Raw genomic sequence first — 56,750 nt, 5'->3', positions numbered from 1 at the left:
CAGGGCGGCGTCGGGATCGCCGGGGGCCGCCGCGCGCCAGGCCTCGAACCACTCGGGGCGGCAGCGGGCGAAGCCGGCGAGCCGCCTCGTGTGGCGGTCGCGGTCCTCCCAGCGGCCGGCCGCGCGTGTGGCGGCGAGCAGGGCGGAGGCCTCGCGGTACTCACCCCGGCCGGCCGCGACCAGCGCGGGCGAGAGATGCTCGTCGGGCGCGTCGAGAACGGCCTCGAAGTCGCCCTGGGGAGGGGCGGCCGGATGCGAGGCACGTCGTGTCGTCCGGGTGGGGCGGAAGAACGCCGGCAGCAGAGCCATGGTGTCGACCATTGAAAGACCGCAGGTCGGGGGAGCGCCAGAGGGCCTGGTCAAGTCGTGAAAGGTTGTACGGCACGAGGTCAAGGACGGGCAAAGGGTGGGCCCGGCGGGTGTGCGGCACCTGTCCGCGGGCTGTGGATGTGAGCCGTGGTTCGTCGGCCGGGCGGGTCGGACGGCCAGGTGGCCGGGCCGTCAGCTCCGCCGCAGCAGCCGGGTCGCACCCGCCGCCACGGTGGTCGCGAGTATCCACCCCATGATGATCATCACGGCGGTCAGCCACTGCCAGCCGCCGCGAAACTGCCACTGGTCGACCTGGCCCAGGTCGATCACCGGCAGCAGCAGGTCGAGCGTGAACAGGGCGGGACTCCAGGACGGGCGCTCCCCGGAGTCCACCGGCGGATGCCCGGCGTGCGCGAAGGCGAGCGTGCCGGCCGCCCACAGCACCGCCATCCACACCGCCGCCCGGCCCGGCCGGTAGCCGTAGGCCACGGCCCAGTCCTGCACGAAGCCCCAGACCTTGCCCGCCGGCGACAGCGTCTCGCGGCGCCGGCGCTGCTTGGCGAGCAGCACCTCGCGCGCGTCCTCGTCCTCCCCGGCCGCGCGCAGCACCGACGCCAGCCGCTCGTAGGGCTCCGGGTTGTACTCGGCCGTCGCCGCCGCCACCCAGTCGAGCCGCCGGGTCAGCGGGAACGGGCCGCGCGGAACCAGGCTCTCGTAGCTGAAGCCGCCCATGTGCAGGCTGCCCGGGCCCGGCCAGCTCCCCGCGCGGTCGACCAGGTTGACGACCCGCGCGCCGGACAGCTTCACCTGCCCGCGCTGCGGCCGGTCCCCGAGGAAGCGCAGCTCCGGCGTCTGCACCCGGCGCAGCGACAGGTCCTGGTCGTCGGTCAACACGAACCGGGCCCGCTCCAGGTCCACGGCGTCCCCGAACCTGCCGTCGTCCAGCCGCACCCCGCCCTGGCACTCGAAGCGCTGGATCCGCGTCCCGCGCGCGGGGGTCGTCCCGCTCAGCAGCGGATTGCCCACGCCGGCCGGGGTCAGGTACAGGGTGCGCTCCACCGTGAGCTGGGGCGCGTTCAGGGCGAGTCGCGCGTACGGATTGGCCAGTTTCGCCCCCCGCAGGCTCAGCGAGCCGCCGACCTGGGCGCCGCGCAGGCTCAGCTCGCCGTGCGACTCCAGCAGCTCCGCCTGCAGGTCCTGGCCGACGCCCATGCCGTCCGCCGCGATCGAGCGGCCGCTGCGGTCCCGGTGCACGACCGCCTGGTTCAGCAGCAGGTCCGTCCCGATGTGCGCGTCGGTCAGCCGCACCCCGTACTGGAAGCGGCAGCGTGGCAGGTGCAGGTCGCCCTCCGTGGTGACCCGGGCCGCCTCCAGCCGGGGCAGCGCGCAGTTCACCAGGCGCACGGTCGTGAAGCGGGCCTCGGGAAGCAGGACCTGGTCGTCGAAGCGGCAGCCGCTCATCTCCACGTACGGCGTGACCGCGCCGCCGGCCAGCTCCAGCGTGCCGGTGATCCGCACGCCCGCCAGCTTCAGCGCCGACACCCGGCCGGCCAGCGCGGGCGGCCCGTCCAGCAGCAGCCAGCAGACGATCCGCGCCCTGACGCTCCGCTCCGGGCCCCAGGGATGCCCGCCGTGCGGATCGTCCACCACCGCGTCCCCGCTGCTCAGGTCGTACACGCTGCCGTTGCGGAAGGCCTGCCACATACCTGCCTCGGCCGCGGTCAGGCCCTCCGGCAGATCTCCGGCGTCGCCGGCCCCCTCGGTCACCGCTCTCCCTCTTTCCGGGCCGCTGGACAAGTCGTCTGCTCCGTACACCCGTTCATGCCCGCTGGGTGACGCCCGGCACACTAGACGTGAAGGTGATCTTCCACGTTCCGGCCACGTTCTGTATCAGCCATTGATACGCAGGGACGGCGACGGACGCGGGTCTGAGAGAATTGAGTACGTGATCTCCCGAATCGATCTGCGCGGCGACGCCCTCCCCGAGGGCCCCGCCCTGCGCGACCTGCTGCCCCGAGCCGACTTCGACGTTCAGGCCGCCCTGGAGAAGGTGCGTCCGATCTGCGAGGCCGTGCATCATCGGGGCGACGCGGCGCTGATCGACTTCGCCGAGAAGTTCGACGGAGTACGGCTGGAATCCGTCCGTGTCCCGGCCCGGGCGCTGACGGACGCGCTCGCCGCCCTCGACCCGGCCGTGCGCGCCGCCCTGGAGGAGTCCATCCGCCGGGCCCGCCTGGTCCACCGCGCGCAGCGCCGCACCCCGCACACCACCCAGGTCGTGCCCGGCGGCTCGGTGACCGAGAAGTGGGTGCCGGTCGAGCGCGTCGGGCTGTACGCGCCCGGCGGCCGGTCCGTCTACCCCTCGTCCGTGATCATGAACGTGGTCCCGGCGCAGGAGGCCGGAGTCGGCTCGATCGCGCTCGCCTCCCCGGCGCAGGCCCCCGCTTTCGAGGACGGTCCCGCCGGCGGACTGCCGCACCCGACGATCCTCGCCGCGTGCGCGCTGCTCGGTGTGGACGAGGTCTACGCGGCCGGCGGCGCCACCGCCGTCGCGATGTTCGCGTACGGCACCGAGTCCTGCGCGCCCGCCAACATGGTCACCGGCCCCGGCAACATCTGGGTGGCCGCGGCCAAGCGCTACTTCACCGGGAAGATCGGCATCGACACCGAGGCCGGCCCCACGGAGATCGCGATCCTCGCGGACGACACCGCCGACCCGGCGCACGTCGCCGCTGACCTGATCAGCCAGGCCGAACACGACCCGCTCGCGGCCGCCGTGCTGGTCACCGACTCCACCGAGCTGGCCGACGCGGTGGAGAAGGAGCTGGCTCCGCAGGTGGCGGCGACCAGGCACATCGAGGACCGCATCCGCCCGGCCCTGGCCGGCAAGCAGTCCGCGATCGTCCTCGTGGACGGCGTGGAGGAGGGCCTGCGGGTGGTCGACGCGTACGGCGCCGAGCACCTGGAGATTCAGACCGCCGACGCCACCGCGCTCGCCGACCGGGTGCGCAACGCCGGCGCGATCTTCGTCGGCCCCTGGGCGCCCGTCTCGCTCGGCGACTACGCGGCCGGGTCCAACCACGTCCTGCCCACCGGCGGCTGCGCCTGCCACTCCTCGGGCCTGTCCGTCCAGTCCTTCCTGCGCGGCATCCACATCGTCGACTACACGGAGGACGCCCTGGCCGAGGTCGCGCACCACGTGGTCACGCTGGCGGAGGCGGAGGACCTGCCCGCGCACGGCGCGGCGATCAAGGCACGGTTCGGCTGGAAGGTACCCGAGAGCAAGTGACCGGCATCGACGATCTGCCCGTACGGGACGAGCTGCGCGGCAAGTCCCCCTACGGAGCGCCCCAGTTGGACGTCCCCGTACGGCTGAACACCAACGAGAACCCCTACCCGCTGCCCGAGCCGCTGGTCGAGCGGATCGTGGAGCGGGTCCGGGAGGCCGCCCGCGACCTGAACCGCTACCCCGACCGGGACGCGGTCCGGCTCCGCACCGAGCTGGCCAAGTACCTGACGGACACCGGCAAGTACCCGCTCGGCGTCGAGAACGTCTGGGCGGCCAACGGCTCCAACGAGGTCATCCAGCAGCTCCTGCAGACCTTCGGCGGACCGGGCCGCACGGCCGTCGGCTTCGAGCCGTCGTACTCGATGCACGCGCTCATCGCGCGCGGCACGGGCACCGGCTGGATCTCCGGCCCCCGCGGCGAGGACTTCGGGATCGACCTCGCCGCCGCCCGGCGCGTGATCGCCGAGCACCGGCCCGACGTCGTCTTCGTGACCACCCCCAACAACCCCACCGGCAACGCCGTTCCGCCCGAGACGGTCCTCGGGCTGTACGAGGCCGCCCAGGCGGCCAAGCCGTCCATGGTGATCGTGGACGAGGCCTACGTCGAGTTCAGCCACGGCGAGTCGCTGCTGCCGCTGCTGGCGGGCCGGCCCCACCTGGTCGTCTCGCGCACCATGTCCAAGGCGTTCGGTGCCGCCGGACTGCGCCTCGGCTACCTCGCAGCCGACCCCGCCGTCGTGGACGCCGTACAGCTCGTCCGGCTGCCGTACCACCTGTCGGCGATCACCCAGGCGACCGCCCTGGCCGCACTGGAGCACACCGACACCCTGCTGGGCTATGTCGAGCAGCTCAAGTCGGAGCGCGACCGGCTGGTCGCCGAGCTGCGCGCGATCGGCTTCGAGGTGGTCGAGTCCGACGCGAACTTCGTGCAGTTCGGCCGCTTCGACAGCGCCCACGAGGCCTGGCGGAGGATCCTCGACCGGGGCGTCCTGGTCCGGGACAACGGCGTACCGGGGTGGCTGCGGGTGTCCGCCGGCACCCCCGAGGAGAACGACGCGTTTCTCGACGCGGTCCGTGAGTTGCAGAAGGAGACCCAGCCATGAGCCGCGTCGGACGCGTGGAGCGCACCACCAAGGAGACCTCGGTACTGGTCGAGATCGACCTCGACGGCACCGGCAGGACCGACATCGCCACCGGCGTCGGCTTCTACGACCACATGCTCGACCAGCTCGGCCGGCACGGTCTGTTCGACCTGACCGTGAAGACCGACGGCGACCTGCACATCGACTCCCACCACACCATCGAGGACACCGCGCTCGCGCTCGGCGCCGCCTTCCGGCAGGCCCTCGGCGACAAGGTGGGCATCTACCGCTTCGGCAACTGCACGGTCCCGCTGGACGAGTCCCTCGCCCAGGTCACCGTCGACCTCTCCGGCCGCCCCTACCTCGTGCACACCGAGCCCGAGAACATGGCGCCGATGATCGGCGAGTACGACACCACGATGACCCGGCACATCCTGGAGTCCTTCGTCGCCCAGGCACAGGTCGCGCTGCACGTGCACGTGCCCTACGGGCGCAACGCGCACCACATCGTGGAGTGCCAGTTCAAGGCGCTCGCCCGGGCGCTCCGCTACGCCTCCGAGCGCGACCCGCGCGCGGCCGGCATCCTCCCGTCGACGAAGGGCGCGCTGTAACCCCATGTCCGGTCTGTCCACCGTCCTGATCGTCGTCGGCCTCTTCCTGGTCGGCGGCATCATCTCCTTCACCAAGCAGAAGATGCCCACCAGTCTCATCGTGCTGCTCTCGATCGGTGCCGCGATGTGCCTGGTCGCCGGGGTCATGCGGCTGGAGGTGTGGAATTGAGCGGCAAGAGGGTCGTCGTCTTCGACTACGGCTTCGGCAACGTCCGCTCCGCCGAGCGCGCCCTCGCGCGCGTGGGCGCGGACGTCGAGATCACCCGCGACTTCGACCGGGCGATGAACGCCGACGGCCTGCTGGTACCGGGCGTCGGCGCGTTCGCCGCCTGCATGCAGGGCCTGCGCGCGGCCCGCGGTGACTGGGTCGTCGACCGCCGGCTGTCCGGCGGCCGGCCGGTGATGGGCATCTGCGTCGGCATGCAGATCCTGTTCGCCCGCGGCATCGAGCACGGCGTGGCGGCCGAGGGCCTGGACGAGTGGCCCGGCACGGTCGCGCCGCTCGAGGCCGACGTCGTGCCCCACATGGGCTGGAACACCGTCGACGCCCCGGCGGGCTCCGAGCTGTTCGCCGGCCTCGACGAGGACGCGCGCTTCTACTTCGTGCACTCCTACGCCGTCCACGACTGGGCCCTGGAGACGCACAACCCGCTGATCGCAGCCCCCAAGGTCACCTGGTCCACGCACGGCAGGCCGTTCGTGGCGGCCGTGGAGAACGGTGCCCTGTGGGCCACCCAGTTCCACCCCGAGAAGTCCGGCGACGCCGGTGCTCAGCTCCTCACCAACTGGATCGGAACCCTGTAGACCATGGCCAAGCTCGAACTCCTCCCCGCCGTCGACGTCCGTGACGGCCAGGCCGTGCGCCTCGTGCACGGCGAGTCCGGGACCGAGACCTCCTACGGCTCCCCGCTGGAGGCGGCCCTCGCCTGGCAGCGCTCCGGCGCCGAGTGGCTGCACCTGGTCGACCTCGACGCCGCCTTCGGCACCGGCGACAACCGCGAGCTGATCGCCGAGGTCGCCGGGGCGATGGACATCAAGGTGGAGCTGTCCGGCGGCATCCGCGACGACGACACGCTCGCCGCGGCCCTCGCCACCGGCTGCACCCGCGTCAATCTCGGCACGGCCGCGCTGGAGACCCCCGAATGGGTCGCCAAGGTCATCGCCGAGCACGGCGACAGGATCGCGGTCGGTCTGGACGTGCGCGGCACCACCCTGCGCGGCCGCGGCTGGACCCGGGACGGCGGCGACCTCTACGAGACGCTGGCGCGCCTCGACAAGGAGGGCTGCGCCCGCTACGTCGTCACCGACATCGCCAAGGACGGCACCCTGCAGGGCCCGAACCTGGAGCTGCTGCGGAACGTCTGCGCGGTCACCGACCGCCCGGTCGTGGCCTCCGGCGGCGTGTCGTCCCTGGACGACCTCCGCGCCATCGCCGGGCTGGTACCCCTCGGTGTCGAGGGCTCCATCGTCGGGAAGGCCCTGTACGCGAAGGCGTTCACCCTGGAAGAGGCACTGGAGGCAGTGGCGTCATGACATCCGAGGCCGTACGGCGCGTGCAGAGCGGGAGTCCCTGGGAAGAGAGCTTCGGCTTCGCCCGCGCCGTCGCGGCGGGTGACCGGGTCCTGGTGGCCGGCACGACGTCCTTCAAGGGCACCGTGCTGTACGGGGAGGGCGACCCGTACGAACAGGCCAAGGTGTCCTTCACCAGCGCCCTCGAGGCGATCGGCGAGTTCGGCCTCGGCATCGGGTCCGTGCTGCGCACCCGGATGTACCTGACCCATGTGCGGGACGTCGACGCGGTGGGCCGCGCCCACAAGGAGATCTTCGACTCCGTCCGCCCGGCCGCGACCCTGCTGGTCGTGGAGGGGTTCGTCGACCCGCGCATCCTGGTCGAAGTGGAACTAGAGGCATTCAGAGGAGCCGTGACCTCATGACCCTGGCGGTCCGAGTCATCCCCTGCCTGGACGTGGACAACGGCCGGGTCGTCAAGGGCGTCAACTTCCAGAACCTGCGCGACGCGGGCGACCCCGTCGAGATGGCCAAGGTGTACGACGCCGAGGGCGCCGACGAGCTGACGTTCCTGGACATCACCGCGTCCTCCGGCGACCGGGAGACCACCTACGACGTGGTGCGCCGCACCGCCGAGCAGGTCTTCATCCCGCTCACGGTGGGCGGCGGCGTCCGCACCGCCGAGGACGTCGACAGGCTGCTGCGGGCCGGCGCGGACAAGGTCGGCGTGAACACCGCCGCCATCGCCCGCCCCGACCTGATCCGCGAGATCGCGGAACGGTTCGGCCGGCAGGTCCTGGTGCTGTCGGTGGACGCGCGCCGCACCGAGGGCGGCGCCTTCGAGGTGACGACCCACGGCGGCCGCAAGGGCACCGGCATCGACGCCGTCGAGTGGGCCCACCGCGCGGCCGAGCTGGGCGCCGGGGAGATCCTGCTCAACTCCATGGACGCCGACGGCACCAGGGACGGCTACGACCTGGAGATGATCGCGGCCGTCCGCAAGCACGTCACCGTCCCGGTGATCGCCTCCGGCGGCGCCGGCCGGCTGGCGGACTTCCCGCCGGCCATCGACGCCGGCGCCGACGCGGTCCTGGCCGCCTCGGTCTTCCACTTCGGCGACCTGCGCATCGGCGAGGTCAAGCGGACCCTGCGGGAGGCCGGCCACCCCGTGCGGTGACACCCCGAAAGCCGGTGCCGTGAACGGAAGGTCCACGCGCTCGCGCCGGTGTCCCCGGTCACGGCAGCGGACATACCGGCCCCGGCCGCCCGACGAGGCGGCCGGGGCCCTGTCATGGGCCGCCCGCCCCGCGGGCCGCCCGTCCTCCGCGTGAGCCCATGCGAAAGGAAAGTTGCGCAACATTTATTGTGCAATTCTTCTTTCACATCTAGGGTCGGAGCCATGACAGCCAAGGGGAGCCGTCCCATCACGGACGTGGGCACGCTCAAGGCGCTGGCCCACCCGCTGCGGATGAAGCTGTACCGAGCCCTGTGCGTGGCCGGCAAGGCGACCGCCTCGCACCTCGCCGACCAGGTCGACGAGGCGGTCTCGCTGGTCAGCTACCACCTGCGCAAGCTCGCCGAGCACGGCCTCATCGAGCAGGCCCGCCCGCAGAGCGCCGACGGCCGCGAGCGCTGGTGGCAGCCCTCCTCCGAAGGTGTGAGCATCCGCGACCAGGACTTCCGGGACGCGCCCGAGAAGGCGGCCGCGCACCTGGCGGCGACCCGGCTCTTCCACGACCAGCGCACCGACCTCTACCGCCGCTACCTGGACGAACGGCCCACCTGGAGCGCCGAGTGGAACACGGCCGCGGCCGACAGCGAGTCCCTGCTCCGCCTCACCGCGCCCGAGATGCGCGAACTGCGGGACGAACTGCTCGCGCTGATCCGCAGGTACGACGAGAGGGGCCGGTCCGCCGAAGCCGCCGGCGAAACCGAAGGGCGCGAGCACGTCGCGCTGCACGTGTACGGATTCCCGTTCCGCGTCTGAGAAGGGCCCCGCCGTGACCGACACCCTCGTACCCCCGGTCTCCGCCACCGGGGACCGGCCCGCCCACCGCGACCCCAACGTGCTGCGCTGGCTCGGCGCCTACACCGCCTCCATGCTCGGCGACAGCGTCTACTACATCGCCCTGTCCTGGGCCGCCGTCCAGGCCGGCACCCCCGCGCAGGCCGGTGTCGTGATGTCCGTCAGCGCGCTGCCGAGGGCCGTGCTGATGCTCGGCGGGGGAGTCCTCGCCGACCGCCTCGGCCCGCGCCGCGTCGTCATCGGCAGCGACGCCGTGCGCTGCGCGGCCGTCCTGGCGGTGGCCGCCCTGCTGTTCCTCACCGGCCCGGGACTGTGGCCGCTCGCGCTGCTGGCCCTGCTGTTCGGCACCGTCGACGCCGTGTTCATGCCCGCGGTGGGCGCCCTCCCGGCCAGGATCACCGGCAAGGGCCAGCTCGCCCGCGTCCAGGGCATGCGCGGCCTCGCCATCCGCTGCGCGGGCGTGGCCGGCGCCCCGCTCGGCGGACTCGGCGTGGCCCTGGGCGGAGCACCGGCCGCCTTCGCCCTCGCCGGGCTGCTGATCGCCGTCTCCGTGCCCCTGCTGATCTCCGTGCGCCTGCGACCGCTGCCCGGCGACGACGCGGTCGGCGCCCCGCGCGCCACCGCCTGGGCGGACCTCGCCGGCGGCCTGCGCTACATCCGCGGCCACCGCGTCCTCGCCCCGCTCATGCTGGCCATCGCCCTCGGCGACTTCGGCTTCGTCGGCCCGCTCAACGTGGGCCTGACGCTGCTCGCCGACCGGCGCGGCTGGGGCGCCGCCGGCATGGGCTGGGTGCTCGCCGGGTTCGGCGCCGGAGCGGGCGCCGCCTCGCTGCTGCTCGCCGTACGGGGCCGGGTGCCGCGCGCCGGACTGGTCGCCGCCTGGGCGATCCTCGCCGGGTCGGTCGCCATCGGCGCCCTCGCCTACGTGCCCCGGCTCGCCGGCGCCGTCGGCGTCGCCCTGCTCATCGGGCTGCTCGCCGGGCTCAGCGGGGTGCTGTGCGGGGCGCTGCTGCAGACCCGGTCCGACCCCGCCTACCTCGGCCGGGTCACCGCCGTCGCCAGTGTGGTCAGCCTCGGCCTGGCCCCCCTGAGCATGCCGTTCGCGGCCGCCGCCATCGGGGCCTTCGGCCTCGGCCCGGTGTTCGTGGCCAGCGCGGCCGTCTGCGGGCTCGGCGGCGTGGTCGCCCTGTGCGTCCCCGGGCTGCGCCACGCGGAGCTCCCCCGCTGACGCCTCCACGCGCGGCACCGGGTGCGCTGCCCGGACGGCGCACCCGGTGCCGCGCGTGGGGCCGGGTTCAGAAGCCGAGCTGCTTCGACTCGTGCAGGACGGCGATCGCGTTCTCGTCGCCGTCGAGCTCCACCTTCGCCTCGCTCTGCCGCCCGAAGGCGAACATCAGCAGCTCCGAGGGCTCACCGGTCACCGTCACCACGGGAGTGCCCCGGTGCGCCACCGACGTCTGGCCGTCCGGGCGGCGCAGCACCAGACCGGTCGGAACCCCCCGGCCCAGCAGCCGGGCGCTGCGCTCCAGACGGGACCAGAGCGCGTCCTGGAACACCGCGTCCAGCTCGCGCGGGCCCCAGTCCGGCCGGGCCCGGCGGACGTCCTCGGTGTGCACGTAGAACTCGACCGTGTTGGCGGCCTCGTCGACCTGCTTGAGCTGGAACGGCGAGAAGCGCGGCGGGCCGGTCCGGATGAGCTGGATCAGCTCCTCGTACGGCTTCGCGGCGTACTCGGCCAGCACCCTCTCCAGCCGGGAGGCCAGCGGCTTGATCAGCGCGCCCCCCGCCGCGTCCGGGCGGCGCTCGCGCACCACCACGTGCGCGGCCAGGTCACGGGTCCGCCAGCCCTCGCAGAGGGTCGGGGCGTCCGGCCCGACGGTTTCCAAGAGGTCGGCGAGCAGGAGCCGTTCACGCTTGGCGAAGGTCGACATGGAGTCAGCCTACGACTCCGTAACCGGTCCGCCCACCCGTCACCCGGTCGCCCGGCCCCGTCCCCGCCCCCGCCCACCGCGTGCCCACCCCCTGGACAGGGGCGCGGAACCGTCCCGCGCACGCGGCACAATGGCACCCATGACCAGCACTCTCGATCCCGAGATCGCCGCGCGCCTGAAGCGCAGCGCCGACGGACTCCTCCCGGCCATCGCCCAGCAGTACGACACCGGCGAGGTGCTCATGCTCGGCTGGATGGACGACGAGGCGCTGCACCGCACGCTGACCACCGGTCGCTGCACCTACTGGTCGCGCAGCCGCCAGGAGTACTGGGTCAAGGGGGACACCTCCGGCCACGTCCAGTGGGTGAAGTCGGTCGCCCTGGACTGCGACGCCGACACCGTGCTGGTCAGGGTCGACCAGGTCGGCGCCGCCTGTCACACCGGCGCCCGCACCTGCTTCGACGAGGACGTCCTCCTCCAGGACGATCCCGGCGCGAGCGCCCCGCGGGCCCGCCCGGCGACGGCTGATCAGTAAGGTCTGCCGCCATGGACCTCGAGACCTTCCGCAAGCTCGCCACCGACCGGCGTGTCGTCCCGGTCACCCGCAAGCTCCTCGCCGACGGCGACACCCCGGTCGCGCTCTACCGCAAGCTCGCCGCCGAACGCCCCGGCACCTTCCTGCTGGAGTCCGCGGATGGGGGCACCTCCCAGGCGTTCAGCCCTGGGGGAGGGCGCTCCTGGTCCCGCTACTCCTTCGTCGGCGTGCGTTCCGCGGCCACCCTCACCACCCGGGACGGCCAGGCGCACTGGCTCGGCACCCCGCCCGTCGGCGTCCCCGTCGACGGCGACCCGCTCGCCGCCCTGCGCGCCACCATCGAGGCCCTGCACACCCCGCACCAGGAGGGCATGCCGCCCTTCACCGGCGGCATGGTCGGCTACCTCGGCTACGACATCGTCCGCCGCCTGGAGAGGATCGGTCCGGGTGAGCGCGACGACCTCGGGCTGCCCGAGCTGACCATGCTCCTCACCAGCGACCTCGCCGTCATGGACCACTGGGAGGGCTCGGTCCTGCTGATCGCCAACGCGATCAACCACAACGACCTGGAGACCGGCGTGGACGAGGCCCACGCGGACGCCGTGGCCCGCCTCGACGTCATGGAGGCCGACCTCGGCCGCGCGGTCGCCCAGCCCCCGGCCGTGCTGCCGCCCTCCGAGCTGCCCGGGTACACCGCCCGCTGGGGCGGCCCCGACTTCCAGGCGGCCGTGGAGGACGTCAAGGAGCGCATCCGCGCGGGCGAGGCCTTCCAGGTCGTGCCCTCGCAGCGCTTCGAGACCCCGTGCACGGCGAGCGCGCTGGACGTCTACCGGGTCCTGAGGGCCACCAACCCCTCGCCCTACATGTACCTCTTCCGCTTCGACGGGTTCGACGTCGTCGGCTCCTCCCCCGAGGCGCTGGTGAAGGTCGAGGACGGGCGCGCGATGGTCCACCCCATCGCCGGCACCCGGCACCGCGGCGCCACCCCGCAGGAGGACCAGGCCCTCGCCGACGAGCTGCTCGCCGACCCCAAGGAACGCGCCGAGCACCTGATGCTGGTCGACCTCGGCCGCAACGACCTCGGCCGGGTCTGCGAGCCCGGCTCGGTCGAGGTCGTCGACTTCATGTCCATCGAGCGCTACTCGCACGTCATGCACATCGTCTCCACCGTGACCGGCCGCGTCGCCGAAGGCCGCAGCGCCTTCGACGTGCTGACCGCGTGCTTCCCGGCCGGCACCCTCTCCGGTGCCCCCAAGCCCCGCGCCATGCAGATCATCGACGAGCTCGAACCGTCCCGGCGCGGCCTGTACGGCGGCTGCGTCGGCTACCTCGACTTCGCCGGCGACTCCGACACCGCCATCGCCATCCGCACCGCCCTGCTCCGCGACGGCACCGCCCACGTCCAGGCCGGGGCCGGCATCGTCGCCGACTCCGACCCGGTCGCCGAGGACCAGGAGTGCCGCAACAAGGCCGCCGCGGTGCTGCGGGCGGTGCACACGGCCAACCGGCTGGGCGGGTAGCGCGGCCCGTGCCGAACCCCGGGTGACGGTTCACCCGGGGTTCAGGCGATAGTGGAGTACGTGACTGCCGTACCTCACCCCCGTTCCGAAGCCACCGCGCCCAGCCGGTCCGGCCGGCGCAGTCTCGCCGTGGCCCTGCTGTGCGGCGCGCTCGGCGCGGCCGTGACCCTGCTCGCGACCCGGCAGCGCTGGTCGGAGGGCACCGCCACGGTGGCCGGCGGCGCGTTCCCGCTGACCGCCAGGGGCAGCGACGTCACGGGCGTCCCCGCGGCCCTCGCCATAGTGGGTCTGGCCGCCCTGGTCGCCGTCTTCGCCGTCCGCCGGGCCGGGCGCCTCGCCGTCGCGGCACTGCTCGCGCTCAGCGGCGCCGGCATCGTCGCCGCCGCGTTCGCCGGGGCCTCCGACAGCTCAGCGCTGGACGAGGAGGCCGCCCGGACCACCGGCGACACCTCGGCCGCGGTCACCGCCCTCGCGCACACCGGCTGGCCCTACGTCGCCGCCGCCGGCGGCGTCCTGATCCTGCTCGCCGGACTGCTGGCCCTGCGCTACGGCTCCCTGTGGCCCGCCATGTCCGGCCGCTACGAACGCGGCTCGGACCGCCCGCGCCGCAAGGCCGCCGCGGCCGACCCGGAGCGCCCCGAGGAGATCTGGAAGGCCCTGGACCGCGGCGAGGACCCCACCGGCGCCTGAGGCCGCCCCCGCGCCCCGCCGGATGTGGCGAACCAGACGCCACCCCCGCGTCCGGCACACGCGTGCGTGCGGGACAATGGACGAAGAGCGCCCGGCTCGCACGGTGACGCGCTCGCAACCGTACGGACACGTACTTCGACACGCACGAGCAACGAGGAGCAAGTCATGGCGGGCAGCAGCCACGGTCACACCCCGGCCGCCTGGACCGGCGTCACCATCGCCTTCATCGGTTTCTGCGTCGCGGGTGCCTTCATGGTGATGGCCCAGCCGGTCGGCTTCTGGGCGGGCATCGTGATCGTGCTCCTCGGCGGCGTCGTCGGCGCCGCCATGCGCGCCATGGGCCTCGGCCAGCAGAAGCACCCCCGGACCACCGCGCACGGCGGCCACGTCCCCACCCGCGAGCCGGCCGGCGCCGAGGGCTGAGCCCCACCGCCTCCCCCGAGGGGCGGCCCCCGTCGCATCCGGTGGGGGCCGCCCCTCGCGCGCGTGCCGCGGCCGCGCGGGGCAGAATGCGGACGTGAACCCCGACAGCGGCACCGCCCCGCACCCCACGCCCACCACCGCCTGGAACCGGATCGCCGTCCCCGTCGGTGTCCTCGCGGCCGTCGCCGCCGCCTTCGCGTACGTCGGCTCGGTCGACCCCAACGAGCCCGGCCACTACCCGGTGTGCCCGCTCTACGGCCTGACCGGCCTGTACTGCCCCGGCTGCGGCGGCCTGCGCAGCGCCCATGCCTTCATCCACGGCGATCTCCTTGCCGCCCTGCAGGACAACGCCGCCGGCGTGGCCGCCTACCTGGGCTTCGCGGTGCTGTGGACCGTCTGGATGGTGCGCGCGGTGCGCGGCCGGACGGGGCGGTTCGACCCCGGGCCGGTCCAGATGTGGACCGTCGGCGCGCTGCTGCTGGTTTTCACCGTTGTCCGGAACCTGCCGTTCGGCGGCTGGCTGCATCCTTGATCGAACGGTGAACGTCCAGGTGGTGGGACCGCGGTCCGCCGGATGCGAGGCCTCGGCCGTCCTCCGGATACCATCGCAGTGACCACAGGTTTCTCGACCTGAAGGAACGACCGTCTGGAAGGGGGCCGCTCGCGTGAGTGTGCTCGACGAGATCATCGACGGAGTACGTGCCGACCTCGCGGAGCGGCAGGCGCGCGTCAGCCTCGACGAGCTCAAGGAGCGCGCGGCGAAGGCCCGCCCCGCCAAGGACGGGGTGGCCGCGCTCAAGGGCGACGGCGTCAAGGTCATCTGCGAGGTCAAGCGCTCCAGCCCGTCCAAGGGCGCGCTGGCCGCGATCGCCGACCCGGCCGGGCTCGCGGCGGACTACGAGGCGGGCGGCGCGGCCGTCATCTCGGTCCTGACCGAACAGCGCCGTTTCGGCGGCTCGCTGGCCGACCTGGAGGCGGTCCGCGCACGCGTGGACATCCCCGTCCTGCGCAAGGACTTCATCGTCACGTCGTACCAGCTCTGGGAGGCCCGGGCGTACGGCGCCGACCTCGCGCTGCTGATCGTCGCCGCCCTGGACCAGCCGGCCCTGGAGTCGCTGATCGAGCGCGCCGTCTCCATCGGCCTCACCCCGCTGGTGGAGGTGCACGACGAGGACGAGGTCGAACGGGCGGTGGACGCCGGTGCCCGCGTCATCGGCGTCAACGCGCGCAACCTGAAGACCCTGCGGGTCGACCGCGACACGTTCGAGCGCGTCGCCCCGGAGATCCCCGACCACCTCGTCAAGGTCGCCGAGTCCGGGGTGCGCGGGCCGCACGACCTGATCGCCTACGCCAACGCCGGCGCCGACGCGGTGCTGGTCGGCGAGTCCCTGGTCACCGGGCGCGACCCGAAGGCCGCCGTGTCCGACCTGGTCGCCGCCGGCGAACACCCCGCGCTCCGGCACGGGCGGGGCTGACCCCCGGCTAAGCTGGTCCCGATGATGCTTCCGATCACCCCGGCGACACGGGACGCCTACGCCCGCCTCGCCCGCGGCTGCCGGCCCCGAGGCTGCCGTGCCCCCGCGCGTCGGGTGCACGGGCGGCGGGTCCGCTATGTGATCGGTGACGAACCCGGTCAGGTGAACGGCATGCGATGGCGTCACTCCGCGTGCGCGCCACCCGCGGTGAGCTGAGCCGACGGCCGTTTCCGACGCCGCCTGATCCACGCCCTCCGCCGACCGGACCGCTCGGGGGACTCCCCCCGGCTCCGGCCCCCGCCCGTCCGCCGTCCGACCCGGACGCCGGGAAGCGGGCGGGAGACGCCGTCGAGGGCGGCGCACGCGTACCCGTACCCCAAGTCCTGCAACCCGGGGCCCAGCCCCTGCGAGGTATCCGTATGCCCAGCGAGTTCTTCGTCCCCGATCCCACCGGCCAGGTGCCCAGCGCCGAGGGCTACTTCGGTGCGTTCGGCGGCAAGTTCATCCCGGAGGCGCTCGTCGCCGCCGTGGACGAGGTCGCCGTCGAGTACGACAAGGCCAAGGCCGACCCCGAGTTCGCCCGTGAACTCGACGACCTGCTGGCGAACTACACCGGCCGCCCCAGCGCACTGACCGAGGTGCCGGGGTTCGCCGGACACGCCGGCGGCGCCCGCGTCTTCCTCAAGCGGGAGGACCTGAACCACACCGGCTCCCACAAGATCAACAACGTGCTCGGTCAGGCCCTGCTCACCAAGCGCATGGGCAAGACCCGCGTCATCGCCGAGACCGGCGCCGGCCAGCACGGTGTCGCCACCGCCACCGCCTGCGCCCTCTTCGGCCTCGAATGCACCATCTACATGGGCGAGATCGACACCCGGCGCCAGGCCCTCAACGTCGCCCGCATGCGCATGCTCGGCGCCGAGGTGGTCGCCGTGAAGTCCGGCAGCCGCACCCTGAAGGACGCCATCAACGAGGCGTTCCGGGACTGGGTCGCCAACGTCGACCGCACCCACTACCTGTTCGGCACCGTGGCCGGCCCGCACCCCTTCCCGGCCATGGTCCGGGACTTCCACCGGGTCATCGGCGTGGAGGCGCGGCGGCAGCTCCTGGAGCGCGCCGGACGGCTGCCCGACGCCGCGATCGCCTGCGTGGGCGGCGGCTCCAACGCCATCGGCCTGTTCCACGCCTTCATCCCCGACGAGGGCGTCCGGCTCATCGGCTGCGAGCCCGCCGGGCACGGCATCGAGACCGGCGAGCACGCGGCCACGCTCACCGCCGGTGAGCCCGGCATCCTGCACGGCTCCCGGTCCTACGTCCTGCAGGACGACGAGGGCCAGATCACCGAGCCGTACTCCATCTCGGCCGGTCTGGACTACCCGGGCATCGGCCCCGAGCACTCCTACCTCAAGGACTCCGGGCGCGGCGAGTACCGCGCGGTCACCGACGACGCGGCCATGCAGGCCCTGCGCCTGCTGTCGCGCACCGAGGGCATCATCCCGGCCATCGAGAGCGCGCACGCCCTCGCGGGCGCCCTGGAGGTCGGCAGGGAGCTGGGGCCGGACGGCCTGATCGTGGTCAACCTGTCCGGCCGCGGCGACAAGGACATGGACACCGCGGCGCGCTACTTCGGCCTCTACGACCCCGACGCCGAGGTGGCCGCCAACGACGCCGACACCGCCGAGATCGAGGGGGACGCCAAGTGAGCGGCAACATCGGGCTGCTGACGGACACACTCGCCGCCGCGAAGGCGGAGGGCCGGTCCGCGCTCATCGCCTACCTCCCGGCCGGGTTCCCGACCGTGGACGGCGGCATCGAGGCGATCAAGGCCGTGTTCGACGGCGGCGCGGACGTCGTGGAGGTGGGCCTGCCGCACAGCGACCCCGTCCTCGACGGCCCGGTCATCCAGACCGCCGACGACATCGCCCTGCGCGGCGGGGTCAGGGTCGCCGACGTCATGCGCACGGTCAGGGAGGCCCACGAGGCCACCGGCAAGCCCGTGCTCGTGATGACGTACTGGAACCCCGTCGACCGCTACGGCGTCGAGCGTTTCGCCGCCGAGCTGGCCGAGGCGGGCGGCGCGGGCTGCATCCTGCCCGACCTGCCGGTCCAGGAGTCGGCCCTGTGGCGGGAGCACGCCGAGAAGCACGGCCTCGGCACCGTGTTCGTCGTCGCTCCCAGCAGCAGGGACGAACGGCTGGTGCGGATCACCGAGGCGGGCAGCGGTTTCGTCTACGCGGCCTCGCTGATGGGCGTCACCGGCACCCGCGAGTCCGTCGGCGCGCAGGCGCAGGACCTGGTGGAGCGCACCCGGGCCACCGGCACCGGACTGCCGGTGTGCGTCGGGCTCGGCGTCTCCGACGCGGCCCAGGCCGCCGAGGTCGCGGGGTTCGCCGACGGAGTCATCGTGGGCTCGGCGTTCGTCAAGCGGATGCTGGACGCCCCCGACCACGCCGCCGGTCTCGAGGCGGTGCGCGCGCTCGCCGGAGAGCTGGCCAAGGGCGTGCGCCGGCAGGCATAGGCGCCCATGAGCGGCGTCAGCCGGTGACGACGGGGCATCCGGCTCACTCGAACGAGTGGACCTCGTGCCGGGGAGGCGCGCTGCGCCTCCCCGGTTCGTTCTGGTGGTGTGAGTGAGAAGAACCGTGACGGAAAGCGCACCGCCCGAGAGCGGATTGCGGCGGAGCGTGCGAGGCAGAGGACCGCGGACCGGCGGCGCCGCACGCTGATCGTGGGCGCGAGCGTCGTCTGCGTCCTGGGACTCGCCGCGGTGATCGGGGTGATCGCCGCCAACTCGGGCCAGGGCAAGAAGAGCAGCACCGGCTCGGGCCCGGTCGTGGTGCCCTCGGGTGCGCAGGGCCAGGACAGCCTGGCGATCCCGGTCGGCAAGGCAGGCGCCAAGTCGACGCTCACGGTCTGGGAGGACTTCCGCTGTCCCGCCTGCATGGCCTTCGAGGCGCGGTACCGGGCGGCGCTGCACGAGCTGACCGACGCGGGCAAGCTCAGGGTCGAGTACCACCTGGTCCGGCTGATCGACGGCAACCTCGGCGGCAGCGGCTCCCTGCGCGCGGCGAACGCCGCCGCCTGCGCCCAGGACGCCGGGAAGTTCCGCGACTACCACGACGTGCTGTACGCGAACCAGCCCCAGGAGACCGACGACGCGTTCGGGAACAACGCCAAGCTGATCCAGCTCGCCGGAAAGGTGAACGGCCTCGACACCCCGGCGTTCCGCAAGTGCGTGGACAACGGCACCCATGACGGCTGGGTGGACAAGTCCCACAAGGCGTTCGAGGCCGGCCACTACGGCAGCACGCCCACCGTCCTGCTGGGCGGCAAGAACATCTACGCGGACCGGACGATGACCCCGGAGAAGCTGAAGCAGATGGTGGAGCAGGAGAACCAGGGGTAAGGGATTCTCACGCGCCCGTTACGGACCCGTAGCCCGTCCGCTTGCCGTCCGCCCGGCCCGGCACGGTAGCGTCGACCCTGCCATGGAACTTGCCTACATCCCCAGCCCGTCGCACGGGGTGCTGTATCTCGGCCCCATCCCGCTGCGCGGATACGCCTTCTGCATCATCATCGGCGTCTTCATCGCCGTCTGGCTCGGCAACAGGCGCTGGATCGCCCGGGGCGGGCGGTCCGGCACGGTCGCCGACATCGCCGTCTGGGCGGTGCCCTTCGGCCTGGTCGGCGGCCGCCTGTACCACGTGATCACGGACTACGAGCTGTACTTCAGCGAGGGCCGTCACTGGGTGGACGCCTTCAAGGTGTGGGAGGGCGGCCTGGGCATCTGGGGCGCGATCGCGCTGGGCGCGCTCGGTGCCTGGATCGGCGCACGGCGCCGGGGCATCCCGATGCCCGCCTACGCCGACGCCGTCGCCCCCGGCATCGCCCTCGCGCAGGCCATGGGCCGCTGGGGCAACTGGTTCAACCAGGAACTGTACGGACACGAGACGCACGTCCCCTGGGCGCTGCACATCACCTCCTCCGAGGGCGGCCGGGTGCCGGGCTACTACCACCCGACCTTCCTCTACGAGTCCCTGTGGTGCGTCGGCGTCGCCCTCCTGGTCATCTGGGCCGACCGCCGCTTCCGGATGGGCCACGGCCGGGCCTTCGCCCTGTACGTCGCCGCGTACTGCGTGGGCCGCGCCTGGATCGAGTACATGCGGGTCGACGACGCCCACCACATCCTGGGCCTGCGCCTCAACGACTGGACCGCGCTGATCGTGTTCCTGCTCGCGGTCGCGTACATCGTGGTGTCCGCCAGGACGCGTCCCGGACGCGAAGCGGTGGTCGAGCCGGGTGTCTCCGACGGCGGGACCGCCGGCCCCGAGGCCGAGGCCGGCGCCGGGGACGGGACCGGGCGGCGGACCGAGGGCGACACCGCGGACGCCACGGACGACGCGTCCGGGAAGAAGGCCGGGGACGAGGCCGCGGACCGGGCCGGGGACAAGCCCGGGGACGAGCGCGAAGCCCGCGCCGAGTCCGACGCCGCGGCGGTGCAGGACGAGGCGGAGTCCGCGAAGAAGAGCTGACCGCCGTACATCCCGACGAGGGGCGCCCCGGGGATCCGGGGCGCCCCTCGCCGCCATGTACGGCCCGATCCGGACGAAAGGCCCCGCTCGCGCCCGGCGGCCGGCCGGTCCGCCGGGCGCGCCTCACTCCCGGCGTGCCAGCGAGAGCGTCCGTCGCGCCGCGGCCACCACCGCGGCGTCGACGAAGCGGCCGTCGGGCAGGGCCTGGGCACCCTGGTCCGTCGCCGCCGCCTTGACGACCGTCTCCGCGTGCTCCAGTTCCGCCGGGGTCGGGAGGTAGGCCCGCTCGATCACCGGGAGCTGCCGCGGATGGATCGCCGCGCGGCCCAGGAAGCCCAGGGCCCGGCCCCGGGCGCAGGAGGCCGCGAGGCCGTCCAGGTCGCGGATGTCGGGATGCACGGACTGGGGCGGCGGGGGGAGCCCGGCGGCCCGGGCGGCCACCACCACCCGCGAGCGCGGCCAGTCCAGGCCCGCGTCGGCCCGTACGCCCAGGTCGGCCCGGAGATCGGCCTCGCCGAGGGAGATGCCCCGCAGGGACGGGTGGGCGGCGGCGATCACGTAGGCGTGCTCGATGGCCAGAGCCGACTCCAGCAGGGCGTGCAGGGGGCGGGCGGCGGCCACGGCGGCCTGCCTGACCTGCCCGGCGGAACTCACCTTCGGCAGCCGCAGCCCCGTCACGCCCGGCAGCGCGGCCAGGGCCGTGAGGTCGGCGGCCGCCCACGGGCCGTCCAGGGCGTTGACCCGGACGTGGACCGGGACCCGCTGCGGCTCGGCCAGCCGTTCGGCCGTGGCCGCCCGGGCGTACTCCTTGCGGTCGGGGGCGACCGCGTCCTCCAGGTCGATCACCACCACGTCGGCGCCCCGGGCCAGCGCCTTGGTCACGACATGCGGGCGGTCGCCGGGGGCGTACAGCCAGGTCAGCGGGAACGGCGTCACAGGGCGCCCTCCTCGCGCAGGGCGCGCAGCTCGTCCGGGCCGAGACCCAGCTCGGTGAGGACCGCGTCGGTGTCGGCGCCGTGCGGGCGCCCGGCCCAGCGGATCGCGCCGGGCGTGCCGGACAGCCGGAAGAGGACGTTCTGCATGCGCAGCGGGCCCAGCTCCGGGTCGTCGACGGTGGTCACGGTGTCCAGGGCCTGGTACTGCGGGTCGGCCAGGACGTCCCGGACGTCCTGGACGGGGGCCACCGCCGCCTCCGCCTTCTCGAAGGCGGCGAGCACCTCGGCGCGGTCGCGGGCCGCGATCCAGCTCCCGACCGCCTCGTCCAGCACCTCGGCGTGCGCGGCCCGCCGCGCGCCGGTGGTGAACCACGGCTCCTCGATCAGCTCGGGGCGGCCCACCAGCCGCATGACCCGCTCCGCCACCGACTGGGCGGAGGTGGAGACGGCGACCCAGGCGCCGTCGGCGGTGCGGTAGGTGTTGCGCGGTGCGTTGTTCGCGGACCGGTTCCCGGTGCGCTCCTGGACGTAGCCGAGCTGGTCGTACCAGGTGGGCTGGGGGCCCAGGACCGCGAGGATCGGCTCGATGATCGCCATGTCCACGACCTGGCCCTCGCCGGTGCGGTCCCGGGCGGCCAGTGCCGTCAGCACGGCGTAGGCCGTCGCCAGCGCCGCGACCGAGTCGGCGAGGCCGAAGGGCGGGAGCGTCGGTGGCGCGTCCGGTTCGCCGGTGAGCGCGGCGAAGCCGCTCATCGCCTCGGCGAGGGTGCCGAAACCGGGGCGGTGCGCGTAGGGGCCGAACTGGCCGAAGGCCGTGACCCGGGTGAGGACCAGCCGTGGATTGACGGCGGACAGCTCCGGCCAGCCCAGGTCCCACCTCTCCAGGGTGCCGGGGCGGAAGTTCTCGATCACCACGTCGGCGGTGGCCGCCAGCCGCAGCAGGGTCGCGCGGCCGCCGGGCCGGGACAGGTCGAGGGTGATCGTGCGCTTGTTGCGCCCGAGCACCTTCCACCACAGGCCGACACCGTCCTTCGCCGGGCCGTGGCCTCTGGACGGGTCGGGCCGCCCCGGATGTTCCACCTTGATCACCTCGGCGCCGAAGTCGCCGAGCAGGGTGGCCGCCATGGGGCCGGCGAAGAGGGTGGCCAGGTCCAGGACCCGCAGCCCGCCGAGGGACCGGGGGCCCTCGGGGCGCCTGTTCTCGGGATGCGTGCTCATGCGTGGTACTGCGCCTCGATCTCCGGGCGGTAGGGCATGGACGCCGACGCGCCCTCCCGCTGCACCGACAGGGCCGCGGCGGCCGCCGCCCAGGTCAGCGCCTCGCGCACCGGTTTCTCCTCGGCGAGGGCCACCGCGAGCGTTCCGACGAAGGTGTCTCCCGCGCCGGTGGAGTCCACGGCCCTGACCTGGGGTGCCGGAACGACCAGTGGCTCGGTGCCCCGGGCCAGGTACAGGCAGCCGGTCGCGCCCAGCGTGACGACGACCTCGGGGATCAGCTCCATCAGGGCGGCGGCGGCCGCGCGGGGGTCGGTGCGGCCGGTGAGGGTGACGGCCTCGTACTCGTTGGCGACCAGCAGGTCGGTGGCCTCCAGCAGGTCGGGGGGCAGCGGCTGCGCGGGGGAGGGGGTGAGGACGGTGCGGACCCCGTGCCGTCGTGCGGCCTCCGCCCCGGCGACCACCGCGGCCAGCGGGATCTCCAGTTGCAGCAGCAGGGCGTCGGCGGAGGCGATGACGCCCTCGTCGCCGGCGGCGAGGTGGTCGACGGTGCCGTTCGCGCCGGGGATGACGACGATGGAGTTGCCGCCCTCGTCGTCCACCACGATGTGCGCGGTGCCGGACGGGCCCTCCACCGTGCGCAGGAAGTCGGTGTCGGCGCCCGAGTGTTCGAGGGTGTCGCGCAGGCGGACGCCGAAGGCGTCGTTGCCGACCGCGCCGATCATCGAGACCGTGGCTCCGGCCCGGGCCGCGGCGATGGCCTGGTTGGCGCCCTTGCCACCGGGGACGGTGCGGAACTCCCGGCCCGTCACGGTCTCGCCGCGCTGCGGGGCCTTGGCGACATAGGTGACGAGGTCCATGTTCGTGCTGCCGAGGACGGCGATGTGGGTCATGGGCGGGTCGCCTCCAGGTACGTGAGTCGGGCGAGGGTGTCGAAGCCGGTGCCGTCGAAGTCCGCGACGGTGGTGGCGAGCCGGTTCTTCAGCGGGGTCCGCCAGCGCTCGGGGAGCGCGCGCGGGGTGCCGGCGAGGAGACCGGCGACGCTGCCGGCGGCCGCCCCGTTGGAATCCGTGTCCCAGCCGCCGGACACCGCACGGCACACGGATCCGCCGAAGTCGCCGCCCGCGTGACTGAGGGCGGCGACGATCAGGGCGGTGTTGGGGACGGCGTGGACCCAGTGGTGGGTGGCGGCGTAGGCGGCGTGCAGCTCGTCCACGACGTCGTCGAAGTCCTCGTGCCGCGCGGCCAGCCGCAGCGCGTGGTCGACGGCCCCCGCCAGCCGCGAGCGGTCCGGGACCACCGCGCGGCCGGCACGCAGACAGGCGTGCACGTCCGTGTCGCCGCCGGCGGCGGCGGCGGCGGCGAGCGCGGCGGCCGTGAACATCGCCGCGTACACGCCGTTGGCGGTGTGGGTGAGGAGCGCGTCGCGGTGGGCCTGTTCCGCGGCGGCTGCGGGGTCGCCGGGGTTGGTCCAGCCGTGGACGTCGGCGCGGATCAGGGCGCCGATCCACTCGCGGAAGGGGTTGCGGTGGCGGGCGGTGTGCGGGGGCTCGACACCGCAGAGCAGGTTGCGCAGGGCGACCCGCTCGGCGGTGAAGGCGCGGCCGGGCGCGAGTTCGTCCAGCCAGAGCGCCGCGACGTCGGCGGTGCTGAAGCCCCTGCCGTGGCGGCGGAGCAGCAGGAGGCCCAGCAGCGGGTAGTCGAGGTCGTCGTCCGCGGGCATCCCGTCGATGTTCTCGGCGAGGGACGTCGGGGCCGAGCGACGGTTCCAGGGGTACTGGGCGAGGAGGTCCCCGGGGACGCCGCGGGCGGTGAACCAGGTGGTCAGGGGCCAGTTGCCGGTGGCCCTCGCGAGGGCCCGGATGCCGTCGAGGGGGAGTTTCTCGACCGGCTTGCCCAGGAGGCAGCCGGCTGCCCTGCCCAGCCAGGCCGCTTCCAGGGCGAGCGGCGTGGTCTCCCCCCGGGGGCGCGCGGCGGGCCAGTCGGGGCAGGCGGCCCTGATGGCGGTCAGATCCGTGGGCTCGTCCTCCGCCAGCCGGCTCGGCAGGTCGGCCAGCTCGTCCAGCAGGTCCTCCGCGAGAAGGCGCAGATAGCGCGAGGCCCGCTGCGGTGAGGCCCCCGCCCGCTCCGGGGCCGGCGGACCGCCGGCCGCCCGCCACCGCGCCTCGATCCGCGCCGGCTCCCGGCCGTCCAGGCGGGCCTGGACGAGTTCGTGGCCCAGCAGGTCCTCGGGCTGCACCCAGGTCACTCGCAGCACGATGTGCCTCCCAGCGCCGCGAACGCCCGCTCGTGCGCCCGCCTGCGGTCCACGTCCCGCCGGAAGACCTCGCGGGTGACCTCGGTGAGCGCGCGGGCCGGCTCCCACAGGTCCAGGCGGCTCGCCTCCGCCACCGTCTTCGCCCAGTCCACGGGGACCGGCGAGCCCAGGGCGCCCGCGAGCGCGCCGGCCATCGTGGCGATCGAGTCGCAGTCCCGGCCGTAGTTCACCGAGCCCAGCACCGCGTGGCGGTAGTCCCCGCCGGCGACCAGCAGCATGCCCAGGGCCACCGGGAGTTCCTCGATCGAGTGCAGCCGGGAGGGGCGCCGGGCGCCGAGGGAGGGGGAGCGGTAGTCGGGGCCGACCGTGTCGTACGGGGCCACCGCCGCCCGCAGCGGCTCCAGTGCCGACTCGAAGTCCCGGTGACCGCGCGCCACTTCGCAGACCGTTTCGATCGCCGCGCGCGTGCCGTCCTTCGCCAGCCCCAGACAGGCGGTCACCACGGAGTCCGCGGTGGCGTCCGGCGTGGTGGCGGCGGCGACCGCGGCGGCGAAGACCCCGGCGGCCTCGCGGCCGTAGGAGGACTGGTGCGCGCCCGCGACGTCCAGCGCCTCGGCGTACGCGGCGGCCGGGTCGGCCGCGTTGACCAGGCCGACCGGGGCCATGTACATCGCCGCCCCGCAGTTGACGATGTTGCCGACGCCCGCCTCCCGCGGATCCACATGGCCGTACGCCAGCCGCGCCACCAGCCACTTCTCCGCGAGGAAGAGGCGGTGCAGCGGCAGCGTCTCGGTCTGCAGTTCCGGGATCCAGCGCGGGTTCGCCATCAGGTCCGGGACCAGGTGGTCGGCGACCGCGTACGCGTCGAGGTGGTCGCGGACCTCCGTGTAGACCCGGACCAGCGCGTGGGTCATCAGGGTGTCGTCGGTGACGTGGCCGTCGCCCTTGTGGTAGGGGGCGATGGGGCGGGCGGTGCGCCAGTCCTCGCCGTGCCAGGGGCCGACGACGCCGTGGACGCGGCCGCCGTGGCGGTCGGTGATCTGGTCGGGGGAGTAGCCCTCGACGGGTCCGCCGAGCGCGTCGCCGACGGCCGCCCCCACCAGGGCGCCGGTGATCCGTTCGTCGAGACCGGCCGGCCGCGCCGCATCCGGACCACGGCTTTCTTCTCCTTTGGGCGTCATGCCCGAATCATCCTCCTGGCCGGGCTCGGTGCGCGGCTTCCAGGAGCCCGGCGAGTTCCACCAGGTCCGTGCCGGTCAGACGGGGCAGGGCGCAGCCGGACAGGGTGCGGCAGGCCTCCCGCCAGGTGGCCGGGAGGGCCGCGCCGCCCTCCAGGGCCCCGGTGAGCGCGCCCGCGAGGGCCGGGGCGGAGTCGGCGACCCGGGACAGGCAGGCGGCGGTGGGCACGGCCTCGGCGATGCGGCCGCGGGCGGCGGTCGCGAGGGCGAGCGCGACGGGGACGGTCTCGGCGGCGGCGATGCCGTAGCTGTAGACGTGGTCGACGATCTGGTGCTCCAGGAGCGGGACGAGGGCGAAGGCGCCCTCGCAGTCCCGGGCCAGCGCGAGGGCGTGCCGGGCGTTGCGGCCGATCTCCGTCCCCTCGGGGAGTTCGGCGAGCGCGGCCGCGACACAGGCGTCCGGGTCCGCTCCGGCGAGGGCGAGCGCCAGGGCCGCCGCCATCGCGCGTGCGCCGTGCACGCCGTCGCCGTCCTGGGTGTAACGGGCGTCGAACTCCGCCAGGTCGGCCGCGCGGGCGGGGTCGCCGGGGTGGGCCACGGCGAGCACGCAGGCGCGCACGCAGGCCGCGTCGTCGAAGTAGTGCGGGTTGTCGTGCCCGGTGGCGGGCGGCCGCAGTCCGGTGGCCAGGTTGCCGAGGCCGGCCCGCACGGAGATCCGGGCCCGCAACGGGAGCACGGCGGACTCGATCTCGGGAGCGCGTTCCGCCGCCGCGGCCACCTCGGCGGCGACGGCGGTCCAGGTGAGGTCGATGGCCGCGCGCATCCGGCGCTCGCGGCCGAGGTCGCCGAGCACGTCGTCGTCACCGGCCCGCAGGACGGCCTCCGCGGCGAACGCCGCCCACTCGGCGTCGTCGGAGGGGCCGAGGCGGAGGGGTTCGGGCGGCTGGTTGAGGGCGATCGGCACCGGCAGCGTGGTGGTGTCGTTCCGCTCGGCGAAGGTGTCCAGTTCACGGGTGAGGCGGCGGGTCCACTCGGGCATGCGGGCCGCCCGGTGGCGCGCGGCGGGCCAGCCGGCGGCGTCCCCGGCGGCGAGTCCCAGCAGCAGCCCTTCGACGCGGCGCCCGGTCACGCCCGGCCCTCGCCGTCCTGCTGCCCGGTGTTCCCGGCCCCCACCAGCGGGCCTGGCTCCCGGGCCGCCCGGCCGCCCGGCCCGGCCGGGAGCGCCGCGGGCGGTTCACCGGCCCGGCAGGCGGGGGGCAGCGCGGCGGGCAGGTGCTCCGCCGCCTCGTCCGACGGCAGGCCGTCGCCCGGCCCCGCGGCCGCCTCGTCACCGGCGCCCTGGGGCGCGGTCGCGCGTGCCACCTCCCGGACCCCCTTCGGCAGGGAGCCCGGCAGGATCACCCCCGCTCCCCACTTGCCGCCCTCCTCCGGAACCAGCAGCTCCGCCACGTCCAGGACGTGGTGGCCGGCCATGGAGGGCAGGCAGCGGCCGCGGGCCGGGCCGATGGCGGCGGCCCAGTCGGCCGGGATCGCCGAGATGCCCTGGGTGGCGCCGGCGAGGGCGCCCGCCACCGCCGCCGTGGTGTCCGCGTCACGGCCCATGTTCACCGCGGTGAGGACGGCCGCGCGGAAGTCCCCGTCGGCCGCCGCGTACGCGCCGAAGGCGAGGGCGACCGCCTCGGGTGCCAGGTCGGTCCAGGGGTAGCCGCCGATGACCACCGCCGAGCGCACCGCCCGTTCGCCGCGGTGGGCCACGGTCACCGCACGCCGCAGGGAGCGGGCGGTCCAGGAGTCCTCGGGGACGACGGCGAGCGCGGAGGCGATCACGACCGCGGGGGTGGCCCCCGCCATCGCGGCCGCCACCCCCGCCGCGACCGCCCGGCCGCCGTGGATGCCCTCGCCGTCGTGGCTGACCGAGCCGTCGATCGCCACCAGCCGGGCCGCCTCACCGGGGCGCCCGGCGGCGAAGACGCCGAAGGGCGCCGCGCGCATGGCGAGACCGTCGCTCCAGGCGTGCCGGTGCTGGGCGGAGATCGGCGCGGCCAGACCGCGGCGGAGGTTCTCCAGCGTGCCGCGCTCACTGAAGCCCGCGCCCCGGAACGGCCCCTCGGCCCGGTCGGCGATCCACTCGTGCCAGGCGCTCTCCACATGGGCCGGGGTGAGCGCCGAGCCGTGCCGGGCCAGTAGCAGGCCCGAGAAGATGGCGTACTCCGTGTCGTCCGTGCCGCACGGCCGCTCGCTGACGTACCCGGTGATCCGGCCCCAGCGGGCGCGGATCTCGGAGGGCCTCAGGTTCTCCGCCGGCGCCCCCAGCGCGTCGCCGACGGCCAGGCCGAGCATTGCGCCGCGGGCCCGTTCGCGCGGTCCCGGGGTCTCCCCGGGCGCCGGGGACGGGGGAGTGCAGGCGATCGACGCCATGGGCGGCCTCTCCTTCCGCAGGGCCACGGGCCGTCCGCGGGGACACGGCCCCCTGGCGGGACGGCGTTCGCGGACGCCTCTGCGGATGTCTCCCACGGTGATGCCGCGCACGAGCCTGGGACGTCCGCCTGTCACCCGCTCGGTGCGTGAGCGCCCATGATCGCTGACGGGCGTTCTGTGGAGAAGCCGCAGGTAAGCGCAGCCTTTCCTTGCTGGCGCCCGAGGCGTCACCGGCGTACGTTCGGTGTTGTCGAAAAGTAGAACTCATCCAAAGTTAGCTTTGGCTAAGCTTCCTGGGGGACCCCGCGATGGCCATCATCGAGACCGAGGCGGCGCTGCACGAGGCGCACCGCGACAACCACACCCACCGCGACGTCAACGGCGGCTGGCTGCGCCCCGCCGTCTTCGGCGCGATGGACGGCCTGGTCTCCAACCTGGCCCTGCTGACCGGTGTCGCGGGCGGCTCCGTCGGCCACCAGACGATCGTCATCACCGGCCTCGCGGGCCTCGCCGCCGGCGCCTTCTCCATGGCGGCCGGCGAGTACACCTCCGTCGCCTCCCAGCGCGAGTTGGTCGAGGCCGAACTCGACGTCGAGCGGCGTGAGCTGCGCAAGCACCCGCAGGACGAGGAGGACGAGCTGGCGGCACTCTACGTGGCCCGCGGGGTCGAGCCCGCGCTCGCCAGGGAGGTCGCCCGGCAGCTCTCCGAGGACCCCGAGCAGGCCCTGGAGATCCACGCCCGCGAGGAGCTGGGCATCGACCCCGGCGACCTGCCGTCGCCGCTGGTCGCGGCGGTGTCGTCGTTCGGGTCGTTCGCGCTGGGCGCGCTGCTCCCGGTCCTGCCGTACCTGCTCGGCGCGACCGCGCTCTGGCCCGCCGTGCTCCTCGCGCTCGCCGGACTGTTCGCCTGCGGCGCGGTCGTGGCCCGGGTGACCGCGCGCGGCTGGTGGTACAGCGGCCTGCGGCAGCTCGCGCTGGGCGGCGCGGCCGCCGGTGTGACATACGCCCTGGGCAGCCTGTTCGGAACCGCCGTAGGATGACCCGGCTGGAACTTATGCGAGGTGCCGTATAAGTAGCCGTTACTCGCTGGTTTCGAACGCTTAATCACCGGGCATGAGCCGTAAGCGCCGGGGGCAATGAGGCCTGCGGCGCACTCGCGGGACGAGTGAAGACGCTCGCTCCGTCCCCCCAGGGCCGTTGGACGTCGATCTGATCGATCTCGTCCCGTTCGGTCCCCACATACTTCCGCCGCCCGCGCGCGGTACCCGCCGTGACCCCACGGCACCCTCGTCGCAACCTGCGGCGTCCGCATGCTGGAACGGAGTATCCGGTTCCCGGGAACCGTTCCATCATGTAACCTGCACGAAATTTTGCACTCCGCAGAGGGCCAACGTCGTCCCTCGGCACCACATATGCCACATGACGACGACGGGAGAGCCGATGCGTACGCCGCGCCAGCCGTCCCAGCATTCCTCGAACGGCCAGAACTGGTCGTTCATGGATGCTCGCCCTGCTGCGCAGGGTATGTACGACCCCCGCAACGAGCGCGACGCCTGCGGCGTCGGTTTCGTGGCCACCCTCACCGGCGAGGCGAGTCACGCGCTGGTCGAGCAGGCGCTGACCGTGCTGCGCAACCTCGAGCACCGCGGCGCCACCGGCTCCGAGCCCGACTCCGGAGACGGCGCCGGCATCCTCTCCCAGGTCCCCGACGCCTTCTTCCGTGAGGTGGCCGGTTTCGACCTTCCCGCAGCGGGCTCCTACGCGGTGGGCATCGCCTTCCTGCCGGAGGACGGCACCGAGGACGTCGTCTCACGGATCGAGACGATCGCCGCCGACGAGGGCCTGACCGTCCTCGGCTGGCGCGAGGTCCCCGTCGCCCCGGAACTGCTCGGCGCCACCGCCCGGTCCACCATGCCGGTCTTCCGCCAGCTCTTCGTCGCCGCCGGCACCGCCGAGGGCATCGCGCTCGACCGCAGGGCCTTCGTGCTGCGCAAGCGCGCCGAGCGGGAGGCCGGGGTCTACTTCCCGTCCCTGTCCGCCCGCACCATCGTCTACAAGGGCATGCTGACCACCGGCCAGCTCGAGCCCTTCTTCCCGGACCTGTCCGACCGCCGCTTCGCCTCCGCGATCGCGCTCGTGCACTCCCGGTTCTCCACCAACACGTTCCCGTCGTGGCCGCTCGCGCACCCCTACCGGTTCGTCGCGCACAACGGCGAGATCAACACCGTCAAGGGCAACCGCAACTGGATGCGCGCCCGCGAGTCCCAGCTCTTCTCCGACCTTTTCGGCGGCGACGACAGGGCCATCGAGCGCATCTTCCCGGTGTGCACGCCCGACGCCTCCGACTCTGCCTCCTTCGACGAGGTGCTGGAGCTGCTGCACCTCGGCGGCCGCTCGCTGCCGCACTCCGTGCTGATGATGATCCCGGAGGCGTGGGAGAACCACGACTCCATGGACGCCGCCCGGCGCGCCTTCTACCAGTTCCACTCCACGATGATGGAACCCTGGGACGGCCCCGCCTGCGTCACCTTCACCGACGGCACCCAGGTCGGCGCCGTGCTCGACCGCAACGGCCTGCGCCCCGGCCGCTACTGGGTCACCGACGACGGCCTCGTCGTCCTCGGCTCCGAGGTCGGCGTCCTCGACATCGACCCGGCCAAGGTCGTCCGCAAGGGCCGCCTCCAGCCCGGCCGCATGTTCCTCGTGGACACCGCCGAGCACCGCATCATCGAGGACGACGAGATCAAGGCGTCCCTCGCCGCGGCGCAGCCGTACGCCGAATGGCTCGAGGCCGGCGAGATCGAGCTGGGCGACCTGCCCGAGCGCGAGCACATCGTGCACACCCACGCCTCGGTCACCCGCCGCCAGCAGACCTTCGGCTACACCGAGGAGGAACTGCGCGTCCTCCTCGCCCCGATGGCCCGCAGCGCCGCCGAGCCGATCGGCTCCATGGGCACCGACAGCCCGATCGCGGCCCTGTCGGAGCGCCCGCGACTGCTCTTCGACTACTTCACCCAGCTCTTCGCACAGGTCACCAACCCGCCGCTGGACGCGATCCGCGAGGAACTGGTCACCTCCCTGCGCAGCTCGCTGGGCCCGCAGGGCAACCTGCTCGACCCGACCGCCGCCTCCTGCCGGTCCGTCCTGCTGCCCTTCCCGGTCATCGACAACGACGAGCTCGCCAAGCTCATCCACATCAACGCCGACGGCGACATGCCCGGGTTCAAGGCCGCGACCCTCTCCGGCCTGTACCGGGTCTCCGGCGGCGGCGACTCGCTCGCCGCGCGCATCGAGGAGATCTGCGCCGAGGCCGACGCCGCCATCGACAACGGCGCCCGCCTGATCGTCCTGTCGGACCGGCACTCCGACGCCGAGCACGCGCCGATCCCGTCGCTGCTGCTCACCGCGGCCGTCCACCACCACCTCATCCGCACCAAGCAGCGCACCCACGTGGGCCTGCTGGTCGAGGCCGGTGACGTCCGCGAGGTCCACCACGTCGCCCTGCTCATCGGCTACGGCGCCGCCGCCGTCAACCCGTACCTGGCGATGGAGTCGGTCGAGGACCTGGTCCGCGCGGGCACCTTCCTGTCGGACATCGAGGCCGAGAAGGCCATCCGCAACCTGATCTACGCCCTCGGCAAGGGTGTGCTGAAGGTCATGTCCAAGATGGGCATCTCCACCGTCGCCTCCTACCGCGGCGCCCAGGTCTTCGAGGCCGTCGGCCTCGACGACGCCTTCGTCGAGAAGTACTTCAACGGCACCGCCACCAAGATCGGCGGCGTCGGCATCGACGTCGTCGCCAAGGAGGTCGCCGCCCGCCACGCCAAGGCCTACCCGGCCTCCGGCATCGCTCCCGCGCACCGCGCGCTGGAGATCGGCGGCGAGTACCAGTGGCGCCGCGAGGGCGAGCCGCACCTGTTCGACCCGGAGACGGTCTTCCGCCTGCAGCACTCCACCCGCAGCGGCCGCTACGACATCTTCAAGAAGTACACGGACCGCGTGAACGAGCAGTCCGAGCGCCTGATGACGCTGCGCGGACTGTTCGGCTTCACCTCCGGCCGGGCCCCGATCCCGCTCGACGAGGTCGAGCCGGCGAGTGAGATCGTCAAGCGCTTCTCCACCGGCGCCATGTCGTACGGCTCCATCTCCAAGGAGGCGCACGAGACCCTCGCCATCGCCATGAACCAGCTCGGCGGCAAGTCCAACACCGGTGAGGGCGGCGAGGACCCGGACCGCCTGTACGACCCGGCGCGCCGCTCGGCGATCAAGCAGGTCGCCTCCGGCCGCTTCGGCGTGACCTCGGAGTACCTGGTCAACGCCGACGACATCCAGATCAAGATGGCCCAGGGCGCCAAGCCCGGCGAGGGCGGCCAGCTCCCCGGCCACAAGGTCTACCCGTGGGTCGCCAAGACGCGTCACTCGACGCCGGGCGTGGGCCTCATCTCCCCGCCGCCGCACCACGACATCTACTCCATCGAGGACCTGGCGCAGCTGATCCACGACCTGAAGAACGCGAATCCGCAGGCGCGGATCCACGTGAAGCTGGTCTCCGAGGTCGGCGTCGGCACGGTCGCCGCGGGTGTCTCCAAGGCGCACGCGGACGTGGTGCTGATCTCCGGCCACGACGGCGGCACCGGGGCCTCCCCGCTCACCTCCCTGAAGCACGCGGGCGGCCCCTGGGAGCTGGGCCTGGCCGAGACCCAGCAGACCCTGCTGCTCAACGGCCTGCGCGACCGCATCGTCGTGCAGACCGACGGCCAGCTCAAGACCGGCCGCGACGTGGTCATCGCCGCGCTGCTCGGCGCCGAGGAGTTCGGTTTCGCGACCGCGCCGCTCGTCGTCTCCGGCTGCGTCATGATGCGGGTCTGCCACCTGGACACCTGCCCGGTCGGCATCGCCACCCAGAACCCGGTGCTGCGCGACCGCTTCGCCGGCAAGGCCGAGTACGTGGTGAACTACTTCCGGTTCATCGCCGAGGAGGTCCGCGAGATCCTCGCCGAGCTCGGCTTCCGCTCCATCGAGGAGGCCGTCGGGCACGCCGAGGCGCTCGACGTCACGCGGGCCGTCGAGCACTGGAAGGCACAGGGCCTGGACCTGGAGCCGCTGTTCCACGTGCCGGAACTGCCCGAGGGCGCCGTCCGGCACCAGGCCGTCGAGCAGGACCACGGCCTGGAGAAGGCCCTGGACAACGAGCTGATCAAACTCGCCGCCGACGCGCTCGCCGCCCCGGACGCCACCGAGGCACAGCCCGTGCGCGCCCAGGTCGCCATCCGCAACATCAACCGCACGGTCGGCACCATGCTCGGCCACGAGGTGACGAAGAAGTTCGGCGGCGCGGGCCTGCCCGAGGACACCGTCGACATCACCTTCACCGGCTCCGCCGGCCAGTCCTTCGGCGCGTTCCTGCCGCGCGGCGTCACGCTCCGCCTGGAGGGCGACGCCAACGACTACGTCGGCAAGGGCCTCTCCGGCGGCCGGATCGTCGTCCGCCCCGACCGCGGGGCCGACCACCTCGCCGAGTACTCGACCATCGCGGGCAACACCATCGGCTACGGCGCCACCGGCGGCGAGCTGTTCCTGCGCGGCCGCACCGGTGAGCGGTTCTGCGTCCGCAACTCCGGCGCGCTGGTCGTCTCCGAGGGCGTGGGCGACCACGGCTGCGAGTACATGACCGGCGGTCACGCGGTCGTGCTCGGCCCGACCGGGCGCAACTTCGCGGCCGGCATGTCCGGCGGCATCGCCTACGTCATCGACCTCGACGGCGACAACGTCAACCCCGGCAACGCCGCAGCGGTCGAGGCGCTGGACGACACCGACAAGCAGTGGCTGCACGACGTGGTGCGCCGCCACGCCGAGGAGACCGGCTCGACGGTCGCCGGGAAGCTGCTCGCCGACTGGGACACGGCCGTGCAGCGGTTCAGCAAGATCATCCCCAGCACGTACAAGGCAGTGCTCGCCGCCAAGGACGCCGCCGAGCGAGCCGGTCTCTCCGAGACCGAGATCACCGAGAAGATGATGGAGGCGGCGACCAATGGCTGACCCGAAGGGCTTCCTCAACCACGGCCGCGAGGTCGCCAGGACCCGTCCCGTCGGTGAGCGCGTCAAGGACTGGAACGAGGTCTACGTCCCCGGCTCCCTGCTGCCGATCATCAGCAAGCAGGCCAGCCGGTGCATGGACTGCGGCATCCCGTTCTGCCACAACGGCTGTCCGCTCGGGAACCTGATCCCCGAGTGGAACGACTTCGCCTACCGCGAGGACTGGGCGGCCGCCTCCGACCGCCTGCACGCGACCAACAACTTCCCGGAGTTCACCGGCCGCCTCTGCCCGGCGCCCTGCGAGTCGGCGTGCGTGCTCGGCATCAACCAGCCGCCGGTCACCATCAAGAACGTCGAGGTCTCCATCATCGACAAGGCGTGGGAGACCGGGGACGTCGCCCCGCAGGCACCCGAGCGCCTGTCCGGCAAGACCGTCGCGGTCATCGGCTCGGGCCCGGCGGGCCTCGCCGCCGCCCAGCAGCTCACCCGGGCCGGCCACACGGTCGCCGTCTACGAGCGCGCGGACCGCGTCGGCGGTCTCCTGCGCTACGGCATCCCCGAGTTCAAGATGGAGAAGCGGCACATCAACCGCCGCATCGAGCAGATGCGCTCCGAGGGCACCCGCTTCCGCACCGGCGTGGAGATCGGCCGCGACCTCGGCGCCCGCGACCTCAAGAAGCGGTACGACGCCGTCGTGATCGCCGCCGGCGCCACCACCGCCCGCGACCTGCCGGTCCCCGGCCGCGAGCTCAAGGGCATCCACCAGGCGATGGAGTACCTGCCCCTGGCCAACAAGGTCCAGGAGGGCGACTACGTCACCACGCCGATCTCGGCCGAGGGCAGGCACGTCGTCGTCATCGGCGGCGGCGACACCGGCGCCGACTGCGTGGGCACCGCCCACCGCCAGGGCGCGGCCTCGGTCACCCAGCTCGAGATCATGCCCCGCCCGAACGACGAGCGGCACGCGGCCGACCAGCCGTGGCCGACCTTCCCGATCCTGTACAAGGTCACCTCGGCGCACGAGGAGGGCGGCGAGCGGATCTACTCCGCCTCCACCACCCACTTCGAGGGCGACGAGGACGGCAACGTCCAGTGGCTGCATCTGGCCGAGGTCGAGTTCGTCGACGGCAGGCCGACCCGCAAGCCCGGCACCGAGCGCAAGATCCCGGCCCAGCTCGTGACCCTCGCGATGGGCTTCACGGGCACGGACCGGGAGAACGGCCTGGTCGAGCAGTTCGGCCTGGAGCTGGACGAGCGCGGCAACATCGCCCGCGACGCCGCCTTCCAGACCAACGTGCCCGGCGTGTTCGTCGCCGGTGACGCGGGCCGCGGCCAGTCGCTGATCGTCTGGGCGATCGCTGAGGGCCGCTCGGCCGCCCGCGGCGTGGACCGCTTCCTGACCGGCGCCAGCGAACTGCCGGCCCCGATCCGCCCGACGGACCGCGCGCTGGCGGTCTGACGGGTCACCGAGAAACGTCCCGTACAAAGGCGTACGGAACACCGGACGGCGCCCGCCCACCTGTCCCCGACCGGACATGGGCGGGCGCCGTCGCACGCCCGGGCACCGCACCGGCTACGGCACCGTGTACGTCTCCCCGTACACCCGCCAGGTCAGCGGTGTGCGCAGCCCCAGGTTCCCGTCGTAGAGGAACTGCCGCTGGGCCGTGTCGATGCGCGTGGTGTCGATGGTGGGCTTCTTCGCCTTCATCGCCTCGCGGCGGACGTCCAGGAAGATGTCCAGGTACTTCCTCTCGCTGCCGCCCTGGGACGGGGAGTCGGCCTCCCTCAGGGCGCGCTCACGCAGGCCGTAGAAGCTGTTGCGCCCGGTGCCGGGGCCGTGGAAGACCATCGCGTCGTAGTAGACGAACTGGCCCAGCGTGCCCAGCCCGTCGAGCTTGGCGAGGCGGACGGCCGGATTGAAGTAGACCCGGTCGCGCTCCGCTTCCTGCGCCCTGCGGAACACCGGGAGCCTCGCCTCCGCCTTCCAGGCCGCGGTGAAGCCCGGGTCCAGGCCCCGGTGGGAGCCGGTGCCGTCGACCTTCCGCAGGGCCGGCAGGTACCGGGCGAGGCCGTTGCCCGGGTGGGCGTCGGTGTACCGCTCGACCAGCGTCAGCAGGTCGTGCGTACCGGTGCAGAAGCCGATGACGCCGGCGGTGTAGCCGTGTCCGTCGCCGATGTCCTCGATGTAGCCGTAGGCGCTGCGCCAGTCGAGCGTGGAGTTCTCCGCGCTCGCCACGAGCTGCTGCGCCAGCTCCTTCTTGGCCGGCGCCGCCAGGCCCGGCGGGGCGTCGGCGATGACCTCGGCGTCCTGGGCCCGCTCCGACTCGGCGCGGGCCCTGGCGTCCTGGCGTGCCCGCTGCGCGGCGGAGACCTGCGTACCCCGGCCGTCCGCGGAGCCGGAGGGGCCGGGGCCGAGGGCGTAGAGCACCGCCGTGACGGCGACCGGGGCGGCCGCGAGCAGCAGGATTCTGGTTCGTCTCATGACAGGTCCCGTCTCTTCATGGCAGTCACCGTACGGCCCGGATCAGGCCGCGCCTCCCACGAGTGCCGGCCCCTCGGCAAGCGAGGACACCTTGACCGCGGTCAGTACCACCAGCAGCACGAGCAGGGCCACGCACACACCCGCCTGGACGAGGCCGCGCCGGCCGTCGCGGGGCGCGTAGGCGTAGGCGAGCGTCACCGTCGCGCCGGCCAGCAGACCGCCGAGGTGCCCCTGCCAGGAGGTCATCCAGGCGGAGACCACCAGCCATATCAGCAGACCCGTCATGTACTGGTTGACCGCCTGCCGGTCGTAGCCGAGCCGGCGGCCCATGATGTAGTACGCGGCACCCAGCCCGAAGATCGCTCCGGACGCCCCGACCGTGGGGGTCTGCGGGGCGAGCAGCAGCACGAGCACCGAGCCGCCCAGCGCCGACAGCAGGTACAGGGCGAGGTAGCGGACGCGGCCGAGCTGCGCCTCGACGATCCGGCCGACGTTCCACAGCGCCAGCATGTTGAACAGGATGTGCGTGATGCCGAACGCGCCCTCGGTGGGTGTCAGATGCAGGAACGCCCCGGTCAGCAGCCGGTACCACTCGCCGTGCGCGACCCCCTCGGGCAGGTAGCCCGGTGGCGTCGTGCCCAGCATGTCGAACCGGTTCTCGACCGAGGGCCGGGCCAGCTCGGCGAGATAGGCGAGCACGTTCAGCCCGAGCAGGACGTACGTCACCACCGGCACCGCGCTGATCCGGCCGCCGAACGCCGTCCGCGCCTGCCGGACCGAGCGCAGCCCCTCCTTCACGCACTCCACGCACTGGTGGCCGACGGCGGCCTCCCGCATGCAGGACGGGCAGATGAAGCGGTCACAGCGGGTGCAGCGGACGTGCGCTTCCATTTTGGGGTGACGGAAGCACACGGTCACGGCGGACTCGGCGGTCACAGCCGGCTCCTTGCAGGTTCACGGGGACGGGGGAGCCGGTGGGGACGGCGGCGAACAAAATAGCGAACCACTGCGGCGTGAGCGACAGCAGGGGGCGGTGATCGCGTAGGCTCGGCCGTTCGCCGGACCCGAGGGGGGCACCATGGCCGCGATCAGCCTGCGCAAACTGGAGGAGACCGCGCCCGCGCTCGTCGCGCCGTACCGGACGGCCGGGATCTCCCTGCGCAAACACGGACTGGACGATCTCCGTGCCGCCGTGTACCTGGTGATGGACCACTCGGGGTCGATGCGGCCCTACTACCGGGACGGCAGCGTGCAGGCCCTCGCCGACCGCGTGCTGGGCCTGTCCGCGCACCTGGACGACGACGGCCGGGTGCCGGTGGTCGTCTTCTCCACCGACATCGACGCGGTCACCGACATCACCCTCGACGGCCACGAGGGCCGGATCGAGGAGATCGCGGCCGGGCTCGGGCACATGGGCAGGACCAACTACCACCTGGCCATGGACGCCGTCATCGACCACTACCTCGACAGCGGCGCCACCGCCCCCGCCCTGGTCGTCTTCCAGACCGACGGCGGCCCCACCAGCAGACCCGCCGCCGAACGCCACCTCCGCAAGGCCGCCAAGCTCCCCCTGTTCTGGCAGTTCGTCGGCTTCGGCGACCCGGACAGCCGGCAGTTCGACTTCCTGCGCAGACTCGACGAACTGCCCGTGCCCGCCGAACGCGCCGTGGACAACGCCGGCTTCTTCCACGCCGGCCGGGACCCGCGCCGGGTCCCGGACGCCGAACTGTACGACCGGCTCGTCGGCGAGTTCCCGCGGTGGCTGGCGGCCGCGCGCACCGCCGGCATCCTGGCCGGCTGACTCCCGCCCGGCCCGGCCGGCGCCCTACGTGTCGCACTCCAGCACCGTGCGGCACAGCCCGCACCGGGCCCGCACCCGCCCCCTGACCGGCAGCCGGATCCGCTGCAGACACGTGGGGCAGGGAAAGGACACCCGCAGCTCACCGCCCGGACCGGGACCGGACGTGAAGGCGTACCCCGCGGCCGGCCGGCACCCCGACGGATGACGCCGGTCATGGGCGTAGCGGCGCCGGCCCGCCCAGCCCGCCCCGGTCAGCGGCGGCTGCTGCCCGTCCCGCAGGGCCCGCTCCCGGCCCTTGACGTAGGCCGAGTACGCCTGCGGGCTGGTGAACCACACGGAGGGATCCTCGTCGAACAGCAGCGCCCGCTTGGCGAGGACGTACCCGAACTCCTCCGGGGTGAGATAGCCCAGCTTCTGCGAGGACACCCCGTCCTCGCGGTACGCGTCCAGCAGCAGCCAGCCCGCGCCCAGGTAGGCCGCCACCGTGTCCGTCAGGATCTCGTTCTCCGCCGTGGTCGGGAACGCCAGATCCAGACGGTGCAGGTAGACATGGGTCACCTCATGGGCGAGCGCCGCGCCGATGTCCCTGCGATGGGTACGGAACCGGTCGTTCAGCTCCACGAAGTACTCCGGACCCGCCGCCAGTTCGACATGGGCGGCGTGCGTCATCTCCCGGAACCCCACCACCAGCCGCGCGTCCGGCAGCCTGAAGTGCCGCACGACCTCACGGGCCACCCGCTGCGCGCCCAGATGCAGGTCGTCCGTGTCGCAGAAGGCCACGTCGGCCGGCGGCACGCTCGCCGAGAACGTCCGCACGGTGTCGTACGACAGCCGCCGGTACAGCGCGGTGACCGCCGCCCGCACCGTCTCCAGGTGCGGGTAACCGTGCTCGACCGGTCCGCCGTCCGCCACGTGCGACCCCCAAAGACGCCCCGAACTCCCTTCCACTGTATGCGGGCACCCGCGCCACCGCCCCCGCCCGCGGACCGGGACCGATCGCATGCTGGTCACCTTGTGATCGCCGGGCCGCGCCCCCTTAGGGTTGACCGTCATGACCATCAGCAACACCGGTACCGGTGACGTCGACCCCGCGGTCCGCCAGGAGCTGGAGCGGCTGCGCGACAGCATCGACAACATCGACGCGGCCGTCGTCCACATGCTCGCCGAGCGCTTCAAGTGCACCCAGCAGGTCGGCCGGCTCAAGGCGCGGCACCAGCTCCCGCCCGCCGACCCGGCCCGCGAGGCCCGGCAGATCGAACGGCTGCGCCGCCTCGCCGAGAACGCCAAGCTGGACCCGGCCTTCGCCGAGAAGTTCCTCAACTTCATCATCGCCGAGGTCATCCGGCACCACGAGTCCATCGCCGGGGACACGGTCGGCGGACCGTCCGCCACGACCGGCTGACACCCCGCGCCGGCCCGCCGGAACGCCGGGCGCGGACACGGCGGCACCGGGAGCGCGGACCCCGTGGCACCGGGGGCGCGGACACGGCGGCACAGGGGGCGCGGACGCCACGGCACGGGGCGCGAGACCGGACATATGCCGTGTACCGATCCGCCCCTGTCCGCTGTGGAAGCCATCAGGCAGCATGGCGTCCATGTCCGTCATCACGCGCGACGAAGCGCAGCTCCGAGCACAGCTCCTCGACGTCCACCGCTACACGGTCGAACTCGATCTCACCACGGGCGACGAGACCTTCGACTCCCGCACCGTGATCAGGTTCACCGCGCGGTCCGCCGGGGACACGTTCGTCGAGCTGAAGCCCGCCCGCCTGCGCACCGTCACCCTCGACGGACAGCCCCTCGACCCCGACACCCTCGACGGCAACCGGCTGCCCCTGCGCGACCTCACCGCCGGCGAGCACGAACTGCGCGTCGACGCCGCCATGCGCTACTCCCGCACCGGCGAGGGCATGCACCGCTTCACCGACCCCACCGACGGCGAGACGTACGTCTACACCCAGATGTTCCTGGACGACGTCCAGCGCGTCCTCGCCGCCTTCGACCAGCCCGACCTCAAGGCCGTCTTCGAACTCACCGTCACCGTCCCCGAGGGCTGGAGCGTCCTCGCCAACGGCATCACCGAACACCTCGGCCGGGGCCGCTGGCAGGCCGCCCCCACCCCGCCGATCTCCACCTACCTCGTCGCCGTCGCCGCCGGCCCCTGGCACTCGCTGCGCACCGAACACCGCGGCCTGCCCTTCGGCATCCACTGCCGCCGCTCCCTCGCCCCCCACCTCGAGGCGGAGGCCGAGGAGATCTTCGACGTCACCCGCGCCTGCTTCGACCAGTACCACGAGAAGTTCGAGGAGCCCTACCCCTTCGACTCCTACGACCAGGCCTTCGTCCCCGAGTTCAACGCCGCCGCCATGGAGAACCCCGGCCTGGTCACCTTCCGCGACGAGTACGTCTTCCGCTCCGCCGTCACCGACACCGAACGGCAGACCCGCGCCATGGTCATCGCCCACGAGATGGCCCACATGTGGTTCGGCGACCTCGTCACCCTCAAGTGGTGGGACGACATCTGGCTCAACGAGTCCTTCGCCGAGTACATGGGCTACCAGACCACCCTCGAGGCCACCCGCTTCACCCAGCCCTGGGTCGAGTTCGGCGTCACCCGCAAGGCCTGGGGCTACGACGCCGACCAGCGCCCCTCCACCCACCCGGTCGCTCCCGAGGCCGTCGACGACACCGCCGCCGCCCTGCTCAACTTCGACGGCATCTCCTACGCCAAGGGCGCCTCCGCGCTCCGCCAGCTCGTCGCCTGGCTCGGCGAGAAGAACTTCCTCGCCGGCATCAACATCCACTTCGAACGGCACCGGTTCGCCAACGCCACCCTCGCCGACTTCATCGACTCCCTCGCCGCGGCCACCGACCGCGACGTGCACGCCTGGGCCGACGCCTGGCTGCGCACCACCGGAGTCGACACCCTCAGCCCGCGCGTCGCCGCCGCCGACGGCACCTGCTCCCTCACCGTGGACCGCGCCGGCAGCCGCCCGCACCGGATCACCGTCGGCCTCTACGACCACGACCTCACCGACGAGGGCCGCCTCACCCCGCGCGAGCACCTCGGCCTGGACATCCCGCAGAACGCGCCCCAGCCCATCGGCAAGCGCCCCGCGCTGGTCCTCGTCAACGACGGCGACCTGACCTACGCCAAGGTCCGCTTCGACGGCGACTCCTTCGAAGCGGTCCGCACCGGCCTGTCCGGACTGCCCGACCCCCTCACCCGCGCGGTGGTCTGGAACGCCCTGCGGGACGCCGTCCGCGACGGTGAACTCCCGCCCACCGCCTACCTCGGGACCGCCCGCACCCATCTGCCCCTGGAGACCGACCTCGCCCTCGCACAGGGCGTCCTCGCCTTCGCCGCCCACCAGATCACCGACCGCTACCTGCGCCCCGAGGACCGCCCCAACGCCCTCGCCACCCTCGGCTCCCTCTGCCGCGACCTGCTGCGCCGCACCGAGGACGGCGACAACCCCGGCCTGCGCCTCATCGCCGTACGCCACTTCATCGACGTCGCCCCCCACCCCGACACCATCGCCGCCTGGCTCGCCGACGGCACGGTCCCCGGGGGACCCGAACTCGACCCCGAACTGCGCTGGCGCATCCTCGGCCGGCTCGCCGCCCTCGGTGCCACCGACGAGGCCGCCATCGCCGCCGAACTGGAACGCGACCCCTCCGCCAGCGGCCAGGAGGGCGCCGCCCTCTGCCGCGCCGCCCTGCCCGACCCGGAGGCCAAGCGCGCCGCGTGGGACGCGATGTTCGCCGGCGACGACCTCTCCAACTACCTCTTCACGGCCACCGCGCGCGGCTTCTGGCAGCCCGAACAGGCCGACCTCGTCCGCCCCTACGTACCGCGCTTCTACCAGGACGCCGTCGCGCTCGCCGCCCGCCGCGGCCCTGCCATCGCCGCCGCCGCCGGACGCTGGGCCTTCCCGCACCACGCCGTCGACGCCGAGAACCTCGCCCTCGGCGAAGCCTGCCTGCGCGAGGCGGAGCCGGTCACCGCCCTGCGCCGCAAACTGGTCGACGAACTCGACGACCTGGCCCGAGCCCTGCGCGTGCGGGGCGAGTAGCACCGGACGGCTCCCCGGGGCACCCGAGTTCCGGGCCGCCCCGGGCCCCGCGCTCCGGGACCCCGCGACACCCCCGCTCACCGGGACCCCGCGACACCCCCGCTCACCGGGAGCGCGCGACACCCCCGCGCTCCGGGACCCCGCGACACCCCCGCTCACCGGGACCCCGCGACACCCCCGCTCACCGGGAGCGCGCGGCGGCATCCCCCGGGGGGAGCGAACGCGGCCCGATCCAGCGAGGGAGCCGAGGACCCTCCCGCGATCCCCGGCGGGCGCACGACGACGGCCACGGCACCATCCCGCGCCGCCGGATCGCCCGGGACACGCCCCGCACGCGATCGCCCCCGCCCTGCGACGCACCGCGTCGGCCGCCGTGCCCGGCGAGCCACCGGGGATCCCCGGACCCTCAGCCGACCCGCAACTCCGCCCGCCGCACGCCCCCTTCCCGCGGGCCCGCCCGCCGGTCGCCCACCGTGCTGCGCACCGGAACGACGGCCCCCAGGGAGAAGCCGAGCCGCTCCAGAAAACCCTCACCGGACCGCCAGCCGGCCGGCACCGACGCCGTCACCAGGGACACCGCGCCCGCGCGGGCCAGCAGGGACTCCGCCAGCGCACGGCCCAGCCCCCGCCCCCGCGCCCAGGGCGCCAGCAGGAACAGGCCCACCGCCACCGCACCCGGCTCCGGATGGTCCCGCACCGCGTCCACCAGACCCGCGACGACCCCGTCCCGCTCCAGCACCAGCACCACCTTGTCCTGCGGACTCGCCCCCTCCGGCAGCGCGTAGAACAGACCCTGCACATCACCCGGCCCCGACGGCAGCCCCGTCGCCGCCACGAACCAGTCCTCGCACTCCTCGAACAGCGTCAGCAGCGGCACCTCGTCCCGCGGACCGGGCTCACGCACCACCACCCGCTCACCGGGCACCTCGATCATCCACGCGTCAACCATCCACCCGACGGTAGCCGCGCCACCACCACCGCTCCACCGCTCCAACGCGTTTTCCCCGTACGGCAGTACCCACATCCGGGTCCCGGTCGTTGAACCGTCCGGACGGGTGGACCCCCGCCAGGGCCCCCGCCCGTCCCGCGCCCCGGAGGACCGCCCATGAGCATGCCACCCCTCGCCTCAGGCCCCGACGGCCCCACAGCCCTGCGCCCCCTCCTGGACACCGTCCTCGACGCGCTCGCCACCGGCCGCCTGGCCCGCGGCGGCCCCCTGCCGGCCGGCGGCCCCGAGACCGTCACCGCACGGATCGCCGCCGCCCTCAAGAACGGCGTCCTCCCCGACGCCCCGGACCCCGACGCCCTGCGCACCCTCGTACACGCCCTGGCCGAAGGCGCCGCCGACCCCGCCGACCCCCTCTGCGCCGCCCACCTGCACTGCCCGCCGCTCGCCGTCGCAACCGCCGCCGACCTCGCCGCCAGCGCCCTCAACCCCTCACTGGACTCCTGGGACCAGGCCCCCGCCGCCTCCGCCCTGGAAGCCGAGGTCACCCGCGCCCTCGCCCGGCTCATCGGCCTCCCCGACGCCCTCGTCACCACCGGCGGCACCGAATCCAACCAACTCGCCATGCTCCTCGCCCGCGAGACCCGCGGCAGCGGCCTCCGCCTGATCTGCGGCGCCAACGCCCACCACTCCCTGCCCCGCGCCGCCTGGCTGCTCGGCCTGCCCGACCCGGTCGTCCTCCCCACCCCGCGCGGCACCCTCGACCCCGCCACCCTCCACCACACCCTCACCACCGAACCCGGCCCGCTGCTGGTCGCCGCCACCGCCGGCACCACCGACGCCGGACTCATCGACCCACTGCCCGAGATCGCCCGCCTGTGCGGCACCCACGGCGCCCGACTCCACATCGACGCCGCCTACGGCGCCGGCCTCGCCTTCAGCGACCGGCACCGCGACAAACTCGCCGGCCTCCAAGCCGCCCACACCGTCACCCTCGACCTGCACAAACTCGGCTGGCAACCGGCCGCCGCCGGACTCCTCGCCGTAGCCGCACCCCGCGAACTCACCGCACTCCACCACCACGCCGACTACCTCAACGCCGACGACGACACCGAAGCGGGCCTCCCCGACCTGCTCGGGCGCTCCCTGCGCACCACCCGAAGACCCGACATCCTCAAGATCGCCGTCACCCTGAAAACCCTCGGCCGCACCGGACTCGGCGACCTGGTCGACCAGGTCTGCGCCCGCGCCCACGAGTTCGCCGCCCTCGTCCACCGGCACCCCGGCCACGAACTCTACGACCGGCCCGTAATCAGCACCGTCCTGTTCCGGCCCGCCGGCGCCCCCGACACCGCCGTCGCCGCCGTACGGCGCCGCCTGCTGCACCAAGGCCGCGCCGTCCTCGGACGGGCCCGCCCCGACGGACGGCTCTGGCTCAAGGCCACCTTCCTCAACCCCCACACCCGGCCCCACGAACTGGCCGCACTCCTCGAACTCACCGAAGGAAGCACCCCGGCATGAACAACCCCCCACACCACCATCCCGGCACCCCCCGCGACCTCGTCGGCATCGGCATCGGCCCCTGCAACCTCTCCCTCGCCGCCCTCGCCCACCCCCTCGCCGAACTCGACGCCGTCTTCTACGAACAGCGCCCCCGCTTCGACTGGCACCCCGGACTGCTCATCGAAGGCTCCACCATCCAGGTCCCCTTCCTCGCCGACCTGGTCACCCTCGCCGACCCCACCAGCCCCTGGAGCTTCCCCAACTACCTCCGGACCCGCGAACGACTCTTCCCCTTCTACTTCGCCGAACGCTTCCACATCCAGCGCGCCGAATACGACGCCTACTGCCGCTGGGTCTCCCAGCACCTGCCCGGACTCCGCTTCCACCACCGGGTCGACGCCGTCCGCTGGAACCCCCAGCACGACGTCTTCGAGGTCGACCACACCCGCCTCGGCGACCAGGGCGACACCCCCGCCATCGGCCGCACCCACACCCGCAACATCGTCCTCGGCATCGGCACCACCCCCCACGTGCCCGACAGCCTGCGGCCACTCACCGAGGCACCCGACGTCCCCGTCATCCACGCCGCCGACTACCTCGACCACCGCGCCACCCTCCTCGGCGCCGGCCACATCACCGTCGTCGGCTCCGGACAGTCCGGCGCCGAAGTCTTCCTCGACCTGCTGCGCCGGCGCCCCACCGGCCAGGAGAGACTGCACTGGATCGGTCGCACCGAGGCGTTCGCACCGATGGAGTACTCCAAACTCGGCCTCGAACACTTCACCCCCGACTACACCCGCTACTTCCACGCCCTCGCCGAACCCGTCCGCGACCGGCTGACCACCTCCCAGTGGCAACTGCACAAGGGCATCGACGCGAACACCCTCGCCGCCATCCACGACGAGCTGTACCGGCGCACCCTGAACGGCGGCTGGCCCGACACCGTCCTCACCCCCGGCGTCCGGGTCCGCACCGCCGGCCGCATCGCCACCGGCCAGGTGGAACTCCACCTCGAACACCTCCAGCAAGGCACCCGCACCCGGCTCGCCACCGACGCCGTCGTCCTCGCCACCGGCTACCGCGAACGCCCCGTCGACCACATCCTCGTCGGACTCGACCCCTACCTGCGCCGGGACAGCAGCGAACGACCACGCATCGGCGCGGACTACCGCCTCCTCCTCGACCCCTGCGTCACCGGCTCCCTCTACGTCCAGAACGCCGAACTGCACACCCACGGCGTGGGCGCCCCCGACCTCGGCCTCACCGCCTGGCGCAGCGCCGCCATCCTCAACTCCCTCACCGGCAAGGAGCAGTACCCCCTGCCCACCCGCACCGCCTTCACCACCTTCGGACTCAAGGAACCCGGCGTCCCCACGCAGCACGCCAGACGGGCCGGGCAACTCACGCCCCTGCGCGAATGACACCCGGCCCACCCGAACCCCCGGGATCAGAACACCGGAGTGCCGTCCCGCGTCAGCCTCCAGTCCACCGACGCGAAGTCCTTCGGATCCAGCACACCCTTCGCGGTCACCCACTCAGCGATCCGGGTACGGATCTCCGTCGACTCCGACCACAGCTCCTTCGCCGAGGCCACGTACGGGAAGGCACCGCCCCCGTTGGCACGGTAGTTGTTCACCGCCAGCACGAACTGCTGCCCGTCGTCCAGCGCGGCCCCACCGAACATCAGGTTCCTGATCCGCGAACCCGCCGGCTGCGCGACGTCGATGTCGTACGACAGCCCCGACACATAGTCGTAGTTGTAGTCCGGACGGCCGCCCGCGTTCGTCAGCTCGTCCACGTCGACCGCCGCGCCCGCCGCCGTCTGCACGAAGTACTCCGCCGAGTACTCCAGGTACGCCCGCACCTGAGCACCCGTCATCAGCTTCGCGACCAGCGTGTTGTCGTACACGTACAGACCCGACAGGTCCCGGATCGTCACGTCGCCGGCCGGGATCTGGGACGTCCGCGAGAACGGCGACGCCTGCGCGATCACCGGCAGCGACGCGTACTGCGTGCCCGCCAGCGCCGCCTTCACCACGTCCTCCTGGACCTTGGTGATCAGATCGATGATCGGGGCGTCCTTGTAACGGGCCTCGACCGTCGTCAGGGTCTCGGTCGCCCGGCCCACCACCTGGTTGACGTACGCCACGACCTTCTCGTGCTCGTCCTCCAGCAGCCTCGTGATCCGCGGGTCGTCCGCCACCGTCCTCGAGTCGCGCAGCGAAGCGGAGACCGACTCCACCTCCCACCTGCCCTTGCCGAACACCAGCTCGATGTCGAAGACGCTCAGCCGCTCCGCGTAGCACAGCGGCTCCGACAGCACCACCGTCCGGCCGCTCTGCTCGTTGACGACCTTCAGCTCCGGAATCTCCAGATGCGCGTGCCCCACCAGGATCGCGTCGATCCCCGGTACCTGCCGCGCCACGTTCGCCGCAGCGTCCTCCACATACGGCAACTGGTCACCGTACGACGAATGGCCCGACGTACCCGAATGCGCCGACACCACGACCACATCCGCGCCCATCGCCCTCAGCCTCGGCACCCACTTCGCGGCCTGCTCCTCCAGCCCCGGGAACGCCAGCTTGCCCTGCACATAGGCCTTGTCCCAGATCGCGATACCCGGGTTCGTCAGACCCAGTACGGCCACCTTCACCGGCGGAGCACCCGGCACATGGAACTTCTTCATGAAGTAGGGCTGGAAGGCCGGCCTCAGTGTCTTGGCGTCCACCGCGTTGGCGCCCAGCAGCGGAAAGTCGAGCTGGTCCTCGAACTTGCGCAGCGTCTCGATGCCGTAGTTGAACTCGTGGTTGCCGAGCGCCGCCGCGTCGTACCCGATCGCGTTCATCGCCTGCGCCATCGGGTGCACCGGACCACCCTTGGCGGTGATCGGGTCGACCTTCGCGTAGTAGTACGTCAGCGGGGTGCCCTGGATCGTGTCACCGGCGTCCAGCAACAGCGTGTTGCAGCGGCCCCTCTCCTCGCGGATTCCCTCGACCAGCGTCGAGATACGCGCCAGACCCTGCGCGTTGCCCGCCTTGTCGGAGTACTCCGTGTCCTTGAAGTAGTCCCAGTTGAAGACATGGCCGTGCAGGTCCGTGGTGCCCATGACGGTCAGGGAGTACCGCTTCGCGTGCTTCCCCCGCCCCTTCGCCTCCGCGGCCTCGGCCGCCGGAGCCGCGCCCGCGCCGGCGATCGCCACCCCCGCCCCGGTCACGGCGGACTTCTTCAGGAACTTCCGGCGGTTCAACGGCATCTCTCGGTCTCCTCGGGGAAACGGTCAACAACGCGCGTAGATTCTGACCCGGGCATGACCGGTGGCAACAGGTCCATTCGGTTTCGATCTGGTGACCTCAAGCCCCAACTCCGGCCCCCGAAGCGGAAACCGCCTGACACAGTGGGACGTATGACCCCACCGGGCGACCTCGCCCCACGACACCCCAAGCCCCCTCCTCGCCGCCCGGGGGCGAAGCCGGACGCGAGGCCGGCCCCCCGGAACCTCCCCGCCGGCGTCACCGTCACCGCCCACGGCCGCCGCGCCGCCCTCGACGAACACCGCCACAGCACCGCACCCGACCCCGACGGAGCCCGTGCGCGATGCGAATCGCGCGGATCTGAAGGCCGAAAACCCACGACGTGAAGACTTCGCTCAAAGGAGCGATCCGTCGCACAATTCAACACTTGTCAATAGCCCTTCACTCAACGGTTGTTGAGTGGCCATGAACCCAGAATTCACTACCCGCGGGTAAGGCCTAGGCTCGACATATGCGCCGAGCAAAGATCGTCTGCACTCTAGGCCCCGCCACCGACTCGTACGACCAGATCAAGGCACTCGTCGAAGCCGGAATGGACGTCGCCCGCTTCAACCTCAGCCACGGCACCCACGCCGAGCACGAGGTGCGGTACCAGCACGTACGAAAAGCCGCCGACGAAACCGGCCGCAGCGTCGGAATCCTCGCCGACCTTCAAGGCCCGAAGATCCGCCTCGGCCGATTCCACGAAGGCCCCGTACTCCTTGAACGCGGCGACACCTTCACCATCACCGTCGAAGAGGGCGTCGAAGGCGACCGCCACACCTGCGGCACCACCTACGCCGGCCTCGCCGCCGACGTCACCCCCGGCGAACGCATCCTCGTCGACGACGGCAAGGTCTGCCTCGAAGTCACCGCCGTCGACGGCCCCGAGGTCCACACCCGAGTGGCCGAAGGCGGCGTCATCTCCGACCACAAGGGCCTCAACCTCCCCGGCGTCGCCGTCTCCGTGCCCGCCCTGTCCAAAAAGGACGAGGACGACCTGCGCTGGGCCCTGCGCACCGGCTTCGACGTCGTCGCCCTCTCCTTCGTCCGCAGCGGCAAGGACGCCCACGACGTCCATCGCATCATGGACGAGGAAGGCCGCCGCCTCCCCGTCATCGCCAAGGTCGAGAAACCGCAGGCCGTCGACAACATCGACGACATCGTCGCCTCCTTCGACGGCATCATGGTCGCCCGCGGCGACCTCGGCGTCGAAATGCCCCTCGAACAAGTGCCCATCGTCCAGAAGCGCGCCATCAAACTCGCCCGGCGCAACGCCAAACCCGTCATCGTCGCGACCCAGATGCTGGACTCGATGATCGACAACTCCCGCCCGACCCGCGCCGAGGCCTCCGACGTCGCCAACGCCGTCATCGACGGCACCGACGCCGTGATGCTCTCCGGCGAGACCAGCGTCGGCAAATACCCCGTCGAGACCGTGCGGACCATGGCCAAGATCGTGGAAGCGGCCGAGGAGGACCTCCTCGCCAGGGGCCTGCCGCCGCTCACCGAACGCAACAAACCCCGCACCCAGGGCGGAGCCGTCGCCCGCGCCGCCGCCGAGATGGGCGACTTCCTCGGCGCGAAGTTCCTCGTGGCGTTCACCCAGTCCGGAGACACCGCCCGCCGGCTCTCCCGCTACCGCTCGCCGATCCCCCTGATGGCCTTCACCCCCGAACCGGCCACCCGCTCCCAGCTCAGTCTCACCTGGGGCGTGGAGACCTTCCTCGGCCCGGAGGCCGGCTCCACGGACGCCATGGTCGACCAGGTGGACGAACTCCTCCTGCGCCACGGCCGCTGCCGGAAGGGCGACCTGGTGGTCATCACCGCGGGCTCCCCTCCGGGCGTGGCGGGCTCGACGAACATGGTCCGCGTCCACCACATCGGCGAGGACGACAGCCCCGGGTAGCGGTCGCTCAGTGCTTGGGGCCCACGTGGGCGTCCATGAGGGCTACGGAGGCTCTGCGGGCTACGGAGATGTTGTAGGGGCTGCCGTGACGGGTGCAGTGGGTCCACGTGATCCCGAGCTTGTCGAGCGTGTCCGTGTACATCCGTCGGATGTCGTCGGAGACGTTGGTGAAGAAGTAGCGGGGATACTCGTAGCGCCTCCGCTCACCGCCGACCAGTCGTGTCGTCCAGTTGGTGATGCGGCATCCGTCGGAGTGGATCAGGCCGCGGACGAACTCCCAGGGGTGCTCGTCGACGATGTCCTGCTGCCAGGACTCCAGAGCGATCCGTCGCTCGTGCTTCTTGCCGGGGCCGTGCTGGGGGAAGAGGCAGGGCCAGTGCTTGCTGTACGACTTCACTTCGGCACAGCCGGACCTGCGGCGCCGCGTCACACTGGGCAGCGGCAGCACCGTGCGCATCGCTGCTTCGGCCGCGGTGACCAGGCCGGTCTGGGAGGCGTTGCAGAAGATGGACAGGTGGTGCTGCCTGCGCTTCGAGATGATGTGGCCGTCACCGAGATAGAGTCCCAGCAGGTAGGCGTACGCATCCCTGTCGACCGCGCGGCCGGTGCACCGGGGGCAGTCCGTCGGGGGTTCGTAATGCTCGCCTCGCGCCTTTCGGTCCTCGCTGCGCCACCAGCCGACGGTGCCTCGCGCCACACCGAGACGCTCGGCGACCACTCTGTTGGGGACGCCCCGGCGCATGAGGTCGACGGCTCGGTCGCGCATCGCAGGCGAGTGCTGGATCATGTGGACACGGTGCGTGACCGCGTGTCACGACACGCAGCAAAAAGCGGAGGATCACGCGAATGTGATCCTCCGCTTTCACGGTGCCGGGTGCGGGATTCGAACCCGCAAGCCCTTTCGGGCAGAGGTGTTTGAGACCTCCGTGTATGCCGTTCCACCAACCCGGCCGGGCACTGCGGTGAGTGTACCGGGTGCGCCGGGCTCGCCGCCGCTAGGTAGGCTGCATAGGCAGCAACACCTGCCCGCCCCGGAACGAGGAGCGCCCGAGTGACCGCCCCCGAGTCGCCCCAGCCCGTAGACGTGCCTGACGACGACAAGTCGCACGTGCCTCCGCTGACGACCCGTGTCGTCATCGCCGAGGACGAGGCCCTGATCCGGCTCGACCTGAAGGAGATGCTGGAGGAGGAGGGGTACACCGTCGTCGGCGAGGCCGGGGACGGCGAGCAGGCCGTCGAACTGGCCCGCGAGCACCGCCCGGACCTGGTCATCCTCGATGTGAAGATGCCCAAGCTGGACGGCATCTCCGCGGCCGAGAAGATCGCCGAGGAGTCCATCGCCCCGGTGCTGATGCTCACCGCGTTCTCGCAGCGCGACCTGGTGGAGCGGGCCCGGGACGCCGGTGCCATGGCCTATCTGGTCAAGCCGTTCAGCAAGAGCGACGTCGTCCCGGCGATCGAGATGGCGGTGTCCCGCTTCACCGAGCTGCGGGAGCTGGAGAAGGAGGTCGCGGACCTCACCCAGCGGCTGGAGACGCGCAAGCTGGTGGACCGGGCGAAGTCCGTCCTGCAGACGGAGTACGGGCTGACCGAACCGGCCGCCTTCCGCTGGATCCAGAAGACCTCGATGGACCGGCGTCTGTCGATGCAGCAGGTCGCCGAGGCGGTCATCGCGGACAACGACGAGAAGAAGTCCGCGAAGAAGGGCTGAGGCCCCCACGCACAGGACGAGGCCCGCGCCCCCGGGGAAGGGGGCGCGGGCCTCGTCGTGCCGGGCGTCCGGGGCGGTCAGTCCTCGCCGAGGTACGCCTTGCGCACGGACTCGTCGTGCAGCAGGTCCTGTCCGGAGCCGGAGAGGACGATGCTGCCGACCTCCATGACGTGGCCCTGGTCGGCGAGTGAGAGCGCCGCCTGGGCGTTCTGCTCGACGAGCAGGATCGTCGTGCCCGAGGCCTTCAGCTCGACGATCGTCGCCATGATCTTCTGCATCATGATCGGCGAGAGGCCCATGGAGGGTTCGTCGAGCATCAGCAGCTTGGGCTGGGACATCAGGGCCCGGCCCATGGCGAGCATCTGCTGCTCACCGCCGGAGAGGGTGCCGGCGGCCTGCTTCCTGCGCTCCCCGAGGATGGGGAAGAGGTCGTAGGCGCGCTGGATGTCCTTCTCGATGCCTTCCTTGTCCTTGCGGAGGAAGGCGCCGAGCTGGAGGTTCTCGGCGATGCTGAGGCGCGGGAAGATGTGCCGGCCCTCGGGGGAGTGGGCGAGTCCGAGGGAGACGATCTTGTGCGCCGGGACGCCGGTGAGTGGCTTGCCGTCGAAGAGGATCCTTCCGGAGCTGGGCTTGAGCAGTCCGGAGAGGGTGCGCAGGGTGGTCGTCTTGCCGGCGCCGTTGGTGCCGATGAGGGTGACGACCTGGCCGGCCTCGACGCTGAACGAGATGCCCTTGACGGCTTCGATCTTGCCGTAGGCGACCCTGAGGTCCTCGACCTCCAGCAGTGCGGTCACTGGGCCTCTCCCTTGGTGGTGCTGGTGCTCTCCGCGCCGTCGCTCCCGGTGTCGCCGCCGGCGCCGGAGTCGGCGGGCGCGGTGTCGTCGGCGCCGGTGGTGTCGGCCTGCGCGGGCTCGGGCTCGGGTGAGGTGTCGGCCTGCGCGGGCTCGGGTGCGGCGTCGGTCTTCGGTGCCGGGGCGGTGGCGTCGGCGGCGGCCTCCGCCGCCTCGACCTCGGCGGCCTCCTCCTGGCCGGGCTCGCCCTCGAAGGGTTCGCCGAGATAGGCGGCGACGACCCGGTCGTCGGCCTGGACGACGTCGGAGGTGCCTTCGACGAGCTTCTCGCCCTGGACGAGGACGGCGACGCGGTCGCAGAGGTTGAAGATGAAGCGCATGTCGTGCTCGATCACGAGGACGGCGATGCCCTTGTCCCGGATGGCGAAGACCAGTTCCTCGGTGGTCCGGGTCTCCTGCGGGTTCATGCCGGCCGTCGGCTCGTCGAGGAGCAGCAGGCCGGGTTCGCTGGCGAGTGCCCGGGCGATCTCCAGCTTGCGCTGTTCGCCGTAGGGCAGGTTGCGGGCGAGGTGGTCGCGCTTGGCGGCGAGGCCGACGAACTCGAGGAGTTCCATGGCCTTGGCCTCGGACTCCTTCTCGGCCTTGCGGAAGCCGGGGCCGCGCAGGAGTGCGGACCAGAGGCCTTCCTTGGTGCGGGTGTGGCGGCCGACGAGGACGTTCTCCAGGACGGTCATGTTGGCGAAGAGCCGGATGTTCTGGAAGGTCCGGGCGATGCCCGCCTGGGTGACCAGGTGCGGTTTGGGCGGGATCACCTTGCCCTTGAAGGCGACGGTGCCCTCGGTGGGGACGTACAGGCCGGTGAGGCAGTTGAAGAAGGTGGTCTTGCCGGCGCCGTTGGGGCCGATCAGGCCGACGATCTCGCCGCTGTTGACGGTGAAGTCCACGGATCGGACGGCGGTGAGGCCGCCGAAGCGCATGGTGACGTCACGGGCTTCGAGTACAGGTGTCGTCATGGTTCTTCACGCCCCTGCCTTGGTGGCGGCCGGTTCGTCGGCGAGCGTTCTCTGTTCGGGGACGTCGAGTTGGTCGATTTCGTGGAACTCGAGCTGGCGGCGGCGGTTGGCGATGATGCCCTCCGGACGGAAGCGCATCAGCAGGACCAGCGCGATGCCGAAGGCGAGCAGTTCGTAGTTCTGCAGGAACTGGAGCTTCTCGGGGACCAGGTAGAGGACGCTGGCGCCGAGGAGCGGGCCGCTGACGGTGCCCATGCCGCCGAGGACGACGGCGGCGAGGAGGAAGGCCGAGTTGGGCGGGGCGGCGCCGGCGAACTGGTAGGGCTGGGGGTTGACGCTGTAGTTGACGTGGGCCATCACGGTGCCGGCGAGGCCGGCGAGGGAGGCACCGAGGGCGAAGGCGATCAGCTTCACGCGGAAGCCGTTGATGCCCATGGCGGTGGCGGCGGTCTCGTCCTCGCGGATGGCGATCCAGGAGCGGCCGATGCGGGAGTCGGCGGCGCGGGTGAAGACGAGTACGACGATGGCCGTGACGATGAGCATCAGGAAGAGGTAGTTGGCGAACCGGCCGAGTGTGAATCCGGCGATCTGGTGTGCCTCGCCGAACCTGAATCCGAAGATGTCGAGGTCGGGGATCTGGGTGATGCCGTTGGGGCCGCGGGTGATGTCGGGTCCGGAGTCGCCGTCGAGGTTGTTGACGGTGATGCGGAAGATCTCTCCGAAGCCGAGGGTGACGATGGCCAGGTAGTCGCCGCGCAGTCGCAGGGTCGGGGCGCCGATGAGGACGCCGAAGACGAGCGAGGCGGCCATGCCGGTGAGGGCGGCGGCCCAGAAGGGGAAGTGGACCCCGGAGAAGCGGGAGTATTCGGAGCCGGACACGAGGGCCGCGGCGTAGGCGCCGACGCCGAGGAAGGCGACGTAGCCGAGGTCGAGGAGGCCGGTGAGGCCGACGACGATGTTCAGGCCGAGGGCGACGGTGGCGAAGATGAGGATGTTGACGCCGACGTTGGCGTTGTGGTCGTCGCTCTGGGTGAAGGGGAAGATGACCGCGGCGACGAAGGCGAGCGCCGAGGCGAAGCCCTTGTGCCGTGCGGCCATGGTCGCGTAGCGGTCGACGAGGCCGGTGTGCATCAGGCCCCAGGCGGCGAAGACGACGAGGAGGAGGAAGCCGATGAAGGTCTCGCTCGCGTCGTTGTCGATGCCGATGCCGTAGGTGAAGGCGATGAGGGCGACGGCGGTGCCGGCGGTGATGATGCCGCGCTCGATGAGCGGGGACACGGTGCCGGGGCGGGGCTGCGAGGGCTTGGTGAGGTAGCCGCGCAGGCCGGTGCCGGGGGCGGGGTGGGGCAGGGCGAGGGCGCCGATGACGGGCAGCGCGGAGGCGGCCATGGCGACGTAGGCGCCGGGGTCGAGGTTGACCAGGCCGTTCAGGTCGACGGCGATGGCGATGCCGGTGAACCAGCAGACGGTGAACGCCGACAGGGCCGTGAGGAAGACGGGGGAGGTGGCGCCGGCGGGGTTGAGCCAGCGCAGGCCCTTGGTGTTCCACAGGGTGAGGGCGAACAGCAGGGTGAGGGCGCCGGCGACGAGGGCGAGGATCTGCAGGCCCGCGGGGTAGCCGTAGACGGTGAGGTCGCCGGGGAACGCGGAGGTCCAGGTCCAGCTCATGAAGGTGCTGGCGATGGTGCCGACGGCGCCGGTGGCGATGAGGAGGCGGGCGGCGGCGGGCGGCAGCGGGACGGGCCCGTGCGCGGCCGTGGCCGGTGCGGTGGTGGTGGTGTCGGTCATGGTGCTCACGCCCTGTCCGCGACGCGTTCGCCGAGCAGGCCCTGTGGTCTGAAGAGGAGTACGAGGATGAGGAGGACGAAGGCCCAGACCGAGGCCCAGCCGCCTCCGCCGAGCTGGTGCATGCCGGGGATGTCGGCGATGTAGGCGGTGGCCATGGCTTCGGCGAGGCCGAGGACGAGGCCGCCGAGCATGGCGCCGTAGATGTTGCCGATGCCGCCGAGGACGGCCGCGGTGAAGGCCTTGAGGCCGGCGATGAAGCCCATGTCGTAGGAGACGGAGCCGTACTTGAGGCCGTAGGAGAGGCCGGCGACGGCGGCGAAGAGGCCGCCGATGGCGAAGGCGATGACGATGATGCGGTTGGTGTCGATGCCCATGAGCTGTGCGGTGTCCGGGTCCTGGGCGGTGGCCTGCATGGCGCGGCCGGTGCGGGAGAGCCGGACGAAGAAGGCGAGGACGGCCATGCACAGCGGGGCGGCGATGATGAGGAAGACGTCGCCGCTCTGGACGGTCACGGAGCCGAGGTGGACCGGGCCGAAGGGCAGTTGCGGGAAGACGCGGGCCGACTTGGCGTCGGGGTACCAGTTGAAGACCGCCTGCTGCAGGGCGAGTGACAGTCCGATGGCGGTGATGAGTGGCGCGAGGCGTGGTGCGCCGCGCAGGGGGCGGTAGGCGAAGCGCTCGGCGCCGACGGCGATGAGCACGGCGACCAGTGCGCCGCCGATGAGCATCGCCGGCAGGGCAATCCACATGGATATGCCGTCCGGCAGGGCGAGGTAGACCGTGAGTGCGCCGAAGCCTCCGGTCATGAAGATCTCGCCGTGGGCGAAGTTGATGAGCTGGACGATGCCGTACACCATCGTGTATCCGATGGCGATCAGCCCGTACATCGAGCCGAGGAACAGCCCGTTGGCCAGCTGCTGCGGCAGGGTGTTCACCGCATGGCCTCCATGTGGTGGGGAGAGTCGAGGGGTGCGTAGAGGGCGGGCCGCGCGGTGACGGTGGTCTGAGCCGCGCGGCCCTGGTGGTGCGGAGTGTCGGGCTGGGTTACTTCGGGTTGGCGACGCCGCTCTTGACGGACTTCCACTCGCCCTTGGTGACCTGGTAGACGGTCAGCTGCTTGTTGGTGGTGTCGCCGTACTCGTCGAACGAGATCTTGCCGGAGATGCCGTCGAAGGAGGTCTTCTGGACGGCGTCGACGACCTGCTGGCGGGCGTCGGAGGGCACCTTGCCGTCCTTCACGACCTCGCCGACGGCCTTGATGATGGCGGTGGTGGCGTCGTAGGCGTAGGAGCCGTAGGTGCCGTAGTCGCCGGGGTACTTCTTGGCCTTGTAGGCGGCCACGAAGTCCTGGGCGGCGGGCAGGGTGTCGACGGGGACGCCGATGGAGGTGACGAGGTCGCCCTCGGCGGCCTTGCCGGCGGTCTTGATGTAGGTCGGGGTGAACATGCCGTCGCCGCCGAACAGCGGGA

52 protein-coding genes and 1 tRNA gene (2 of these 53 only partly in view) are annotated in these 56,750 nt (G+C 72.6%); 31 read left to right on the top strand and 22 right to left on the bottom strand.

The features are described 5' to 3' along the window. Both MXD57_RS12945 and MXD57_RS12940 read right to left on the bottom strand, forming a co-directional pair. Positions 1 to 321, bottom strand: the start of a protein-coding gene (locus tag MXD57_RS12945) for a hypothetical protein (protein ID WP_250401520.1). Its footprint begins 732 nt before the window's first position; 321 of the gene's 1,053 nt are visible here — the first part of the coding sequence; the start codon lies at positions 319 to 321; its stop codon lies beyond the left edge, outside the window. Positions 322 to 501: 180 nt separating this feature from the next. Beyond that, a complete protein-coding gene (locus MXD57_RS12940) occupies positions 502 to 2,076 on the bottom strand; it encodes an oxidoreductase (RefSeq protein ID WP_250401519.1) in 1,575 nt (524 codons plus the stop codon). A 178-nt stretch (positions 2,077 to 2,254) separates the two neighbouring features. Between MXD57_RS12940 and hisD the strand changes: the two genes are divergently transcribed. The 10 genes from hisD (at position 2,255) to MXD57_RS12890 (ending at position 10,054) form a co-directional block, all read left to right on the top strand. Continuing rightward, on the top strand, positions 2,255 to 3,598 hold the full coding sequence (hisD, locus tag MXD57_RS12935; RefSeq protein ID WP_250401518.1) for a histidinol dehydrogenase: 1,344 nt from the start codon (positions 2,255 to 2,257) through the stop codon (positions 3,596 to 3,598). Beyond that, the gene (locus MXD57_RS12930) at positions 3,595 to 4,701 is read left to right on the top strand and encodes a histidinol-phosphate transaminase (RefSeq protein WP_250401517.1); all 1,107 of its coding nucleotides are present in this window, start codon (positions 3,595 to 3,597) and stop codon (positions 4,699 to 4,701) included. Before hisD ends, MXD57_RS12930 begins: the two co-directional genes overlap by 4 nt. After that, positions 4,698 to 5,291: an imidazoleglycerol-phosphate dehydratase HisB gene (gene hisB, locus MXD57_RS12925; RefSeq protein WP_143636382.1), complete on the top strand. Its 594-nt coding sequence runs from the start codon at positions 4,698 to 4,700 to the stop codon at positions 5,289 to 5,291. The genes MXD57_RS12930 and hisB overlap by 4 nt, the downstream gene beginning before the upstream one ends. Positions 5,292 to 5,295: 4 nt before the next feature. Then, complete coding sequence (locus MXD57_RS12920) at positions 5,296 to 5,460, top strand: hypothetical protein (protein WP_250401516.1); 165 nt, start codon at positions 5,296 to 5,298, stop codon at positions 5,458 to 5,460. Continuing rightward, on the top strand, positions 5,451 to 6,095 hold the full coding sequence (hisH, locus tag MXD57_RS12915) for an imidazole glycerol phosphate synthase subunit HisH (protein ID WP_250401515.1): 645 nt from the start codon (positions 5,451 to 5,453) through the stop codon (positions 6,093 to 6,095). Before MXD57_RS12920 ends, hisH begins: the two co-directional genes overlap by 10 nt. Positions 6,096 to 6,098: 3 nt before the next feature. Then, complete coding sequence (gene priA, locus MXD57_RS12910; RefSeq protein WP_250401514.1) at positions 6,099 to 6,824, top strand: bifunctional 1-(5-phosphoribosyl)-5-((5-phosphoribosylamino)methylideneamino)imidazole-4-carboxamide isomerase/phosphoribosylanthranilate isomerase PriA; 726 nt, start codon at positions 6,099 to 6,101, stop codon at positions 6,822 to 6,824. Beyond that, positions 6,821 to 7,225: a RidA family protein gene (locus MXD57_RS12905; protein ID WP_250401513.1), complete on the top strand. Its 405-nt coding sequence runs from the start codon at positions 6,821 to 6,823 to the stop codon at positions 7,223 to 7,225. Before priA ends, MXD57_RS12905 begins: the two co-directional genes overlap by 4 nt. After that, on the top strand, positions 7,222 to 7,977 hold the full coding sequence (gene hisF, locus MXD57_RS12900; protein WP_250401512.1) for an imidazole glycerol phosphate synthase subunit HisF: 756 nt from the start codon (positions 7,222 to 7,224) through the stop codon (positions 7,975 to 7,977). Before MXD57_RS12905 ends, hisF begins: the two co-directional genes overlap by 4 nt. A 222-nt stretch (positions 7,978 to 8,199) precedes the next feature. Then, on the top strand, positions 8,200 to 8,787 hold the full coding sequence (locus MXD57_RS12895; RefSeq protein ID WP_250401511.1) for an ArsR/SmtB family transcription factor: 588 nt from the start codon (positions 8,200 to 8,202) through the stop codon (positions 8,785 to 8,787). A 13-nt stretch (positions 8,788 to 8,800) separates the two neighbouring features. After that, a complete protein-coding gene (locus MXD57_RS12890) occupies positions 8,801 to 10,054 on the top strand; it encodes an MFS transporter (RefSeq protein ID WP_250401510.1) in 1,254 nt (417 codons plus the stop codon). Positions 10,055 to 10,121: 67 nt separating this feature from the next. Here MXD57_RS12890 and MXD57_RS12885 read toward each other — a convergent pair whose 3' ends face one another. Then, positions 10,122 to 10,757: a TIGR03085 family metal-binding protein gene (locus MXD57_RS12885; protein ID WP_250401509.1), complete on the bottom strand. Its 636-nt coding sequence runs from the start codon at positions 10,755 to 10,757 to the stop codon at positions 10,122 to 10,124. Between the two features lie 130 nt (positions 10,758 to 10,887). Between MXD57_RS12885 and hisI the strand changes: the two genes are divergently transcribed. The 11 genes from hisI to lgt all read left to right on the top strand — a co-directional run bounded on the left by hisI (position 10,888) and on the right by lgt (position 19,932). Then, complete coding sequence (gene hisI, locus MXD57_RS12880) at positions 10,888 to 11,292, top strand: phosphoribosyl-AMP cyclohydrolase (RefSeq protein ID WP_250401508.1); 405 nt, start codon at positions 10,888 to 10,890, stop codon at positions 11,290 to 11,292. A gap of 11 nt (positions 11,293 to 11,303) precedes the next feature. After that, complete coding sequence (locus MXD57_RS12875) at positions 11,304 to 12,812, top strand: anthranilate synthase component I (RefSeq protein WP_250401507.1); 1,509 nt, start codon at positions 11,304 to 11,306, stop codon at positions 12,810 to 12,812. A gap of 51 nt (positions 12,813 to 12,863) precedes the next feature. Beyond that, positions 12,864 to 13,502: a TIGR02234 family membrane protein gene (locus MXD57_RS12870; protein ID WP_250401506.1), complete on the top strand. Its 639-nt coding sequence runs from the start codon at positions 12,864 to 12,866 to the stop codon at positions 13,500 to 13,502. Positions 13,503 to 13,667: 165 nt separating this feature from the next. After that, on the top strand, positions 13,668 to 13,925 hold the full coding sequence (locus MXD57_RS12865) for an HGxxPAAW family protein (protein ID WP_250401505.1): 258 nt from the start codon (positions 13,668 to 13,670) through the stop codon (positions 13,923 to 13,925). Positions 13,926 to 14,019: 94 nt separating this feature from the next. Continuing rightward, on the top strand, positions 14,020 to 14,457 hold the full coding sequence (locus tag MXD57_RS12860; protein WP_250401504.1) for a DUF2752 domain-containing protein: 438 nt from the start codon (positions 14,020 to 14,022) through the stop codon (positions 14,455 to 14,457). Positions 14,458 to 14,590: 133 nt separating this feature from the next. Beyond that, positions 14,591 to 15,400: an indole-3-glycerol phosphate synthase TrpC gene (gene trpC / locus MXD57_RS12855; protein WP_250401503.1), complete on the top strand. Its 810-nt coding sequence runs from the start codon at positions 14,591 to 14,593 to the stop codon at positions 15,398 to 15,400. Between the two features lie 21 nt (positions 15,401 to 15,421). Then, complete coding sequence (gene trpM, locus MXD57_RS31790; RefSeq protein ID WP_308290728.1) at positions 15,422 to 15,616, top strand: tryptophan biosynthesis modulator TrpM; 195 nt, start codon at positions 15,422 to 15,424, stop codon at positions 15,614 to 15,616. A 203-nt stretch (positions 15,617 to 15,819) separates the two neighbouring features. Further along, on the top strand, positions 15,820 to 17,103 hold the full coding sequence (gene trpB / locus MXD57_RS12850) for a tryptophan synthase subunit beta (protein ID WP_250401502.1): 1,284 nt from the start codon (positions 15,820 to 15,822) through the stop codon (positions 17,101 to 17,103). Further along, positions 17,100 to 17,918, top strand: a complete 819-nt coding sequence (gene trpA / locus MXD57_RS12845; protein ID WP_250401501.1) for a tryptophan synthase subunit alpha — start codon at positions 17,100 to 17,102, stop codon at positions 17,916 to 17,918. The genes trpB and trpA overlap by 4 nt, the downstream gene beginning before the upstream one ends. A gap of 108 nt (positions 17,919 to 18,026) precedes the next feature. Continuing rightward, positions 18,027 to 18,806, top strand: a complete 780-nt coding sequence (locus MXD57_RS12840) for a DsbA family protein (protein WP_250401500.1) — start codon at positions 18,027 to 18,029, stop codon at positions 18,804 to 18,806. A gap of 82 nt (positions 18,807 to 18,888) precedes the next feature. After that, a complete protein-coding gene (gene lgt / locus MXD57_RS12835) occupies positions 18,889 to 19,932 on the top strand; it encodes a prolipoprotein diacylglyceryl transferase (protein ID WP_250401499.1) in 1,044 nt (347 codons plus the stop codon). 123 nt (positions 19,933 to 20,055) lie between these two features. Here lgt and MXD57_RS12830 read toward each other — a convergent pair whose 3' ends face one another. The 7 genes from MXD57_RS12830 to MXD57_RS12800 are packed head-to-tail and all read right to left on the bottom strand — an operon-like array spanning position 20,056 to position 27,935. Beyond that, on the bottom strand, positions 20,056 to 20,868 hold the full coding sequence (locus tag MXD57_RS12830; protein ID WP_250401498.1) for an HpcH/HpaI aldolase/citrate lyase family protein: 813 nt from the start codon (positions 20,866 to 20,868) through the stop codon (positions 20,056 to 20,058). Continuing rightward, on the bottom strand, positions 20,865 to 22,085 hold the full coding sequence (locus MXD57_RS12825) for a CaiB/BaiF CoA transferase family protein (RefSeq protein WP_250401497.1): 1,221 nt from the start codon (positions 22,083 to 22,085) through the stop codon (positions 20,865 to 20,867). The genes MXD57_RS12830 and MXD57_RS12825 overlap by 4 nt, the downstream gene beginning before the upstream one ends. Further along, positions 22,082 to 22,975, bottom strand: coding sequence for a ribokinase (gene rbsK, locus MXD57_RS12820; RefSeq protein ID WP_250401496.1), 894 nt, complete (start codon positions 22,973 to 22,975; stop codon positions 22,082 to 22,084). The genes MXD57_RS12825 and rbsK overlap by 4 nt, the downstream gene beginning before the upstream one ends. Continuing rightward, positions 22,972 to 24,339: an ADP-ribosylglycohydrolase family protein gene (locus MXD57_RS12815; RefSeq protein WP_250401495.1), complete on the bottom strand. Its 1,368-nt coding sequence runs from the start codon at positions 24,337 to 24,339 to the stop codon at positions 22,972 to 22,974. Before MXD57_RS12815 ends, rbsK begins: the two co-directional genes overlap by 4 nt. Then, entirely contained in the window at positions 24,327 to 25,520 is a 1,194-nt protein-coding gene (locus tag MXD57_RS12810) for an ADP-ribosylglycohydrolase family protein (protein ID WP_250401494.1), read from the bottom strand. The genes MXD57_RS12815 and MXD57_RS12810 overlap by 13 nt, the downstream gene beginning before the upstream one ends. A 7-nt stretch (positions 25,521 to 25,527) precedes the next feature. Further along, entirely contained in the window at positions 25,528 to 26,646 is a 1,119-nt protein-coding gene (locus MXD57_RS12805; RefSeq protein WP_250401493.1) for an ADP-ribosylglycohydrolase family protein, read from the bottom strand. Further along, positions 26,643 to 27,935, bottom strand: coding sequence for an ADP-ribosylglycohydrolase family protein (locus MXD57_RS12800; RefSeq protein ID WP_250401492.1), 1,293 nt, complete (start codon positions 27,933 to 27,935; stop codon positions 26,643 to 26,645). The genes MXD57_RS12805 and MXD57_RS12800 overlap by 4 nt, the downstream gene beginning before the upstream one ends. 308 nt (positions 27,936 to 28,243) lie before the next feature. On the opposite strand from MXD57_RS12800, the gene MXD57_RS12795 reads away from it, so the two are divergent. The 3 genes from MXD57_RS12795 to MXD57_RS12785 all read left to right on the top strand — a co-directional run bounded on the left by MXD57_RS12795 (position 28,244) and on the right by MXD57_RS12785 (position 35,430). Then, positions 28,244 to 28,975: a VIT1/CCC1 transporter family protein gene (locus MXD57_RS12795; RefSeq protein ID WP_250401491.1), complete on the top strand. Its 732-nt coding sequence runs from the start codon at positions 28,244 to 28,246 to the stop codon at positions 28,973 to 28,975. Positions 28,976 to 29,375: 400 nt separating this feature from the next. Further along, entirely contained in the window at positions 29,376 to 33,974 is a 4,599-nt protein-coding gene (gene gltB / locus MXD57_RS12790) for a glutamate synthase large subunit (RefSeq protein ID WP_250401545.1), read from the top strand. Beyond that, positions 33,967 to 35,430 (top strand): glutamate synthase subunit beta, encoded by a 1,464-nt coding sequence (locus tag MXD57_RS12785; protein ID WP_250401490.1) that lies wholly within the window; start codon positions 33,967 to 33,969, stop codon positions 35,428 to 35,430. The genes gltB and MXD57_RS12785 overlap by 8 nt, the downstream gene beginning before the upstream one ends. Positions 35,431 to 35,544: 114 nt before the next feature. On the opposite strand, the gene MXD57_RS12780 is transcribed toward MXD57_RS12785, so the two are convergent. Together MXD57_RS12780 and MXD57_RS12775 are read right to left on the bottom strand one after the other, a co-directional pair. Then, entirely contained in the window at positions 35,545 to 36,453 is a 909-nt protein-coding gene (locus MXD57_RS12780) for a chitosanase (RefSeq protein WP_250401489.1), read from the bottom strand. Positions 36,454 to 36,495: 42 nt separating this feature from the next. Further along, positions 36,496 to 37,389: a rhomboid family intramembrane serine protease gene (locus MXD57_RS12775; protein ID WP_250401488.1), complete on the bottom strand. Its 894-nt coding sequence runs from the start codon at positions 37,387 to 37,389 to the stop codon at positions 36,496 to 36,498. 142 nt (positions 37,390 to 37,531) lie between these two features. Here MXD57_RS12775 and MXD57_RS12770 point away from each other — a divergent pair, with 142 nt between their 5' ends. Beyond that, positions 37,532 to 38,254: a vWA domain-containing protein gene (locus tag MXD57_RS12770; protein WP_250401487.1), complete on the top strand. Its 723-nt coding sequence runs from the start codon at positions 37,532 to 37,534 to the stop codon at positions 38,252 to 38,254. Between the two features lie 24 nt (positions 38,255 to 38,278). Here MXD57_RS12770 and MXD57_RS12765 read toward each other — a convergent pair whose 3' ends face one another. Continuing rightward, positions 38,279 to 39,166: a hypothetical protein gene (locus MXD57_RS12765; RefSeq protein ID WP_250401486.1), complete on the bottom strand. Its 888-nt coding sequence runs from the start codon at positions 39,164 to 39,166 to the stop codon at positions 38,279 to 38,281. Between the two features lie 139 nt (positions 39,167 to 39,305). Between MXD57_RS12765 and MXD57_RS12760 the strand changes: the two genes are divergently transcribed. Together MXD57_RS12760 and pepN are read left to right on the top strand one after the other, a co-directional pair. Then, positions 39,306 to 39,656 carry a chorismate mutase gene (locus tag MXD57_RS12760; RefSeq protein ID WP_250401485.1) on the top strand — a complete coding sequence of 117 codons (351 nt, stop codon included), beginning with the start codon at positions 39,306 to 39,308 and terminating at the stop codon, positions 39,654 to 39,656. Positions 39,657 to 39,849: 193 nt separating this feature from the next. Next, a complete protein-coding gene (pepN, locus tag MXD57_RS12755; RefSeq protein ID WP_250401484.1) occupies positions 39,850 to 42,330 on the top strand; it encodes an aminopeptidase N in 2,481 nt (826 codons plus the stop codon). Positions 42,331 to 42,736: 406 nt separating this feature from the next. Here pepN and MXD57_RS12750 read toward each other — a convergent pair whose 3' ends face one another. Continuing rightward, complete coding sequence (locus MXD57_RS12750) at positions 42,737 to 43,279, bottom strand: GNAT family N-acetyltransferase (RefSeq protein ID WP_250401483.1); 543 nt, start codon at positions 43,277 to 43,279, stop codon at positions 42,737 to 42,739. Positions 43,280 to 43,435: 156 nt separating this feature from the next. On the opposite strand from MXD57_RS12750, the gene MXD57_RS12745 reads away from it, so the two are divergent. After that, positions 43,436 to 44,797, top strand: a complete 1,362-nt coding sequence (locus tag MXD57_RS12745) for a pyridoxal phosphate-dependent decarboxylase family protein (RefSeq protein WP_250401482.1) — start codon at positions 43,436 to 43,438, stop codon at positions 44,795 to 44,797. Then, positions 44,794 to 46,200: a lysine N(6)-hydroxylase/L-ornithine N(5)-oxygenase family protein gene (locus tag MXD57_RS12740; protein ID WP_250401481.1), complete on the top strand. Its 1,407-nt coding sequence runs from the start codon at positions 44,794 to 44,796 to the stop codon at positions 46,198 to 46,200. The genes MXD57_RS12745 and MXD57_RS12740 overlap by 4 nt, the downstream gene beginning before the upstream one ends. A gap of 26 nt (positions 46,201 to 46,226) precedes the next feature. On the opposite strand, the gene MXD57_RS12735 is transcribed toward MXD57_RS12740, so the two are convergent. Then, the gene (locus MXD57_RS12735; protein ID WP_250401480.1) at positions 46,227 to 48,032 is read right to left on the bottom strand and encodes a bifunctional metallophosphatase/5'-nucleotidase; all 1,806 of its coding nucleotides are present in this window, start codon (positions 48,030 to 48,032) and stop codon (positions 46,227 to 46,229) included. A gap of 509 nt (positions 48,033 to 48,541) precedes the next feature. Here MXD57_RS12735 and pyk point away from each other — a divergent pair. Next, entirely contained in the window at positions 48,542 to 49,978 is a 1,437-nt protein-coding gene (gene pyk / locus MXD57_RS12730) for a pyruvate kinase (protein ID WP_250401479.1), read from the top strand. A gap of 7 nt (positions 49,979 to 49,985) precedes the next feature. Here pyk and MXD57_RS12725 read toward each other — a convergent pair whose 3' ends face one another. Both MXD57_RS12725 and MXD57_RS12720 read right to left on the bottom strand, forming a co-directional pair. Beyond that, positions 49,986 to 50,765 carry a helix-turn-helix domain-containing protein gene (locus MXD57_RS12725; RefSeq protein WP_250401478.1) on the bottom strand — a complete coding sequence of 260 codons (780 nt, stop codon included), beginning with the start codon at positions 50,763 to 50,765 and terminating at the stop codon, positions 49,986 to 49,988. 81 nt (positions 50,766 to 50,846) lie between these two features. Then, positions 50,847 to 50,929, bottom strand: a tRNA-Leu gene (locus MXD57_RS12720). Positions 50,930 to 51,029: 100 nt separating this feature from the next. Between MXD57_RS12720 and MXD57_RS12715 the strand changes: the two genes are divergently transcribed. Next, a complete protein-coding gene (locus tag MXD57_RS12715) occupies positions 51,030 to 51,689 on the top strand; it encodes an ANTAR domain-containing response regulator (RefSeq protein ID WP_250401477.1) in 660 nt (219 codons plus the stop codon). A gap of 77 nt (positions 51,690 to 51,766) precedes the next feature. Here the strand turns inward: MXD57_RS12715 and MXD57_RS12710 are convergent, their stop codons facing one another. From MXD57_RS12710 to MXD57_RS12690, 5 genes are all read right to left on the bottom strand, one after another. Further along, the gene (locus tag MXD57_RS12710; RefSeq protein WP_250401476.1) at positions 51,767 to 52,483 is read right to left on the bottom strand and encodes an ABC transporter ATP-binding protein; all 717 of its coding nucleotides are present in this window, start codon (positions 52,481 to 52,483) and stop codon (positions 51,767 to 51,769) included. Further along, on the bottom strand, positions 52,480 to 53,493 hold the full coding sequence (locus MXD57_RS12705) for an ABC transporter ATP-binding protein (RefSeq protein WP_250401475.1): 1,014 nt from the start codon (positions 53,491 to 53,493) through the stop codon (positions 52,480 to 52,482). The genes MXD57_RS12710 and MXD57_RS12705 overlap by 4 nt, the downstream gene beginning before the upstream one ends. 6 nt (positions 53,494 to 53,499) lie before the next feature. After that, positions 53,500 to 55,281: a branched-chain amino acid ABC transporter permease gene (locus tag MXD57_RS12700; protein WP_250401544.1), complete on the bottom strand. Its 1,782-nt coding sequence runs from the start codon at positions 55,279 to 55,281 to the stop codon at positions 53,500 to 53,502. 5 nt (positions 55,282 to 55,286) lie between these two features. Further along, on the bottom strand, positions 55,287 to 56,216 hold the full coding sequence (locus MXD57_RS12695) for a branched-chain amino acid ABC transporter permease (RefSeq protein ID WP_250401474.1): 930 nt from the start codon (positions 56,214 to 56,216) through the stop codon (positions 55,287 to 55,289). A gap of 109 nt (positions 56,217 to 56,325) precedes the next feature. Further along, positions 56,326 to 56,750, bottom strand: the end of a protein-coding gene (locus MXD57_RS12690) for a branched-chain amino acid ABC transporter substrate-binding protein (protein ID WP_250401473.1). Its footprint extends 799 nt past the window's final position; the window shows 425 of its 1,224 coding nt (coding positions 800–1,224); its start codon lies off the right edge, out of view; it ends in the stop codon at positions 56,326 to 56,328.

This window comes from Streptomyces cellostaticus, from assembly GCF_023630175.1.
GTDB lineage: Bacteria > Actinomycetota > Actinomycetes > Streptomycetales > Streptomycetaceae > Streptomyces > Streptomyces cellostaticus_A.
Note: the sequence above shows the minus strand (reverse complement) of the source record. Positions and strands in the feature narration are given on the sequence as shown.

Excerpts from the sequence above, each read along its gene's own strand:
- hisB (WP_143636382.1), top strand. The coding sequence starts at position 4,698 with ATGAGCCGCGTCGGACGCGTGGAGCGCACCACCAAGGAGACCTCGGTA.
- MXD57_RS12920 (WP_250401516.1), top strand. The coding sequence starts at position 5,296 with ATGTCCGGTCTGTCCACCGTCCTGATCGTCGTCGGCCTCTTCCTGGTC.
- priA (WP_250401514.1), top strand. The coding sequence starts at position 6,099 with ATGGCCAAGCTCGAACTCCTCCCCGCCGTCGACGTCCGTGACGGCCAG.
- MXD57_RS12905 (WP_250401513.1), top strand. The coding sequence starts at position 6,821 with ATGACATCCGAGGCCGTACGGCGCGTGCAGAGCGGGAGTCCCTGGGAA.
- hisF (WP_250401512.1), top strand. The coding sequence starts at position 7,222 with ATGACCCTGGCGGTCCGAGTCATCCCCTGCCTGGACGTGGACAACGGC.
- MXD57_RS12895 (WP_250401511.1), top strand. The coding sequence starts at position 8,200 with ATGACAGCCAAGGGGAGCCGTCCCATCACGGACGTGGGCACGCTCAAG.
- MXD57_RS12885 (WP_250401509.1), bottom strand. The coding sequence starts at position 10,757 with ATGTCGACCTTCGCCAAGCGTGAACGGCTCCTGCTCGCCGACCTCTTG.
- hisI (WP_250401508.1), top strand. The coding sequence starts at position 10,888 with ATGGCACCCATGACCAGCACTCTCGATCCCGAGATCGCCGCGCGCCTG.
- MXD57_RS12875 (WP_250401507.1), top strand. The coding sequence starts at position 11,304 with ATGGACCTCGAGACCTTCCGCAAGCTCGCCACCGACCGGCGTGTCGTC.
- MXD57_RS12865 (WP_250401505.1), top strand. The coding sequence starts at position 13,668 with ATGGCGGGCAGCAGCCACGGTCACACCCCGGCCGCCTGGACCGGCGTC.
- trpM (WP_308290728.1), top strand. The coding sequence starts at position 15,422 with ATGATGCTTCCGATCACCCCGGCGACACGGGACGCCTACGCCCGCCTC.
- trpB (WP_250401502.1), top strand. The coding sequence starts at position 15,820 with ATGCCCAGCGAGTTCTTCGTCCCCGATCCCACCGGCCAGGTGCCCAGC.
- lgt (WP_250401499.1), top strand. The coding sequence starts at position 18,889 with ATGGAACTTGCCTACATCCCCAGCCCGTCGCACGGGGTGCTGTATCTC.
- MXD57_RS12825 (WP_250401497.1), bottom strand. The coding sequence starts at position 22,085 with ATGAGCACGCATCCCGAGAACAGGCGCCCCGAGGGCCCCCGGTCCCTC.
- rbsK (WP_250401496.1), bottom strand. The coding sequence starts at position 22,975 with ATGACCCACATCGCCGTCCTCGGCAGCACGAACATGGACCTCGTCACC.
- MXD57_RS12810 (WP_250401494.1), bottom strand. The coding sequence starts at position 25,520 with ATGACGCCCAAAGGAGAAGAAAGCCGTGGTCCGGATGCGGCGCGGCCG.
- MXD57_RS12800 (WP_250401492.1), bottom strand. The coding sequence starts at position 27,935 with ATGGCGTCGATCGCCTGCACTCCCCCGTCCCCGGCGCCCGGGGAGACC.
- MXD57_RS12795 (WP_250401491.1), top strand. The coding sequence starts at position 28,244 with ATGGCCATCATCGAGACCGAGGCGGCGCTGCACGAGGCGCACCGCGAC.
- gltB (WP_250401545.1), top strand. The coding sequence starts at position 29,376 with ATGCGTACGCCGCGCCAGCCGTCCCAGCATTCCTCGAACGGCCAGAAC.
- MXD57_RS12785 (WP_250401490.1), top strand. The coding sequence starts at position 33,967 with ATGGCTGACCCGAAGGGCTTCCTCAACCACGGCCGCGAGGTCGCCAGG.
- MXD57_RS12780 (WP_250401489.1), bottom strand. The coding sequence starts at position 36,453 with ATGAGACGAACCAGAATCCTGCTGCTCGCGGCCGCCCCGGTCGCCGTC.
- MXD57_RS12770 (WP_250401487.1), top strand. The coding sequence starts at position 37,532 with ATGGCCGCGATCAGCCTGCGCAAACTGGAGGAGACCGCGCCCGCGCTC.
- MXD57_RS12760 (WP_250401485.1), top strand. The coding sequence starts at position 39,306 with ATGACCATCAGCAACACCGGTACCGGTGACGTCGACCCCGCGGTCCGC.
- pepN (WP_250401484.1), top strand. The coding sequence starts at position 39,850 with ATGTCCGTCATCACGCGCGACGAAGCGCAGCTCCGAGCACAGCTCCTC.
- MXD57_RS12750 (WP_250401483.1), bottom strand. The coding sequence starts at position 43,279 with ATGGTTGACGCGTGGATGATCGAGGTGCCCGGTGAGCGGGTGGTGGTG.
- MXD57_RS12745 (WP_250401482.1), top strand. The coding sequence starts at position 43,436 with ATGAGCATGCCACCCCTCGCCTCAGGCCCCGACGGCCCCACAGCCCTG.
- MXD57_RS12740 (WP_250401481.1), top strand. The coding sequence starts at position 44,794 with ATGAACAACCCCCCACACCACCATCCCGGCACCCCCCGCGACCTCGTC.
- MXD57_RS12735 (WP_250401480.1), bottom strand. The coding sequence starts at position 48,032 with ATGCCGTTGAACCGCCGGAAGTTCCTGAAGAAGTCCGCCGTGACCGGG.
- pyk (WP_250401479.1), top strand. The coding sequence starts at position 48,542 with ATGCGCCGAGCAAAGATCGTCTGCACTCTAGGCCCCGCCACCGACTCG.
- MXD57_RS12725 (WP_250401478.1), bottom strand. The coding sequence starts at position 50,765 with ATGATCCAGCACTCGCCTGCGATGCGCGACCGAGCCGTCGACCTCATG.
- MXD57_RS12705 (WP_250401475.1), bottom strand. The coding sequence starts at position 53,493 with ATGACGACACCTGTACTCGAAGCCCGTGACGTCACCATGCGCTTCGGC.
- MXD57_RS12700 (WP_250401544.1), bottom strand. The coding sequence starts at position 55,281 with ATGACCGACACCACCACCACCGCACCGGCCACGGCCGCGCACGGGCCC.